Origin of the sequence: Alteromonas sp. S167 (genome assembly GCF_036864375.1) — a bacterium.
GTDB lineage: Bacteria > Pseudomonadota > Gammaproteobacteria > Enterobacterales > Alteromonadaceae > Alteromonas.
In genome coordinates, this window is sequence record NZ_JAZETR010000005.1 from 230686 (window position 1) to 288356 (window position 57671).

Consider the following 57671-nt stretch of genomic DNA (forward strand, 5'->3'; position numbering starts at 1 on the left):
CTCACGTTGAACATGGGGTAGCCTCTTTGAGAAACCAAAAGTCACTGTATAACTTGACTAAAAACATGTGAAATATGTTTCTTATATCTAACGCCAAATTCTTAAAAATATAAGACCTGTATGGTTATATTTGAAAAGTACAGGTGGTTATTAGTTTAATGCCCTAGCCTAGTTATTTCTTCTTTCAATTCTGCTATTTGGTCACTTCTTAGATTCATTTCTTCAAATGGAATCTCTAAAACCTTATGCCTCAACATTGAGATTAGTCGATTTTTGCCTTTAGTACTTGATGCATAAAAGTTACTATTTTCAAAATCGATTTCCTTAGCTCGTCGCAAAATACCTTCAAACTTTGAGAGAATCTGACTATCAACTTTGTCTCTTTTTAATATATCGCGCAACAATATAAAGAATGCAGATATTCCTATCGTCTTTACCAATACAATGTTAGATTGGTCGTCAACGGCAAAAACCCGCTGAAGCGCCTTAAAATATTCGCTTATAATTTGCCTAATTGCCTCATCGTTTCTTGAAATATAAAAAGATCTTAAAGGGTAGCAACTATCATCTTTGAGTACTTTCCTTCCTGCTATGCCTATAGTTGACTTTCTATTAACTTCGTATCGGTCATCCTTCGGGCTTTCGCTTATCAAACTCATCACCCCATCAACAAAAGCAGCAGTCGAAATTACCCAATATTTTGAAGGAACATTTCTATTTGATAGGCGATAATTAATGTGGCCGCAGAAAAACTCCCCTTTTGTTTCTGAAAAATAGCGGCACAAGTTAATAGCTAATAAATCTGGTGACCAGTCCTTAGGGTCCAAATAATCCAATTGGTAACCAAATAAATTGTATGCCAGGCTTTTATCTACAGGAGACTGATTGAAGTTAACCGTTGCAAATACAGAAGCTTGAAAAGAAGGCGGCAAATCTAAATAAACCGAACAAGATAATTCCATATCTTTCCTTACTGAATACTCAAACCCGAAAAGTCTATGCTGACCATCTACAACTGAGCAGACTTTGGCATCAGTTGGTATTGTTAACTTATAAACTCCTGACTTTTCATCGATCGGCTCAGCTTTCCACCTCAAATCCTCCTCGACGAGAGTATCGTTTTTATTAAAGTTAGCTGCGATTATAATAGAGTTTGGAAATAGCGCTTCATTACTATCTATAAACTGCCCTATCTCATTTAGCCTCGCCCTTTTAATTTTTCTCTGTGCTCCCGAAATATCTCCACCATCGTAGTTGGCTGACTTTGTATACGATCGTTTAAGCAAAAACTCTGCATTTAACCTTACCGTAAAATATTCGCCAAATGGTTGATTAACCTTAATTGCTACAAATTCATTCTCTTTCAATTCGAGCGTCATAAACCATTCCCGCCAAATTTGCTGTTATTAATATCTATTCCTTCAAGCTTATTTTTTGTCCTACATGAGTATTTGAAGTCATCTTTTTTGATTGTAAAACTCATCCAAAGAGAAATAGCTAACCAGAGGCTTAACCATAGCTGCCAAGTATTTTCTTTCGGCTCTTTCAGTGCCCAGAATGCAAGCACGATTGCAACAAACCATATGAACATACTAAATGACTGAACTGCCTCCTTTTTCTCATCATCCAGTTTTTCATTTTTAATAAGATATTCGGCTGCAAGAGTCCCCAACACGCTTACAACATACATAAACATAGAAAAATTCTCTATTTTTGATTGGCTTTGTAGAGCACCTGTTGCACTGCCACTTAGATCTAAACTAAATACAGCGGGAACCCAAATTCCCATTGCACCTATGCCAATTGCTACAATAGAAAAAAACACAAACTTGGCAGAACTTATAATCTCTATAAGTGTGTGCCAGCATGTACTTATCACATTTCTATACATTTCAGTTACTCTGTAAAAATCAAAAAATAAGTCTTGAGACTTGTAGAAAGCATTGATGAAGAATTGAGTCATTTTTGCCCTTGCGTATAATCATTAGATAACTCCCAAAAAGCCATATCTTTTATCTTCGTTATTTTCTTATCACCATCTACATACAAGCTGTGGTGCTTTTCTAACTCGCGTATCGATTTCATCAGATACTCTTGGTCAGTCTTGTCGTCTTTATTGAAGAGTGACTTAATATCTTGATTTTTTATCTGTGAAACGCGATGAACAATCCAGCTTAATATGTAAGCAGAATAATCGTTATCACCTGTTTTAAAGTGAGTAATGTCTTGAGTAGACAAGATTACACCGACACCATACTCACGCCCCTCTTTGAGGATTTTTCGTAAGCTAGGGAAGTTTTGAGACATGAAGTTATCGGCTTCATCCACTAGGATCAGTTTTGTGACTTGTCGGAAGTCACCTTGAACTAATGGCTTACCTTGCTTTTGCATTTGCGAATAGAAAAGGTCTAGCGTTAATGCAACTACGAGATTTTGAATTTCGTTTGGGTAGCCTGCCAGTTCGATTACCGTAATTCCATCTATTAGTTCGTACAAACTCGCGCACTTACTAACGTCACTTTCAAACACCTCAAGTTCATGAAGGCTCTCAAGCGCTGCGTAAAGAGAATCCTCAGCTGGTCCGCTTTCTAAAAACAACTCCCAAACATCTGCAATAGTTGGTGCTAGTTTATTCCATGTCGAGGAGTCTGCTTTACTAATTCCTGCAAGATCGTAGGCTTGAGCAATTAACTGCCTTAGTTTGAGTTGCTGCCGCTGCCCCAAATTAAAGGCTTTTGCCATTGTTTCTGAGAACCCACGAGCAGTGTGTACTGGTAACATTGGTGTATCACCAAACAGACTCAGCGGGTTATAAGGCAGCCTAAACAAATTATACTTTTTGCCGCTAGTCGCATTGATAAATTTGTCATCCACATAATCCGATTTGTAATCAAAAATGAGGATACCAATAGGCTTGCCATCAACATTATTTTGTTGATTACGATGGAGTTGGGTAACAACAGATTTCGTGCACTGGGTTTTACCTGTCCCCATCGTTCCAATAATGCCTGAGTTGGTATTCATGAATTTAGCAGTATTAGTCGGCTCCCATAAAACTTCTCGATCATTTTGAACATTGTGGCCAATAAGAACCTTCAGTGAATCAGACGGTTTTGCTTGGTTTTTTTTTTCACTATGCTCATTTTCGATTACTGACTTTGCTTTCGAATTCACCCCATCGAATTGCTTCATTTCTGCATTTTGATGCGTTTCAGAAGAGAGGTCTTCGTTCTCTTTTCTTTTCCCGTAATGTTCTGGTAATTTGAAATAGCTCGGTAAGCCATCAGATTCTATAAACTCTTTAAGGGAGCCTCTGACTAAGGATGGTAGTAATGCGATAGGTAAATCAACTAACAGTATACCTTCTTCTTCCCGATAATCGGGTTCAAAAACAGTGTCTTGACTCAAATAACTTATTACCATTCCAGAGGGCAAGGATTCAGCATTTTCTAAATGGTACTCCCCCCGTAACCACTCGTTTTTTGATGCAATTTCATTATCAAAATAGGTATCTGGAAAAACATCATAAAGTTTATATTTATCAATCTGTGCAAGGACTTGCTTAAAAAATAGCGCTCGATACAACTTACCTTTCAATGACCTCGCCCTAAGTTGGCTCTCGAGGTGATTTCTAAGGTTGATAACCTGTTCTTTAGCTTTTCTATAGTCGGGCGTACTTCCGGTTTTTACTTCAACCGGTATTAAGTGCATTGTTTGATTTTTTAAACCAACCATCAATACATCATCGGACATAGCGCCAACATGACCTGCATTGGCTGCTGATAGCTCGGAGTCTAGAAGTTTCAAACCAATATTTCGTGAAACTCGCACGAGTTCACCCACCGATATAGGTACCCACACAAGACCTAAGGGGTTTAACATAGTAGTGGCTAATTTATACGCACCGATTTCACCTTCCATCCCAAGCCTTGCGGCCGCAGGTGAGGTAAGCATTTTTAGTAACCAATCACCATTGAATGCATTAAAGTCGCTAATCTTTGTCCCTTTGCCTAACTCGAGAACTTTTATAAAAAGGTCTTTTTGACGACTGACTGTAATTGCATCGAAACCCGCAGAGGATGTGTATTGGTCAGAATAATGAATTAAAACTTTATCTTGTGCATTAAAGAACTCTAGCGTCACTTTAGGATCGATGATGGTAGTCCAAATTGACGAATCACACGTCTTATCTAGTAATTTTTTGAAATCTTCATTAACCGCTAAAGCAAGTGCATCTTTACCTGAGTATTGTGTATTGACCTCTCTGGCAGGTCGAATAAGCGAGCCGAAGGCTTTGGCTGTTTGTAATAGCTGATTACTGTCATAATTTACATCACGTAAGCCAAAGGCAGTATGATAACTCCCGTGCTGACTCTCTGATGACTCACCACCCAATAATCCATCTGCTGCAATACCACTTGGTTTAGAATCAATATTTACTGGGATACAGTCCACTTTTTCATCGTTGTAGAAGAAAGCAATATGAGAATATTCATACTCTGTCGTTTCATTTAGGTTAAATTTACTGTAAGTCAACCGCGTGCGTAATAGTTCGATTATGCTATCAGCTGAGTCTGCATAGCTTTTTGTTGCTATGCCCAAGAACTCTTTCAGGTCATCGCTATTTGTTGACTCGGAAAAGAAATCGAACGAATTCAAAGTTAGACATTTATCATATATATTTACATGAACGTAAGAGGCACCTTCTAAATGCTCTTTGAAGTAATCAACTATGCCCTGAAATAATTCACGGCAGTTGCCCTGATTAACTGCATTTAAAATAAGCTTTGATTGCTCACGACTTTCGAATAAATATCTAAACGCCGTTTGAAATTCATTGATTTTTTCTTTCGCCAACTTCGTTACAAAGTCATATTGGCTATTCTCATGTGGTATGGCTTCCAACCAAAACGCATTTTTATCTGATACATTTACATGAGAAAAGCCGTACTCTTTGTCATAAAGGTAAGGAATTAAGCCTCGAGGGTTTAATCGATTTAGCGTTACTTTTGGCAAATGCTGGAAACTCGGTTTGCCCCCTTTCTTTTCAGCATCAAATTTATCTTCTTGAAACCGCTCTGTTAAAGATAAAAAATAGGATAAAACAATAGGGTGAAAAGGTGATAATAACTCGGAATCTTTTTGCTTTATCAATCCAATTCGCAACGCTTGCTTGTGCCGATAAGATAGCACTTGATCTGGAACCGCAGAATTTAGAAGCGTTTGATAGCTAGAAATGAGCTTTTTTACTATATTTCTAAACTCCAATCCCCAGGACAATAAAGAAGGAAGCGAAGCTCGAGCTCGGCAGTATTCATACAATTCCCTATAAGCCTGATAGAGCTTTTCATCAACATCTTCCAATTCTTTGATGCTTAAAGTCGTTTCGTTGACTTCATCCAGCGCTAAAATTTCTTCATCGACAAAACGTGCTTCCAAACGCATCAATACTAAACGCTCAGTTATAAGCAATACTTCCTTATTGTCGATAATAACTTTATCTTTGTCGCGATTGAAAACACCATAGTAATCATCATCCAGAATTCTTCCCATTCGCTCTTTGTCGAAAATTAACGGAAGAGTTAAAGCTGAGTCAGCGACTTCACCTTCCACAACAAAGTCCAAGCGGTTTTCACCGTCTAACACCGAAAATTCAACATCATTATGTTTTTCTGAAAGTGCAGAGTAGTCTATTGCTTTTACACTATCCCATGGTACTTTCTGACCGACTTCATTTAATTCTAAGGTAGAGTAAGCACGCGGATTAACGGCTATGCACGTGTCATTGGTTAATAAACGAATCAATCTTTTCTTGGGCTCAAGCAAAAAAATACTTTTAATCGCAGCGATATTGAATTGTCCCTCAGGTACAAGTAAGAAATGAAGTTTATACTTATCACTAGATTTATCTCTGTTTCCGGTACCTATGGTAAAGAAAATAGGTTTTCCATCTAAAGGAACAGTTAGCCTAGTTCTGCTAGTTTTTGCGCCTTTGTATACTACTTTAAATGTACTGCCATAGGGCAATAGCTTATTGGGCGTACTGAGATGCGTAGTCTCTAAGTCACCGCCGTTCCATAATATATCTAAACTTAAACTGTCGCTGTCGGCTGGGTATTTGAGTATTGTATGCAGCTCTCTTCGCTGCGCTGCTGAACTACCTTTTGTTTTACAAAAATACTTCTCTTTATCAAACTCTATTTCTGCAAACGAAAGTGTTTGTTTTTTGTTCCGCTTTAATTCATCTGAATATTCTTCAAAGGTGACATGCTTCCATGACTCTTCGTCTCCTTTTGGAAAATTAGACTTAATAAACTTACTGCTAAATTTATTTCCCAAGCGGTCTTCAAGCTGATTAGGAAACTCCCTAACTTCAAGCTCTATTTCCTTATAAAGCTTTCTGTTCTCATCTAGCCTTTTTCTTAACTGCTTAGGTTGTTTTTCATACTCATGTATCGAAGGATCTTCTAGTAAAAATAGTTCGTCAAACTTTAGGTCGCCGTCTCGAATTGCTTTATATAAATCGTCGAAGCCAAATAATGTTGCGTTACCTTCTTTGATTGCATCAAACTGATAATCCAATAAAACCTTCGAGATATCTTTGTTTTTGTCTTGGCCGCTAATCAACTCGGCAAGCAACTCTTTAACAACCTCATTGCTCCAAATACAGCCAGGCTGAGCTAGATTCCTTGCACTGTTTACAATAGTGTCCAGTTTACTATTATGTAAAATAACCAGACATGCTTTCGAAAGTGGGCCTTGTGGCTTCGCAACTTCATCGCGTAAATGTGAAATAAAATTTTCAGTGAAGCCTCTCTCATTATCAGAGTGGAGAAGCGGTATAAGTTGAACTTCGTTCACCTGAATAAGAGGTAACTCAATCGTCTCTCCATGTTTTTCAGAAGTAAAACGCAAAAAGTTTCCAGCAGCAGACTGCACTAGCGCGTTATAAAGCTTTTCACTATTTTCTGAGTTTGGTGATTTAAACTGATACCTAAATCCGGGTTTAACATTATTTTGTGCCCATTCAAGTAGATTGGCGACAATAAATTCTTCAAATTCATGCGGTTTGACGGACATACAAATCATCTCCACTGTCACTCATTCGTTCAACATTCCCTATGCGCTCATAGAACTCAATAAGTCTTTCTTCACTGATATCATCAAAAAATATGCCCCTAAACTTAAATTCTTGGATAAGTTCGTCAAACCTAAGCTGCTTATTGTCACCAATAATCAAACTTGTTAATAATAAGAGGTGGTCTTGAGTAAGAACTAAAGTATTACCAACTCTTCCTTTCGCTTTAACAAACGCTTTAGCTGTGTGCTCTTTGAAAGCAGCAACATATTTCCCATTGGCCTGATACCTAGTTGTAGAAGGGTCAGCGTACTCTTTTTTAAATTGCGCCAAAGTTAAATCAAATAATTGCTCGAAAGCCCCCTCTAAAGAAGGTGACTTACTAAATTTTTTACGTAAGTTTCTGGCGCGAACAAATCGTTCACAATAGTCATCAATGGCATCAATACACTCTTGTTGCTGATCAATATCAAGCTCTTGTAACTCAGAGAATATTTGCCATAGTGGTTTCCTAGCAATATCGGACTGAATTAATTGTAATGTAGACAGCATCGGAAATAGGCTTTCACTTGCTTGAGCAAAACTTTTCCATCCCCTTTCTGTTACGCTCGTTCGCTCTAAACTTACTTTTTCGGTGTCTATTACAAAATACAATGGTTTATTTGTAGGCTCGCCTTGGGACCATTCTTTTAGGTTAAGCGCTATTTGCGACGTGTATAAAAAACTATAGATAGATAGAAAAGCTCGAATATTTTCGAGCATATAAGAAGGCTTGCTTGCCATAAAACTGAAGTCTTTTAGAAACTTTTCCTGCAAGTACGGTAAATATGTTAGAGCGCTACTTTCATTGGGCTTATTTGCGAGCTTTCTTTTAAGAGTTAATATAATTAGCTCGCCAATAAAGTGCTCGCTTCTCTTTTCAGAGAGCTCTTCTTTGAAAGGCCCCAGTAGCGTTGATAATGACATCGCTACTTTTTTGCTAGCGTTATGAACTTGAGTTTTTGATTCGTCTTCATTTTGCGTATGTAACAGTAGGCTTATAGGGCCTAAACGTAAGTAATTCTCGCTTTCGAAAAATGCTTTGTGAATTACCCGAAACTGCTCCGCAGAAACTTGTTGTGACATGAATACTTGTCTGCAGTCTTCCTCGAACTCCTTTTTCGAATATTGTTGCAACGCTAAGCCATAGGCAAAGCTGATAAAGTGGCCAGCTACAATATCCCAATTACACTCATTATAATTTGTTTTAACTGGCAAATAATCACTTGGAAGATTATCAGCAACTTTGGCATTAAGTTTTTTGATGCTAATTATTGACTCCATGTATTAGCGCTCCGTTATTTCAATTAAGCCGCCATCGTTTTCAGCTTCGTAAGACGTTTTTTCATCGATGATAATCAAGGTATCAGACTTTGCCATTTCAGACTTAACCTGTTCGACAAGCTCATCAAGAAGCAAAACACAATTCTTGTCGTATTTATTAGGTCTGTAGCCTAGATTAAGGCGTTGCAACAGCTCAAATAAGTTAATGTTGACTGGCATCATAGATTTTAGTGTTTGCTTGTTTACTTTTATGAAAGTCGAAAAGGACATCAAATCTTCGGATTCATATGATTCGATTGCAGTCCAATCAATCAATAATTTTAACTCTGTAGCGAAAAGCACATCGTTTTCTTTAGCAACAAGGAATTGCTTGCTTTTCAATTCAGGCGCCCCTCGATTTATATACCTCCATAAAGCAGTGAAAAGCACATGTTTGTAGAAGTTATTAATGATCGACTTCTCACGTTCGCTGTTTTCACCTTTATAATTCTGATGTGCTAAAAGTACATTCGAATAATCTGCCAAGAGCCTGTCGTCAAATTCTTTTACGTACTTCAGGTGGTAGTCATTACCCAACGAGGCGTATCGCAGCGTATAAAAAAGCCTTATATATGATGCAGAAGAACTTAATGAGTCGACCCCTATTTCTTTAAGCTGAACTTTAAATTTGAAAAGGTCGTCTTCTGGCAAATTCAATTTCAAAGTAAGTGCTAAGTTATCCAGCCTTTCAGTCCTCAAAAGCGCTGGATCGAAGCTAGCAAGCTTATCCGTCAGCTCACTGTTTCTTGAAAGGAAAAGACTATCAAACAAGAAGGTATCACTAACAAGTAACGTATGAATGAAGTCAAGAAAAGCTCGTGCCGTTAGGAATTGGTCCTTCGCCAACCTCGCCTTCATTAACAACTCAATGATTGTCGACTGCACTGACTCCATGCTGAGTAATCTAAAATTAGTAATTACAATAGGTGACTCATCGGCCTCTTCTGCTTCTAACATAGCATCCCAGATGGGATTGATGTGATGCTCGCAAGATGGGTTGGTCAAATTCCGCATGAAACTACTGGCAAAGTCTGAGTATGGTTTTCCGTCTTTGAAGAAAAACTTTGCATACTTCTGATCTTCAAAACTTAAGAACTCAATGTTACCGCTCGCGTTGTTTTTCTGTCTGTGGCGATGCATCGCATCTTTAATATCAGAGTGTCTCGCGGCGCCCATATTTGCATATTTCGCCATCATGCCAAGGTTAATACCAACAGCCAGTGTTCGTTCTGAAGCTTTGTAAGCGTCAAAAATATTGTCTAGCGTTGCAATTGCATCTAACCTCGGATTAAAACTATGAGTTGCGTCTAAATGAAAATCAACGTGGGAATAGATAGGGTCCTGACTATATTTAGTCATTATTTCAGACTTCCCATCGCCACTGCTGCCACATAAGAAAATAATTTTTTTCTCTGATGAATGGTTTAACAAGCTTCTAAAGTCTTTTTCAATTTGCGTCTCAATATATAGATAGTCTTTAATTTCATCTAATTTTTGAGAATCAGAAGGTTGTTTCTCGGTTGAAACAGCATAGGGGGAAGATTTGGACAATACGTTCAAAACATCAACAAAACGCATTCTACATCCTTATAGTTAGTCTTTTGTCTAATAAGTTAACACTAATGATTTCAGCAACACAATGGAATTCGTCGACAGATTGGTATAATTAACAAGTCTTAAGTATTTAAGTAAACCTTTTTAATATAAGCACTTTTCTTAGATAAGGGCACGTCACCTCTACTATCAAGCACTTATTTTCGATGAAACTATGATAAATCTAAATCGGTCTATCAAAGCTTTCATCGTTGTCGAAATATAGCTCGCTTAGCCGGTTCTTTTATTGTGTAAGTAACGCAGGCAAAGGCTAGCGCTTCTCGAAAGCGGCTAAATTCTTCATCGAACGCCACACTTAGTGGTTTTGCCACCCGCTTTTTCAATACGCTAATCATTAGCACTGATTGAGTTTATAATAGCGGCTAAACCGTTTTTGAATTACATCGACCAACCTGAGTAGAACATGGCCCATAAAGTACGTTATAAGTTTAAAGGTGTGGCAAAAGAGATAAATTTTTCTTACAGCCGCCATCAAAATATGCATGAAGCTGTGGCCGATGCTGAAGGGATAGACCTTTCCCAGTTCCTGCAAACTGAACAGCAACTTGCCGCTATCAGTAAAGACAAAAAAACCGTAAGAAACTTCAGAGATACCGAATTTGCAAAGATGGGGTTTTCTGACTTGTACTTCTTAAAGAACGGTCAAGAATAGTGGTGGCCCCGATAGGGTTCGAACCTCTGACTTCGGGGCGCAAAACCATCAATTAAGTTCTTATTGGTTACCCTCAACCAACCCATGAAAAACCTCAATCGCCCTATCAAAGCTTTCATCGTTGTCAAAATAAAGCTGGCTTAGTCGGCTTTTCTTTATTTGGTAGGCGTTGCTGGCAAAAGCTAATGCTTCTCTAAAGCTATCAAATTCTTGGTCGAAAACCGTAAACACTTCTTGTTGTGGTGCTGCAGCACGTGTAAAGCTGCCATCTACTTCATAATCGAAACCGGGAAAACCAATTCTTGTGAGCGTTTCTTTTCCTAGCCTCATACCGCCTTTAAGGCTTATTTGAAACGCCGCATCCATTTCTTCAATTTCCTCTATGTTCCAGTGGTTAAACACCCTTATGGCTTTGCGGTATTTATCGGCTAGTTTTGTTTTCAGCACGCTTTGTCTTGCCTGTAACGTACTGTTGTTTTCATCTTTTAAAAGGTCAGTACATTCATTACACGCTGGCACAGAAATAAAGTCGGCTTCACAATTTCCGTCTCGCCAATCGTGAATGAATTTTATGGGTGGAATATAGTCTTGCCTCGCTGACTCACAGCCGCAGTAAATACAGCGGCCAAAGTCGGCGGAGTGCCTGGCATGAAGAGGCTTGTAGAACTTTTGATAATTCCTTACTGACATGCTGCCTTTCGTTAAAACTTGGAAGCCCTAAGTGCTGGCTACGTTAACACAGTTAGCTGCCTGAAAAAGTGAATTATGCGGGTTTTACTTGCAACAATGTCCCGCTTAAATCGTATCCCGCCTTTTGTGAAATACTAAGTATTGCCTCATAAGAAAGGGTTTTAGTAGCCGTCATAGCCCACAAGGTAATGCAACGTGTACCAGTACGGCAGTAAGCAAGTACCGGGGCGTCTAGTTTTTGTAGGTTGGCCTCAAACGTTATTGCATCGTCTGGCGTTATTTTACCGCTTACCACCGGTTGATATATGCACGACAAACCAAGTGACAATGCTTTAGCTTCTATTTCAGCAAAATCAGGCTGATCTGCTCCTTCACCGTCGGGGCGATTACAAATAATTGAGTTAAAACCTGCTGCTTGAATTGCCTCAATGTCATCAACTAATACTTGAGGGCCAACAGATAGCTGTTGTGTTACGTTAGCGTATTGCATTTCCCACCTCTTTAAATGGTATTTACAGGAATCTTTATGAACTGCTTACCACCTTCAGAGGGCAAACCAAATTGGCCGTTTCGAAGGTTTGCTTGTATTGAGGGTAGAAGTAATTTGGGTACCGCAAGCGTTGCGTCTCTTGCTTCGCGTTTTTCCACATACTCTTGAAGGGTTACTTCAGGGCGAATTTGCGCGTTTGTTTCCTTCGCCTCTTTTATTGATACCGTTGATTGGGGGGCAGCACCGTCTTTTGGGTAATCGTGGGCAAGGTACACCGTTGTATCATCGGGAAGCGTAAATAGGCGCTGTATAGTATTGTATAGCTGCTCAGCACTGCCCCCTGGAAAGTCGCAGCGCGCGGTACCAAGGTTAGGGGCAAACATAGTATCGCCAACGAAGGCTTTGCCATCTACCAAATAGCTGGCGCAGGCGGGGGTATGCCCAGGTGTATGCCATACACATACGTCAAAGCGACCAATATTGAACGTGTCACCTTCTTCAAACAACACGTCGAATTGACTACCATCGCGCGGCGTATCGTTCGACGTTTCGAATATATCAACCCACATATCAATTACCGTTTTTATACCCGAGCCAATGCCAATTTTTCCGCCAATTTTAGCCTTTAAGTAGTGTGCCGCAGTTATGTGGTCGGCATGTACGTGGGTTTCTAATATCCACTTATTGGTTAGCTGATTTTGGGTAATAAAGTTGATTACCTTGTCGGCACTTAGCGTTGATGCGCGACCTGAAAAAATATCAAAGTCGGCAACCGAGTCTATTACGGCACTTTCTTTCGAAATAGGATCGAATAGCACATAGGTAAACGTGGATGTTTGGTCATCGTAGAAAGTTTCAACGTTCATAAGGTTTTCCTAAATAAGCTCTTTGATCATGATAAAAATGGCAATGGCTAGGGTGAAAAATGCAAAGAATTTTTGCAGCGCTGCACCGTCTAGTTTTCCTGCTGCCTTGGTAGAGACAGCCATCCCGAGAAACGTGGCCGCCAACATAAGAGGTAATAAAGGCATTTCCAGTTGAATGCCTGTTTGTAAATCGCCAATAAAGCCAAGTAACGACTTTAAAGCAATGATAAATAACGACGCACCCACTGCGTTTTTCATAGGCATACCCAGAAAAAGAACCAAAGCGGGTATGATCAGGAAGCCCCCGCCAGCACCGAGTATGCCGGTAATTACGCCAATGACTGCGCCTTCAATCATTATCGGCCCAACGTTGGGTTGTTTATTCTCAACAACCTGGGTTGCTGGCGCCGATTTGCTATAAGCCTTTTTCAACATCATGGTTGACGAGGCCAACATTAGCGTGGCAAAAAGCACCATAATGATTAGATTTTTCTCTATGGTAAGCGATTGAAAAGACACAGTTTCGGGAATGGCCGGCATTAAATAAGCCCGCGACATATACACAGCAACGATAGAAGGCACGGCAAATAAAATAGACGCTTTAACGTCAACTAAGCCTTCTCTGTAGTACCTCACTGCACCGAACGCCGCAGTTGCCCCCACAATAAGTAACGAGTAGCCAGTAGCAATATTTGGTGAAACGCCCATTAAATAAACCAGAATAGGAACGGTAAGAATAGAGCCGCCACCGCCTATCACGCCTAAAACGATTCCCATTAATACCGCGGCAATGTAACCAAGAAAAATCATGTCGACACCATATTTCATTTTGATATATCATATAACAAAGTTTATTTTAATGTACATCTTAAATATAAGCGTTACATTTGATGCCGCTGTTACGTTTGAAATATTCACTCAACAAACTAATTAAAAAATAAATTAAATCATGAGCTTAATTGATTTTACGTTTAAGACTTTTATTTCATTTGGCATTGCACAAGGTATAGGAGACAAAATTGGAAAACTGGACATCAACACCCTTCGAGCCGCTTGCCGGTTTGGCAGGTGGGCTGCTTATTGGTTCATCGGTGGTTTTATTACTGCTTACCCTTGGCCGTATTGCAGGTATTTCAGGTATTGCCGCAGGCGCCATGACACAGCGCGGCATTGAACGCTACTGGCGCTTGGCGTTTTTAATAGGTGCTGTGCTATCTGCCGTGCTTTACATGGTGTTTGTTGGCGATTTGCAGGTTCAAACGCAAATGAGCTCGGCATGGTTAGTTGTGGCTGGCTTACTCGTAGGCTTTGGTACACGCCTTGGCTCTGGGTGTACGTCGGGCCATGGTGTGGCTGGCCTTTCAAGGTTATCACCCCGCTCCATTGTTGCCACGCTCACGTTTATGGGTGCGGCTGTACTTACCACCACAATTATCAGACACCTATAAATAACCGAGGAGAGAATATTATGAGAGCAATTATCGCCTCGCTACTTTGTGGGCTGCTGTTTGGCTTAGGCCTGCTAATTTCAGGTATGAGTAACCCTGCCCGTGTACTTAACTTTTTAGATTTAAGCGCCAACTGGGATGCCACGTTAGCGTTCGTAATGGGCGGTGCTATTTTAGTGGCTGCGCCAGGTATGGTTTGGGTGCGCAAGCGCAACAAGCCGATGTTTGCGAACAAGTTCGATATTCCAAGCAGCAAAACTATAGACGCTAAGTTGATATTAGGCTCTGCCGCTTTTGGCATTGGCTGGGGAATTAGCGGCTTTTGCCCAGGCCCTGCGGTAGTGGCTATTGCATCGCTGCAGTCAGACGTTCTTTTGTTTGTGGGTGCAATGGTAGTGGGCATGCTTGCTCAGCATTTTGTAACCGCTAAAAAGTGATAAACACGGTATTTTTCATGCTATTTAAAGCGCTGACATAGGCAGCGCTTCTGTTTACAGGTGACAGACTAAAGCAAACTACTCTTCAATTTGAATATCGAACTCAGGCATTGCTTGAATTACTTTTTTAACCGTACAACTGTTGGCAGCGGCTAGAAGTGGCTTTTTATATTTTTCTGGAAAATTTTCTGGCAGCGTTACTTTAATTGAAAACGCTTTTTTATATTTATCCTCGCCCACTGTAGTGTGTTCTTGGCTAAGGCTAATACCATCGGTGCTAATGTCTCTGGCTTCGCAAAACTTGCGAATATAAAACGCTGCGCACAATGGCATACTAGCTAAGAAATAGTCGAAGGGCTCAGGGTAAGCTTCGTCACCACCTGCAGATACACTTTGGTCGCTGATTATTTGGTGCTTGCCAAAACTGGCCTGTAATTTTTGTCCGTCTAAAAGGGCGATATCTATTTTCATTACTGTAGCCTTGTATTCGAAAAAGGTTTTTGACGATATATTGATAGTGATAAAAAGTGCTATCTGACGTCAACATAAAATAATAGTGAGAATACACATTATGTTTAACGTAAAAAATATAAACCTTGTAGTTTGTTGCTTCATTACGCTATTTGGCTTTTCTTTGTCTGCTAGCGCACAGATGTCGGCATTTAACTATGGGCCTGTAATTAGCAACTTTGGTAAACATGCGCCTGTAATGGGCCACTCCTTAAGTGAAGATAGTGAATTTAAAGTTGCGTTTGATGTAGCAAGTACTAGTGGAGCTGTAACGTTAAACAGAAAATTTGAAAGCCTTGCTCGTTTTATTAATATGCACGCAGCAGCAGGTGTTAAAAAAGAAAATATTCGTTTGGCGCTAGTGGTTCATGGAAAGGCGACTTTAGATTTATTAAATGAGGCGTCGTACAGGGCGAAATATAACGCTTCAAACCCGAACGAACCGCTTATCAAAGCCCTTCTGGAAAATAATGTACAGGTTATAGTTTGCGGCCAAAGCGCTGCTGCAAATGCGGTGAAAAGTAGTCAGCTAATAGAGGGCGTTGAAATGCAATTGTCAGCAATGACCGCCCATGCACTTCTGCAACAAAAAGGTTACACCGTTAATCCATTTTAAGCGTTTATCTAATAAAGAGCGCTGCATTTATGAATGCTTAACGCAGCGCTTTTTTTATTGCTAATTACTTAAGTGCTAAGCCGCCTGTGCTTTTCTTGCGCGGTTGGTTAGCCTTACAAGCTCCATACGTACATCTTCTTGTTTGCTACACACATTTTCAAAGGGCACATAATAGTTTTTGTCTTTCGAGCGAATATAAAAGCCGTCAGTAACTACGCCTGTCATTGTAGGTGCTTCGTCTTCTACACCGTGGTGGTGCGCAAGAATTAAACTCATTGCGTCTTGATGGTCGTCGTTCATGTGCTCAATCATATTCTTTTCAGAAGAAAAGTCCCAAGGGCTCGCCGGGGCATTCCACTCTTCTTGTTCTAACCAAAATATTTTGCCGAAGCCTCCGATAAAACGAACACGAGTAATATCCATTTGCCAAATCTTGAAGTCGTGGGCTTTTTTGTACCCCTCTGCTTCAGGGAAACGCAGTACGTATTGCTCAAGCACTTCTGCGGCTTTATCGCCTTTAAGTGGTGTAGCGTCGCCTACTAGTGTTACACGGCCGTGCGCATTTTGGTCGCCCTCTTCTGCCTGATGGAACACCGTTAAGCTCATGCGGCTGTCTTTTTCTAAATTTTTAGCATGCTGCGCAATATCGCTTATGTAGAAATACAACTTACCTTCGCTGCAGCTAATAAACGGGGAAACCGACCCAAACGGGTACCCACGCAGGTTGTATGAAATGGTAGAAATAACGCCCGTTTCACAAGCGCGAAGTAATGCTTTTGCGTCAGTTAATGCTTGCGTTCTCATTAAGGAGCTCCTTGGGTTGAGAAAATATCATTGGTATTTTTAGGTCTGGGTGAGGCTGTATATGCATGTTAGTGCGATACACAGGCTCTAAGGATTCTGGTGTAAGTACGTCGTTTTTAGGGCCGTAATTAATAAGCTCGCCACCGCTTAATAGCAGCACTTCATCGGCATACAGTGAAGCAAGGTTTAAATCGTGAATGGCGACAATGGCGGTATTGCCCATGCTGGTAAACTTGCGTACCAACTGCATTAAATGATGCTGGAAATTGAGATCTAATGCCGAGGTAGGCTCGTCAAGCAGCAGCAACTTACTTTCATTTTCACTGTTAAAAGCATCGAGTTGAGCAAAACAACGGGCAATATTTACGCGTTGAAGCTCTCCTCCTGAAAGTTGGCCTGTGTGTCTGTTGGCTAACTTCTGTAAGTTAAGGTGGTTTACGTATTCAGCCACTCGCTGCTGTTTCTGCTGTTCTGGCTCGGCAATAGCGAAGCGCCCCATAGCAATAAGTTCAGGCACACCTAGCTGAAAGTTCAGCGCGCTTTGCTGTGTCATTACAGCGCGCACTTTTGCTAGCTCAGTTTCACCCCACTCGCTCACCCGCTTACTTTTAAAAGCAAGTTCGCCTTTGTACTTTAGGTTGCCTGCCATTGTATGAATAAGGGTAGATTTACCAGCGCCATTTTCGCCTACCAACACCACTAACTTGCCCGCTGGAATTTGACAGCTTATGTTGTTAAGCACGCGTCTATGGCCGCGCTTTACTGTTATTTCATTAAGTGAAAGTATGTTTTCCATGGTTACCTTCCTAATTAATGACTGTCGCGGCTTGGCATTAGTTGGCGTCTTAGCATCCAAATAAATACTGGCGCGCCGATGATGGCCGTTACTATTCCTATAGGCAGCTCGGCAGGCGTAACAATAATTCTGGCAATCCAGTCTGAAGCCAACAGCACAAGCGCCCCTAGCAGCATGCTTACAGGCATCATGTATTTAAGATTTGCGCCCACCAGTAGGCGGGAAAGATGCGGAATAACAAGGCCAAGAAAGCCAACTAACCCTGTTAATGCCACCGCGGCCCCAACACCAATGGCAGCAAAAACAACAATTTGGTTTTTTAGGTGCTTTATATTTACGCCCATGTATTTGGCTTCTGATTCGCCAAGTAGCAGTAGGCTCATCTGATGCCTTTTACTCCATAGCCCTAATAAACTTAAAAGCAGCAATGGCATAGCTTCAATCAGCGATGACCAATTAGCGCCCGCCAACGACCCCATGGTCCAGTAGTTAATTAATCGCAGCGAACTGTCGTCTGAGTAGAAGCTTAATAAGCCGATAAGTGCGAACCCAAGCGCATTCATTGCAACGCCAACCAGAATAAGTGACGTAACCTGCACACCTTGGTCGCTTTTAGCGAACTGATACACCAAAAGTGTTGCTATAAGTGCACCTGTGAAAGCTGCATAGGGAAGTAGCAGCTCGGCTTTAATACCAAACTGCGTTTGCAGTAAAGGGCCAAGCGCAATCATGCCAACCGCCATAACAGCCGCACCTGAACTAACGCCAATAACAGATGGGTCGGCCAACGGGTTTCTACATAGCGCCTGCGTAGCAGCACCTGTTTGAGCAAGTACTGCGCCTATTAACATGCCTAGGCATAGTCTGGGTAAACGTATTTCACTTATGATATTTAGCTGCAGCTGACTAATAGCGTGCCAACTGTCGGGTAACGCCCAAGCTATAGCAAAGCGAATATCCCAGCCTGCAGGCCCAAAGCTTAATGACGCCACACTAGCTAAAAGCAATAAAACCACTAAGCCTGCTAGCCAAAACCCAACTTTTCTTTGATGGCTTTCAAACCAGTTTTGCTGAACAGCCGGCCGTTGTGACCGTGCTGAAAAAGTTAACGTGTTCATAGGTTTTCAAGCTGATAGTTTTTAACGGTAGCGATGGCGTCTGCCAGCCTTGGAGTCATACCTAAAGACTGAAGCGAGTCCATTACCAGTAGCTTGCATTGCTGCGCAGCTTTAAGCAGCGATAGGTTTGGGCTTTGGCAAAACTTTTCCTTACCGCCTGCCCCCATAACTACATGACGCGGTGCTACTAAGAAGTCAGGCTGTTGTAATGCCAACGCCTCATTATTAATGCCCTTAAACCCAGTGTGCTTCGCCGCTATATTTTGAATGCCAGCGTAGTTGAAAATTAATTGAGGAACCGTTTCTGTACCAGCCGCTATAAGGCCGCGATCTGACGCCGACAACAGAAATACAGCTTTAGTTGGAGGTGTGTTATTTGAAGTTTCGCTGTAACTTTCACTGCGGTTTTCATTAGGTAAGGATGCATTAAACTTGGCAATAAGCTGCTCTGCCTGTTCAGCTTTTCCAAGGTCATCACCAAGCTGTTTTATTAACGCTACAAGCCCATCGGTACTGGTAGGCTTGTTATAAACAACTACCTGCACACCGGTACTTTCTATTTGTTTAATTACCTCTTGTCTACCAACACCTTCAATGGCCAATATTTTATCAGGCGCAAACGACAGCACGCCTTCTGCCGCAAGTTCTCGGTAGTAGCCCACCATTGGCAGCTGCTTTACTGCTTCGGGATACTGACTTGACTGGTCTACGGCAATAACGCGCTCTCCGGCTCCCAAAGCAAACACAATTTCAGTTATGGTTCCGCCTGCGGTAATTAGCTTTTGATGATGTGTACTTTCTTCAGAACTGAGTTCTTGCGTATCGGGCATTGCTGTTTTAATGGTGTTAGCGCTGGTATGCGCGCTAAACGTAAAAAGCAAACCAATAAAAGTGTAGAAAAGTAGCTGCTGTTTTTTCATAAACCTAGCTCCTGATAAAGGCTAAATAGGCGCTTAATTACACCTGTGCCGCCCTAATAGGCAGCGCAGGTGTTTACTGCACGTAATTAGAATGAATAAGTTGCATTCACCGCCGCGTTAATGCCCGGTTGAGTAAGGAAGTTGACGTTTGTTGCATCGCTTACGTCTAAACCGCGCACCTCGGTTCCGCTCCAGCTTTTGCGGTCGAAAATATTGAAGATGCCCAGATTTACCGTAAGGTCTTCGCTAACGTTGTAGTTGGCTAGAAGGTCGAATTGCGCGTATCCAGGTGCTTCAAATAGTCGAGGTTCAGCAGGGTCTTCAGGCTGATTTTGTGAGTCGAAGCGCTGTACGAATGTACCAATAAGCTCAACTGACCAAATGTCGTTGCTGTCGGTATAACCTATGCCCACTACTGCTTGCGGTGGCAAAATTGATTCAATTTCTTGACCCGTGGCTTCATCTTCGCTGTCTAACCACGTTAAGGCACCTTGTAGCTCCCAGCCGTTTAAGCCCGAGAAAGATTCGCCTAAGAACCAAGTAACTTGCGCATCAATACCTTCAATAACCACCGAGTCGCGGTTAGTGGCTTGGAACTCGAGCAGCTGAGTAGCAGGGTTAAAGCCAATTGTTGCTCTAGATTCGATGAAGTTGTCGTAGTTGTTGTGATAAGCACTAACGCTCCACTTTACTGCGTCAAGGCGTTGTCTAACCCCTACTTCCCAACTTTCAACACTTTCTGGTTCTAGGTTTGGGTTAGGTAGTGACGTGTAGCCACCAGCAAAGTTGGTAAAGCCTACGTTCAAGTCATCGAAAGGTGGAATGCGAAACCCTTCTGCGTACTGCAACCATACATTGGTAGTTTCGTTTAAGTCGTATACCGCGCCCAGTTTTAAAGACACCTGCGAATCATCGAAAGGCACTGCCTCTACACCTGGGTTAGCGTTAATGAAAATTTCGTCTGGATAAGGGGTTAGCTTAAATTCGTCGTAGCGCACACCAGGGCTTAGCGTAAGTCTACCGTCTAGCAGTGAGATTTCGTCTTGAACGAAAAACGACAGTTCTCTTGCTTTTGAAATAGGAAAATCTCTTGCAGGGAATACCGAGAACTCAGGCACTATGGCGCCAGTTTCGGCCACAAATGTTGTGCCTTCTCGCAGCGCTTCACTGTCGGTATATTGAAGTTCACTGCCGTAAATAAGGTGGTGTTTCACATCGCCTGTAGTGAACTGTTTGTCCAGCTGTACAATTACACCTTCAACCTTTTGGTTAAATTCACTATCGCGGGTTCTGCCTAACTGCACTGGCGTTGGCTCTTGTCTTGATGCAGCACCGAAGCGCCCTTCGCGGGTTGCTTGAACATTGTCTGTTTCTTGCCAATACACGCGTGTTAGTACCTTATCGAACAAGGCCGTTTCGTTGCTATACGTGTGGTTTAGTTGAAGGCGTGTTCTGTCACGTTCATCAATACCTTGGCTTTCTGTAATGCGTACACCTCGCACGAAAGTATCGACTTGCGACAATACGTTTGTTTCGGTTTCGCCTTGCAGGTAGTCGGCAAGGAACTCTAGTCGGTGTGCTTCGTTTGGTTGATAAATAAGTTTAAGCTGTGCGCTTTCTGTTGAATTGTCTTGCGGGTTTGTGGCGTTGCGCTCAAGGCCTGTGCCTTCGCCGTCAAAATAGTTTTCTGTTTCAGAGCCGTTACGTGCGGTGGCGTTTAACAGCCATTGCCAATCGCCGTTTCTGCCATACAACTGAGCATTGGTCATCCACTCATTAGCAACAGACGCATAACCAACTTTTACTCGACCGCCTATTTGCTCGTCATCATCTAAAAGCTGGTTAGGATCTTTACTGATAAACGATACCACCCCACCAATTGCATCGCTGCCATACAATGTGGATGCGGGGCCTCTAATAATTTCAACGCGATCTATCATATCTACATCAATGAAGTCGCGGCGAGCAGACAACCCAGGGCCAAAACTGAACTCATCAGCGATAGGCGCACCATCAAGTAGCATTAAAACTCGGTCGGCATTAATGCCTCGAATGTTGAAGCCAGACAAACCAAAGCGCCCGCCACCTTCAACAACCACGCCGGGTTCAAATCGCACTAAATCACGAATGTCGGTGGCTACCATTTTATCCATTTGTTCGGAATCGATAACGCTTACACTAGAGGCTATTTCGTCTATGTCGGTATCGAAACGAGAGGAAGTAACGGTGATTTGTTCGAAGTTAGCATCTTCGAATGTTTCTGCAATTGAGGCTGAACTAAGGCCGGAAACGATTAAAGCGAGTGCTATTTTAGAAAATTTCATATGTGTTTAACCCTACAAACAATGAGGATGTTAATGAGAACTATTATTATTTGCATTAAGTTAGCACGAAGTTTTCGGGTATTCAAATAGCCTTAATAAACTTTTTATTGGTGAACTGTGGGTATACAGAAATGACTAGTGTGAGTTTTTAGGTTTTTAAACGCTGACAGCAAGCCGCATGCAGAAGATTCATGCTGCCAACAAATGCCATATAAACAATGACCTACAAACAGCGTTGTGAATAAAGTTTAATTTTAAAGCCGCAAGAAAATTACCAACGAGGGCATTAAGCTTTAAAGGGTGAAATTTTGAAGAATTTGAAAAATGGCACACCCGGCGCGATTCGAACGCGCGACCTTTGCCTCCGGAGCCTGATTTTGGGGTATTTCTTGGTAAACAACCATGAACAAGAATGCATCAAAAAGAATGCTAAACAATTGATTAATATAGATTAAATATATTCAGAGTTTGTTCATACTTGTTCATGTAAACTCACCTAAAATCACTCACTTTGCTACATATTTGCTACATATTTTGCCTATGGCTATCAAGAAAAAGATAACGAACAGCAGCATTAATGCACTTAAACCTGAAGATAAAAGACTAAATGACACCGAGATTTCAGGCTTTCATGCGCGTATCTCTCCAAAAGGTAGAGTGACCTACTTTTTGTATTATCGCCACAATGGAAGACAGCAGAATGTTAAGTTGGGTACACATCCAGAAATTACACCAGCACAAGCGCGAGACGCAGCAAAAATGGCTAGCGCCTCAATTGTGCAAGGTGTTGACCCACACGAAAATAAAAAAGAGCTAAAAGCACAAGAAAAGCTAGCAAGACTCACCACACTTCAAGCTTTTATCGAGTTAGAGTTTGAGAAATGGTACATAGCTAAATACCCCAAAACAGGCGAACGTGAGCTTAAGAATTTAAAGGTTAACTTTCCTACTCTACTTCCCATGCAATTACGCGATATTAACGCGTCTTTACTAGAAAAGTTACGAACTGAAATGCTCAATCAAAAGCGAAGCAATGCAACTATCAATAGGCGTTTCACCACTTTAAAATCTGTCTTAACAAGAGCGGTAGAATGGGAAGTGATCCCTAATCGTGATTTAAGAAAATTGAAACCGTTGAAAGAAGATAATAGCCGTGTTCGTTACTTAAGTTTTGATGAAGAAGCGCGCTTAAAAGAAACATTAAAAGCAAGAGATTTGAAAATAAAGCGTGAACGAGAAAGCGGCAACAAACATCGAGCAGAAAGAGGCTATCCACTTCTTCCAGACTTAAGTACGAGAACATTTGCAGACTATTTAGAACCGTTGGTCATTTTAGCAATGAATACTGGTATGCGAAGAGGTGAACTACTTTCACTTAGATGGCAAAACGTTAATTTAGACCGCGATGTTTTAACTATTGAAGCAGCAAATGCTAAAAGCGGAAAAGCTCGGCACATTCCACTTAACCAAAAAGCTAAGTCAGCGCTAACAAACTGGAAAAGCGACTGTGGCAGCTTACTGTGGGTTTTCGAGGGTAAGCCAGACCAGCCCCTAAGGGATATCAAGAAAGCTTGGTCTACGATCTTAGAGGAGGCGAAAATAAAAGATTTTCGTTTCCATGATCTACGCCATCATTTCGCTAGTAAGCTGGTAATGGCTGGTGTAGATTTAAACACTGTGAGAGAGCTATTGGGTCACGAGTCGTTGGAAATGACACTACGGTACGCACACTTAGCACCAGAGCATAAATCTAAAGCTGTTAATTTACTCTGAAAAAGGAAATGGAATTATGTCGATTAGGGAAATGGAAAAGAATTTACTAGCAGTATTAAATGACACGGATTTCGAGCATATAGAGCTAGCACTAAATGACACTAATATATTCAAAGCTCTGTCTATTGTAAGAGCCGAAATAAGACACTCTTCCTTTCTTGCCTTTTTACTAGATCCAAGCCAGTCACATGGTCTTGACGACAAATTTCTCAAAAAAGTACTACGCGATATATTTCTTAGTGAAAAAGTTTCCACTCGTACGAGCTTTGACGTTGATTACATGGGAACTAATAATGCGAAAATTTATAAAGAGTGGAAAAATATCGATATTCTCATTGAGTTAGATGACGATGTAATAGTAATCGAAAACAAGGTAGATGCTAAGGACTCTAAAAACCAACTTAAACTCTACAGAACCCGAGTAAACAATTCATTTCCTGATAAAAATAAACATTTCATCTATCTAACTCCGTTCGGTGAAGATCCTCTCGATGCAAGTGAATCAGAATACTACACAAACTACTCCTATGAAGCGATTACATCAATTTTAGAAGCAATCATCACTATAAGCGGTGATAGAGTAACGCCTAAATATAGGTATTTAATACAAGATTACATAAGCTCTGTTAGGAGAGAAGTCATTATGAACGATCAATTAAATGAAATGGCTTTAAAGCTATACTATGCGCACAAAGAAGCTTTTGATTTTATTCTGGAAAATAGGCCAGATAACATACAAACAGTGAATTCGGTAATAAGGCAAAAGCTCGAAAGCCTAGGTTTCAAAATGGGCAGCAGCTCAAAAACCTATGTTCGTTTTTCTACTGAGTCCTCTTATGAAGTAGTCCCTCGGAACACACCTGGTTGGAAAAACAAAGAGTTATTCTTATTCGAGGTAGTTATCACTGAAAAACGTTGTGTACTTAAAGCAGTTATAAGCCCTGGGGAAGATAACTTAGTATCATCATTATTACAGGAGTTAAAAGAAAACAAAGCAACCTCTCATTTGTACAAAAAACCACAGGGGAAGCAATGGAGAGTGTTTTACAGTAAGAATATAAATATTGGAGTAGATGACATTAGCTCTATTCAGCCTGAAGATCACGCCTCAGAAATCGCTGACACATTCGAAAAGCAGTTTAATAAATATAAGGATGATGTAATTGTTATCTGCGACGTTATTGAAGCCTTTTTTAAAGCTAGGTTTGCAAAACCTACTTACTAAAAGTTTTATACATCGAACACGTTTAGCTGGCAGTTTTTCTTTTTGATTTAAATGACTCAGAGTTTGTGCTTTAAAGCATAAAGTAGTAGCCACTGAACACTACTTTTAACTTTGCTTGAACATGAAAAAATTATTTATATATGAATTTCTATAGCCAAGTATAGATACAACAATTTTCTAGGGATCTATTCAAGCTATTCTTTAACAACCGCACTAATCAAGGATGAATTATGTTCAAATCTATTTTCACTCTTTCGCTACTTTTTATTTCAGCACCTTCACTAGGTAACTATGTTTTCGAGCCATCAAAATATAATTGTCAGGGCATTGAGAAACGTATCGACAATATCAATAGTAAAATGAGAGCTGGCTATAGTAGCCGAGAGGGCGAGCGCTTAAAAGAAGAACTGCGACAACTCAAAAAACAACGTAATAGCTGTAAGAGTAAGGGGTTCTCCGTCTCGTAAGTAATGTGAATTAAGGTTGCTCAAATACTATGCAAAAGCGTTACTACAGAATGCCCGAGCTCACTTATAAATTCAGCTTTGACAAGTACGACTTTCAATACCTGTGTGAAAACACCAACGTTCCCATAAACGCGTTTAGTTATGCGAGCTACTTCATTCTTGCTGAGAGAATCCCAAAAAGTCTTAAAAGAATTGTTCGAGGCGTTGTTAGTTATAACGGAATCGTTGAACTGTCTTTACACGACAAAAGCACTCTTTTAAAAAATAAATTAGTCGTTGTTCAAACAGTAACCTTGCACACAAAAAAAGGTATTCAGTTACTAGAATCGTGCTCTCGAGAACTACTTACCCAGTTGCTAAATGATAGATATGAGATTGACTACGCTTCCCGAATTGCTGATTTAGACCTTTCAAAGTGCGATGCCATTCTGATAAACGACACGAATAGAGATATGATACACGAACAAAATACGCCGCTACCGAAAGGAGTTACTATCGAGTTCGATGATTTAGTATTGAAGAACGAACTCGTTGAGTGGTGCAAATTGCAACTCGGCATTAACACTGGGAAGGCTAATGGCCGTGAACATTTGATGAAAGAACAAGTAAAAATATTACAAAAAGAATACCCCGAGCTTGGTGGTTCAAAGCTGTACCTCCGCATGCTCGAAAACTTTCAGCAAGAAAACGACACAACTGACCCTCTCAGCATTTTGATAGAAATGGATAGAGAGGAAATTATTTGGGGAAAGGCTGGCCAGCAAGAATACAGAATGTCTAAAAAGCGCTTTCTAAATCTTTTCGCAGAAGTAAAAAAATAGATTAATTTTTCCCGGCTAAGTTCCCGGGAAAAATGGGAAGATTAGGTTTGCCTTGTATTTATACGTAAAGCAAGGAAACTCAATGAACAAACAAACCCAAAGTAGAGCGCTAACTGAAAAAGAAGCCTCTCAGTATATCTGCATGAGCCGTTCTTTCTTGCGGCAAGCAAGAATGGACGGTAATCGTGAAAATCGCACACCAGCCCCACCCTTCATAAAAATTGGCCGAGCTGTTCGTTATCTTCGAGAAGACCTTGATGCTTGGCTAGAAAGCTTCGTGCGACGCACCCACCTTTATCAAGATGAAGGTGTAGCGTAATGAAGAAACTATCAATACACCAAATCGAATTGCTTACCTTCTTCTATAACGGCGGAATTGTTGAGTTTTGTACCAGTGTGAGCCCCAAGTTAGGGGATTATCACTTCCCTGCAGAAAAGCCGATAAAGTTTTCCAAGACGGTATTCTTTTCGTTAGTTCGTATCGGGTTATTAAAAGAAACCAAAGAGGAAATGGAGTTTGGCATTCGTTGGAGCAATTTCTCGATTTCTAAAAAGGGAATGAAGCTGCACAACGAATTGGAGGGTCGTTATGAAAACGCATAGAGAAACTCCAATCGCTCGTTCTCTTGACGAGCTTGATAAAATTAACGGTGATTTTTACCGTTCCCTATCAAGAGAAGATCGGCTGTTTGTAAAAGAAAGAATTTCTCATTTTAATGAATCTATTCAGCAAATACTTATCAACCAATATCAGACCTTTGGTAAGCCGTATAACGCTAATAGCTATTTGCGTGAAAAAACTGAAACACTTAATGCACTCATTCCAGAAAAGCTTATTCGTTATTTTAACGCGGGTGAATATGAACTAAGAGAACTTTCAGATGAGTGTTCGAAGCGCTGCGAACGTTTTGCGCTTTACACCTATCCACTAGAAAACCGTAACGTAACGGGCCAAAAACCCGTTAACGGGAATATGGCGCTTTACAACGAATGCGCTAAGTTCGTTAACGGATATGGTATTAACCCTCCAGAATTAAAGAAACCCGTTAACATTAACGGAGCAATCAAAAGAATGCAGGACAAATACTGGTGGCTTCGGAAGTTACGAAAAGTGCTGCGCCGTACAGAAGAGAAAGTGCAAATTCACTTAGGGCAGGTAAACAGTAGAAAAGGAAAATACTGTAGTGATAACACCGTAAAACTTCGTTTAATTCAAAAAGAGCTGCAAAGGCAAATGCTCGAAAATATCTTTATTGTTAACCAAAATAATGAGTCGTTTTCGCTTGCAGAAATATCAGATAAAAATGTATCTAACCCCGTTAATCGTAAAAATGAACTTATGACACGTATGGCTGGTTATGAAGAAATAGCCAAGGAACTTAACCACAAAGCCCTGTTTGTAACGATTACATGCCCTTCTCGCTTTCATAGTACTCATGCAAGCTCTGGAGATAGAAACGCTAAATGGGATGGATCAACGCCTTATGAAGCGCAGCAGTATTTAAACGATATGTGGGCTCTTGTCCGCGCTGACTTAAACCGTAAGGATATTAAGCTATATGGCTTCCGTATTGCCGAACCACAGCATGACGGAACACCTCATTGGCATATGCTTGTTTTCTTAGAGCAACACCAAACGAACGTGTTTAAAACTGTTATCGAGCACTATGCACTTAGAGAAGATGGTAATGAGGCAGGCGCTAAGAAATATCGTTGTGATTTTAAAGATATTGATTATTCAAGAGGCAGCGCAACAGGCTACATTGCTAAATACGTTAGCAAAAATGTTAATGGTGCAAACCTAGATAGCGATATTGACGGAGGCAATGCTATTGAAGCATCGCAGCGTGTAGAAGCATGGGCTAGCTGTTGGGGAATACGGCAGTTCCAGCAATTAGGTGCTGGCGCTGTTACTGTGTGGCGTGAACTAAGAAGACTTAAAGCGCTCTGCAACGAAAATGAACACTTCACTGACATTTTCGAAGCAGCAGATAATGGTAAATGGGCAGAATTCGTAAAACTTATGGGTGGTGTGTTTTGTAAGCGCAATGACCAAGCTATTCGCCCTCTTTATAAAGAAAAGCTTGATACAGAAACAGGTGAACTTAAACAAAGTTACTTTGATGGAGTGGTTTCAATTTCGCTTCGAGGAATAAAGTTAGGTGAAAAAGAAGTTATTACTAGAGTCCATGAATGGCGATTAGAAAAACGTGGAAATAGAGCCGCATAGCGGCTCAAATGCTTTTACTTGGAGTTCTGTAAATAAGTGTACCTGAATAACATTTACTGATAATGTTGAAACTATAATATTGTTATAAAAAGGATTTCAATGACAGCAGAGATAGCAGTTCTAAATAAATCAGCGGTAGCTCTCGCCGCCGACTCAGCAGTTACGATTAGTAACGGTAACGGCAACACTAAGATCTATAATGGTGCTGAAAAGTTATTTGCATTAACCAAATACCATCCTGTCGGCATAATGGTTTATGGTTCTGGAAGTCTTTGCAGGGTACCGTGGGAACTAGTTATAAAAGAATATAGAAAGCGACTAGGAAAATCGAGTTTTAGTACGCTAGATGCATACACTGAAGATTTTTTTAAATTCCTTGAACAGGAAGAACACCTAATCCCTAGAGACCTTAGAGACCACTTTCTCATAAACCATTGGATTTCTATATATTCAGATATTTGGGATGGTGTTAGAGAAAAAGCAGAGGTATACGTAGAGCAAAATGACGCCGTTCCTCCCGATGACGTTACCTATGAATTTTTGAATAATATATGTGACAACTTTATAGATTTACTCGAACGGGAAAATTTCTTACAAGAGTTTTCACAAACAGATGTCGACGAACTAGCTGTACAAACAGGTGATTTCGTAAACAGCCAGTTAACCGAGCAAAATATTGATCAAGATAGCGTTCCAAACCATATAAAATCTAAGATTGCTGTGTTGTTAGCATTAGCAACAGCCAAAGAAAACCCTTTGGGTTCAAATTCCGGAGTCGTTTTTGCAGGGTATGGAGACCAAGAGTTTTTTCCATCGGTTTTGACTTTTAACCTTAAAGGCTTTTGGGGGCAGAAATTAAGAAGAGCGCCAAATCCTCAAAAAAGTGCTGGCGGGGGAGAAAGCGGTATCGAGGCATATGCACAGGACGAGGAAGCATTGACTTTCATGCGAGGTATTAGTCCTGCTATTCAGAGTCATTATACGAATATTTACTTTGATGCGATGGATAAAATAATAAAGAAAGCTTTTGAAATTATTGATAAAAACGATGACGACTTAAAAAGAGAAAAAGAAAAAAGCGAACTGCTAGAAGCTGCAAGTCAAGAGTGGAGTCAAGCAAACTCAGTAGTTAATCAAATTATCCAAAATGACTATGTCGATCAGGTTGTTAACATGGTAGAGTTTTTACCTAAAGATGAGCTAGCATACATGGCCGAGTCTCTAGTTAATATGACGGCGTTTAAACGCAAGGTTACAAATGATAGCGAAACGGTTGGCGGACCTATCGATGTTGCTGTAATATCAAAAGGAGATGGTTTTGTTTGGATTAAACGAAAGCACTATTTCGAAAGCAGTTTAAATAGTCACTATTTCGAAAAGTTTTCAAAAGGGCAATAGCATGTCAGGTAGCAAACTGAACAATGAATTAAAGCTTAATCAATGGAAGGCGAAATTCTTGCCAAAAGAGGCAAGAAGAGCCTCCAAAGAAAAAGATTTAAGAAAAATCTTAAGGTCAGAGGGAGAGTCTGAAATGAGATTTTCAATGCAATAAGTTATTACATAAAAAAAGAGCCTAGAGGCTCTTTTTTTATGTCAGTTGAAATATCTGAGCAATTTAAGATTTAAATAACTGATAATTCCGACTCGCTTTATCTGCTACACATTTGCTACATATTTCAAAAAAGAGATTTTCAGGAAAATAGAATCGGGCTACAGGCCTTTAAAAATGGCACACCCGGCGCGATTCGAACGCGCGACCTTTGCCTCCGGAGGGCAACGCTCTATCCAGCTGAGCTACGGGTGCGTAGATTGATGTTTACAAAGATGAAAATACGCTAATAAACGCGTTCTGCAAACGGGGCGTAATGATACTTAGGCCATGGGCTGTCAGCAACTTTTTTATGTAAATCTTATGGCTGGGGTTATTACACATTATTAAAAATCCCTACTTTTTCTATGTAATTAGCCTCAAATAGTTGTTCAGCCCCAATTTACCGTTATAATCTGGCCAGTTATATTTTATACAAATTCATCATTGCCTGGAGACAGATGTGAAATTAAAGACTTGGTTAACTGTTGCTGCTACTGCGCTAACCGTTTTTGCAGCACAAGCACAAGAAATGAGTAACGATGAAATTGCTGATCGCATTAAGCCATCGGGTCAGGTTCACGTAGCAGGCGCAGCGCCAGCAGGTAACGCAGCTGCAGCTGGCGGTGCAAAGTCGGGTGAAGACGTTTACAACTCTGCATGTGTGGCATGTCACGCAGCAGGTGTACTTGGCGCACCTAAGCTTCAAGTAGCAGCCGACTGGCAACCACGCTTGGACGACCGTGGCCTTGACGGTGTATGGCAGAATGCCCTTAACGGTATCAACGCTATGCCAGCTCGTGGTACCTGCGGTAACTGTACCGACGAAGAAATTAAAGCAGCAATTGAGTACATGATTGAAGGTATCTAACGCCATCTAACATGCACTATGTTGCTTGAAAAAGTAGCGTTTCTCCAGCTAATCGGGTAATTTAGCTCGTTGGGGTAACGTTACTTTTTTTATATCGGCGAACGGAATGTCATCTGATTCAACGCAACATGAGTTGACTGAAGAGGAACTGAGGGAATTAATACCACAGCTTCAACAACTTACAGAAAAATATAAGCGCGCTGAACGTGTTCAAAAGGCGCTTTTTGATATTTCTGAGCTTGCCAGTTCTGTAAGTCATCTAAACCGCCTTTACTCTGCTATTCATGAAATTATTGGTGAATTCTTAAATGCCGATAATTTCTTTGTTGCTTTCTACGAACCTGAAAACAACATTGTCGATTTTGCTTACTTTGTTGACGAATTTGACGAACAGACGGTTCAGCAGTTACCCGCCGATCAGTTAATGGATGGCCTAACTGGTTACATTCTAAGAACGGGTAATCACCTTTTTTACAAACGCGAAGATGAAGAGCTTTTTGCTACAGAAAACAACGTTAAACTTGTAGGTTCGCAACCTTACGAGTTGTTAGGCGTTCCTTTAAAACGTGGCAGCCAGGTGATTGGTGCCATGGTAGTTCAAACCTACGATGAAGGTATTCACTACACGCAGGAAGACTTAGAAGTACTGCTATTCGTTTCGCAACATATTGTTACCACTGTTGACCGTGTAAAAAACCGAGAGCTTACAGAGCGCACCATTCGCGAGCGCACGCGTCAGCTGCGAAAGATAAATGACGACCTTCAAGAAGAAATTTTAGAGCGCCAGAAAGTAGAGTCGCTACAACAAGCATTGTTTGAAATATCGGAACTAGCCGCCACGCTTGAAGGCGACATGCGTACGTTTTATTCCAGCCTGCATGAAATTTTGGCGCGGCTGATAAGCGCACCCAACTGCTACATTGCTATTTTAGACAAAGAAAATAGCCTGCTTGAGTTCCCGTACTTTAGCGACAGCATGCAAGAAGAGGCTAAACCAAGACCACTTGGGCTTGGTTTAACAGAGCTTGTACTAAGAACTGGGCAAGCGGAACTACTAAACCCGCCGCGGGTATTAGAGCTGGCTGAACTAGGCGAAATTGACGTATCGGTTGCGCAAACCATGCTTAACAGCGCTAATTCTTGGCTTGGATCACCGCTTGTTGTTGACGGTGAAATTGCAGGTGTTATTGCTGTTCAAACGTACGGCAGACACGCGAAATACACGTCTAAAGACAAAGAGCTGCTTCGCTTTGTATCGCACCATATTGCAGTAGCGATAGAGCGCAAACGCAATACTGAGTCGATGCAGCGTTACAACATGCAGCTAGAAACACGCGTTACAGAGCGCACTGCAGAATTAGATCGCGCCAACAAGTTTCTAAAACAGCAAATTGAAGAGCGTAAAGAAATAGAGCTTAAGCTTATTCACGACGCTCACCACGACTCGCTAACCGACCTGCCTAATCGTGCAATGTTCACCAGCCGCTTAGAGCTAGCCATTGCCAGCAAGCAGCGCTATAGCGAAAACATGTTTGCCGTGCTGTTTATCGACTTAGACCGTTTCAAAGTAATTAACGACACACTAGGCCATCATGCTGGTGATGAATTCCTTATTGAAGTGGCACGTCGCATTACACTTTGTATTCGTGGCCATGACTTATTAGCAAGGTTAGGCGGTGATGAGTTTGTGGTGTTGCTTGATAACTTTGAAGATGCAGCCGATGTTAAAGAAGTCGCCGGCCGTATTATCAAATCAATCTCTGAACCTTTTTTGCTAGATGGTCGCGAAATGTATTCTGGCGCCAGTATTGGTATAGCGACTCTAGACACATATTACCGCAGCGCAGATGAAGTACTTCGAGATGCCGATGCAGCTATGTATCAAGCAAAAACGCTGGGACGCGGCCGTTTCGTTATGTTTGATAAAAGCATGCGCGACCGCCTAATTGAAGAGCTTGAATTAGAGAATGAATTTAGGCGAGCACTGCGTGAAGAAGAGTTCGACTACTTTTTACAGCCCGTTGTTAACATTCAAGACAACAGTACGCTGTACAAAGAGATGTATATTCGCTGGTCTCATCCTGCGTATGGCAAAATTGCGCGCGAGCAATTTAGGCAAGTGGCTGAACACAGTGGCCTTACGCTAGACTTAGACTTGTTTCAGCTGACTAAAGCGTGCGAACTACTAAAGCACTATGAAAACAGCGATGAAAAGATAAATAAAATTGCTGTAAATGTGTCGATAAACCATTTACTTCAGGCGTCGATGGTTAACCAGATGATAGACGTAATCGAAAAGGCTGAAATTACGCCAAGCCAACTGGTTTTCGAGTTTGATGAAAACGATTTAAATCGTCGTTCGCAGTTTATTTTGCCTGCCATTAAAAAGTTGAAACGCGCGGGCGTAACCCTGGTGCTTGATAACTTTGGTAGTGGATTGGCATCACTCAGTTACCTATTTGCTTACCCCTTCGACTTTATAAAAATTGACCATAGGTTTGTTAAGTCGTTACCACGTTCGCAGCGTAATTTGAAACTCATACAGTCTGTAATGCTTATTTCTGAGCATTTGAAATTTCAAGTAATTGCAGAAGGTGTAGATTCAAACGCACAGCTTGAAGCACTTAATGAAATTGAGTGTGTTTATGGCCAAGGTAAGGTATTAAAGCACGCAAAAGTGCTAGATATGACGCAACTTGCGAGCTAACTCCTCCGCCATAGCAATTATCCAGCCTGGCTCACAGTGTATGTAAGCACTCACAAGCGCTGCAAATGTAGAAGTAATAAATGGCCACGTTTATTTTTTACCCAGTATATCTCGTAGGTTCGCAATTCCCACTTGCGCTTTTTGCTGACGCTCTTCTTTTGTAGCTTTGGGCTTTTGATTTTCCCACTGTACGTCATCGGCTGGCAGTTCAAATAAAAAGCGACTTGGTTCGGGCTGTATGACTTCACCAAACTGTCTGCGCTCTTTCGCTAGGCTGAATATAAGTTCACGCTGCGCCCTGGTAATACCAACATAAGCAAGCCTTCGTTCTTCTTCTACATTGTCTTCATCTATGCTGCTTTGGTGCGGTAACAAGCCCTCTTCCATTCCTACAAGAAACACAATAGGAAACTCAAGCCCTTTAGACGCGTGTAACGTCATTAGCTGTACTTGGTCCCCTTCCCCATCGTCTTCACCGCGCTCCATCATATCGCGCAATATCAAACGATTTACTACTTCAGTGAGGGTCATTGGTTGGTCTAAGTCATTGCCTTCTAGCATGTCATTCACCCAACCAAACAAGGTGCTTACATTCGCCATAGCCATTTCAGCCGCCTTTGGGCTTGCGCTAGTTTCGTAAAGCCACTCCTCATAGCCCATGGTGCGTATCATAGAGCGTACAGCGTCTACAGTATTTCCACGCTGTGCATTGTCAGACAACTCAACTACCCAGCGTGAAAACGTAGATACGGCGTGAAAGGCTTTTTCAGGCAGTACGCTGTTTAAGTTTGGGTGCGTGGCAGCTTCGAACATAGACACACCCAGCGAGTTAGCAAAATTACCTAGCTTCTCTAACGTAGCACGTCCAATACCGCGCCCTGGCGTATTGATAATACGCAACAAGGCGTTATCGTCGTCTTGGTTCACCAACAAGCGCAAATACGCCATGATGTCCTTCACTTCCGCACGACCGAAAAAGCTCATTCCACCACTTATTTTGTAGGGAATGCGGTTGCTCATAAGCAGTTTTTCAAAAATACGGCTTTGGTGATTACCGCGATACAAAATGGCGTAGTCTTTAAACTGAGTGCGATTCATAAACTTATGCGCCAACAATTCAGCCACTACCCGCTCGCCTTCATGTTCTTCATTCTTGGCTTCAATGACTTTAAGCGGTTCACCGTATTGCAGTTCAGAAAAAAGCGTTTTGTCGAACAAATGCGGGTTGTTTTGAATAAGAATGTTTGCGCAATGCAGTATGCGGCCTGAAGAACGGTAATTTTGTTGAAGCTTAATTACGTTCAAGCGCGGGAAGTCTTGCTGAAGCAAATGCAGGTTTTGTGGTTTTGCGCCACGCCATGAATAAATAGACTGGTCGTCGTCGCCTACCACGGTAAAGCGTGCACGTTCACCCACCAGCAGTTTAACTAGCTCGTACTGACTGGTATTGGTGTCTTGATATTCATCTACTAGCAAATAGCGAATTTTGCTTTGCCACTTCGCGCGAGCTTCTTCGTTGTGCTTCAGCAACAGTGTGGGCAATAAAATAAGGTCGTCGAAATCAAGCGCATTATACGCTTTTAGGTTGTCTTGGTAGCGTTTATACGCTTCGGCAAATTCACGCTCGCCTGTACTGTTTGCCTGCTTTAAAAGCGCATCTGGAAGAATAAGATCGTTCTTCCAGTTAGATATGCAGCTTTGCAATAGTTGGAGCTGATCTTTATCGCCATCGATGGTATCGGTGGTAAGGTCGTTCAACAGCGCCGTTGAGTCTTTATCATCAAATAATGAAAAGCCGGGCTTTAAGCCAAGGTCTTTCACGTGCGCTTTAATAATATTTAACCCTAAGGTGTGAAAGGTAGAAACTTTTAGACCGCGGGCCTCTGGTTTTCCTAGCGTTTGCGCCACACGCTCTTTCATTTCACGCGCCGCTTTATTGGTAAAGGTTACCGCAGCAATGTAGCGCGCTGGCATGTCGCAGTTTCTAACTAAATGTGCAATCTTGTTGGTGATAACTCGTGTTTTACCACTTCCAGCACCTGCTAATACCAAGCATGGGCCTGATACAAAAGTGACGGCAGATTCTTGAGCTTCATTTAGTTTCATTGGGTTCCTAAAACAACGTACATATTGGCCTACACACGGTTTTCATTGCATGTCGTGTCGATACCGATAGAATAGCTTTTATCTTGAGCCGCGCATTATAAGGGAATTCCATGTTGGATCCGAAGAAACTCGAAGAATTAGCAAAACAAATTGCCGACGCCATTCCTCCTGGCGTAAAAAATATGGCCGAAGAAGTAGAAGGCCGCGCCAAAACGGTACTGCAGTCGCAGCTATCAAAACTAGACCTAGTAACGCGCGAAGAGTTTGATATTCAAAGCCAAGTACTTATTCGCACCCGCGAAAAGCTTGATGCCATGGAAAGCCGCATTTCTGAACTAGAAGCAAAGCTAGAAGAGAAGTAAGGCTATTCCCTGAGCACGATGTACGAAATTTCTAAAAGAATTATGAGAGGCGCCTTTTAGGCGCTTTTTTTTATGACTATAAGTGGTTTAAAAAATACTTCTTTATCAGCCCCTTTATTAAGAGCCATTTAGACAAGAACATCTAAACCTTTCTGTGCAACCAAATTTAGAAGCTTCAAGGAAGTACCTCTTGGCGTTTTAGCGCCTTGTTCCCACTGCTTAATCGTTGAAGGAGTTGTATTTAAATAAGCAGCAAAAACAGCCTGACTAACCTTTGCACTTTCTCGGATGGCTTTAATGCGTGCTGCGTCGTAGTACTCGATCTCTGGTAAACATAAAGCATCAAACTGATGCATTGTTTGAACGTCCATTACACCGGCTTTTTTTAAGTTTCTCGCGGTGCTGTGAACAACATCTAAAATCTCGCTTTTCACGTTATTTCGCCTCCTCAATAACACCGGTATTTATTGCTTTATCTAACTGCTCATTGTTGTAGTTTAAAAGCTTCTTCGCTAACAGCTTCAATGCTTTTAACTCTTTATGGCTGATATTTGTGCGTACATTTTTAGAAAAGCCATATATAAAAAACACGTCTTCATTTTGTTTAAAAGCAAGAATTGTTCGCGCGCTACTGCTTTTACCCCTTTGCTTGAACGGCACTCTTTTCTTAAACACGTTGCCGCCAAGGTCGGCTTCAACAAGCCCAGGCTTAATTTCTTCAACAGCAGCTTTTAATAGCACATCTGTTAAACCTTCCTCAATAGCCCACTTTGAGAACCACTTGGTTTTAAATACGCGCATAGCATCCGTTCCAGCTTTAAAAGTATAACACTTAGTAGCATAGAACACATAACAAGACTGACGATGATGTGATCAAGTACCCTTCTGGAATTCAGTGTTCATATAGGAAGGGTAAAGAAAAAAGCTTTAGCTTCAAGAGTACCTTGGTACAGCTACACCAAGTAAAAATGAAGTGCAGTACCTATGGTGATAGCTAAGCCAACATAATGATTTTCAAGAAAGGCGGTAAAGCACCCTTCACGTTGTCTGCGCTTGATAAGCTGGTATTGACGTACGCACAAAAGCGCCGAAAAGGCGATAGCCGCGTAGTAAGGCCATGTGGCGTTTATGGCAACGCCTATGCAGGCCAATATACCAAGCGCCAGCGCTTGAAGCGACATAACAATAAGCACATCGTTTTTACCAAACAATATAGCGGTAGACTTCACGCCTATTTGAAGGTCGTCGTCGCGGTCTACCATGGCATACATAGTGTCGTAAGCGACCGTCCATAGAAGATTAGCAACAAACAGCAACCATGCATAAGTAGGCACAGTTTCTAGCACAGCCATAAAGGCCATGGGTATTGCCCAGCCAAATGCGGCACCTAACACCACCTGCGGTAAATGCGTATAACGCTTCATAAAGGGGTAAGACGATGCCAGCAGTAAAGCCACTACCGACAAAGCAATAGTTTGCCAGTTTAGAAATAACACCAACACAAACGCCATGGCAATGAGAGCCGCGAAAAGTTGAAGTGCCTGCTTGGCAGTTACTTCACCGGTAGCTAGTGGGCGCTGAGCGGTGCGCCTTACGCTACCGTCTACTTTCCTGTCGGCATAGTCGTTAATTACACAGCCCGCTGAACGCATAACAATTACGCCGGCAACAAAAATGATGCTGATATCTAAAGGTGGAAAGCCTTGCCCCGCCATAAGCAGTGCCCATAGTGTTGGCCATAGTAATAAATAAATACCTACCGGCTTATCTAAACGCATTAGGCGTGCATAGGCGTTCCACTGTGGCGACTTCATAATAGGTTCTCGCTGCTTGGCATTGTGCTATAGGCTGGTGAATTAGGTAGAAACACCTCTGCCACTATCATGCTGTGATTATCTAAAGTAAAGCGGGAGCGTCGTCCCCACAACATACTTTCTTTTCTTTGCGTTTGCGCATATCCCAATAGGCTTGCAGGCATTGAGGTAATTTCAAAGTCGGAGCGTTTAAAACGGGCATCGTTGAATAACCGTTTACCCAATGGTTCTTTGCCTAAATTGGAAAGCTCTGCATCTATAATAGCTTGAGGAATAACAGAACGAGCAAACACCCAAGGCTGGCCGTTATTGCACAATAAGATTTCACGGATCTGATACGACTTTTCATTAACGCAGTCATCACACACACTGTTGTTACATTCAAGCAACTGTAGTTCACTGTTGTGTGGCATTAAGGCTTTTTGCCCTAATAGTTCTAGTGAAAATTTACTGCTTAATGCCTGCACGCGTTCAGTTAGCGACCCTGTATCTAACAGCCAATTTTTTAAATGTGCATTACCGACAGGAAGTTGTTCTGGCGATTGCCATTGTACATCTAGCCCTACAGGAAAGGCGGCGTTAAAACTCACGTGAAAAGCTCGTATTATTAAACTGTTAATATCATATCATGGTTTTTTTTCGGTATCTTTGCGCGTTGCTATTTAAGCGGTGTGTATTTTCATAGGCTACTACTTTTACACTAGTGCGTTTGAACTGAGTTTTGCTACACTACTCTGTAGATTCCATATTCTTATTAGGTAACTGGTTTTCACCATGCTTAAGACTTTATTAACACGCGGTTTTGTTGTTCTTTGTTTCGTTTTTTCTGGCGTTCATGCAGTACATGCACAAGAAAAAGCAAACTATGCTTACATTGGTTTAGAGCCAGAAATTGTTACTAACTACATTAGTGAAAGCGCAAGAAAGCTTGGCTATGTGCGTGTTTCTGTTGAGCTAATGATGGATGTTAGTCAATTGGAGATTGCCGAGCACCACATGCCGCTGTTGCGAGCGACGGCCATTGAAATATTTGGGCAACAGCCCTCGGAAAAAGTGAAGTCGCTTACAGGGCGTGAGGACATTCGCCGCGCTATTTTAAAAGCACTTCAAGATCACATGAAGCAAGAAACTGGTGCTGAAGTTATTAAGAACGTTATTTTCACCAAGTATTTATATCAAGGCGATTAAGCCTTAAATAAGCTTTTAGCTTATGCACTTTCAAAAGCGAGGTTTTACCTCGCTTTTTTTGACCCTAAGCTGAGCAGAGCCGCAAATAAACACCCAGAGACTAACCCTGCCGTATGTGCTGCATTGGCCATGTTTACCCACAAAATGTCGGCATAACCAAGCACAAGCCACACTAACATAAAGCCGACAATAGAATTAGGAAGCGACACCCCCCAACTTGGGCGCAACCACCCGCACCACCATACAAAACCCATTACGGCATATACCACTCCAGACAAACCACCGAATAATAGTAGGTTGCCCTGAACAGGTTGAGTAAAGAACGACTGCGCCACATTCGACACAATGGCAGACACCATAAACACAATAAACAACATACTAACGCCAAAGGTGCGCTCTATTTTAGCGCCCAACATACTCCACCATAGAAGATTAAAGATAATATGTAGTGCCGAGAAGTGAATAAAAGCGGGCCCAAGCAAACGCCACCATTCATTGGTTTGTGCAACTGTGCCCAATGGCTGCATGAGTAGTTGCTGTGCAATAGGGCCAAACAACCCTAAAAACGAAAGAACGTAGACAACAACGCAAAGTAAAAATACAGCCGACGTAAACGGCGCTTTAATAGCATCGCTAACTACGTTTTGAATAGAAAAGGCTGATTCGGATGGCGCTAAGTCAACATTCTGCCCTTTATCCCACGCTGCTTGTTGATATTTAGGGTGCTGTGGATTTTCTAAAAAATCTTCTGCAATTTGCTGTGCCTGCTGGATGTGTTCAGCGCTTGCCAACACTACAATAAACTCATTACTTTGGCTGCTGCTTGTTACTGAGGCGGGCAAACCTTGACTGGTTAAGTAGTTGGCCAGCAGATGCGCTGCGCTTTGTTGATTGAAGGCGATAAGCGGTTGACCCATGAACGGTACATACCTTTTTTATAACGAGTGAATTTGAAGTGTAATAGAAGTTACTTCTACATAAAAATAAAGGTGCGTTCAAAGCACCTTTATTTTGCGTTTAGCTGGCACTGTTCTTGTGCCTAATTAAACTTTTTATTCAGTTACCACGGGATTTGCTTGTCGCCACGCTTCAAAACCACCATCCATGCTGTAAACGGTTTCAAAACCTTGCTGAGCAATGACCTGTGCAGCTTGCTGGCTACTAACGCCGTGATAGCACACTACCACTACAGGGGTATTTTTAGGTGCTTGCTCGACAAACGCAGCGAAGTTGTCGTTATTAAGCGGCGCAGCATTTGGCATATGGCCGTTTGCAAAAGACTGCGGGTCGCGAATATCTACAATAGTAACTTCGCCTTCAAAGCTTGCTACGTCTTGCACGCTAATGTGTGAGAATGTTGTCATTATTGCCAGTCCAGAATTACTTTACCTGATTGCCCAGACCCCATGGTATCAAACCCTTTTTGATAATCATCAATAGAAAAGGTGTGAGTAATGATAGGCGATAAATCTAAGCCGCTCTGTAGCAAGCTTGCCATTTTATACCAGGTTTCAAACATTTCACGACCGTAAATACCTTTGATCACAAGGCCTTTGAATATCACTTGGTTCCAATCAATAGCAACGTCTTGCGGAGGAATGCCCAGCATTGCTACTTTGCCGCCGTGGTTCATTTTGTTAAGCATATCGCGAAGTGCCACTGGCACACCCGACATTTCTAAACCAACGTCGAAACCCTCGGTCATTCCAAGCTCGTTCATGACGTCTTTTAGATCTTCTTTGCTAACATCTACCGCACGTGTAGCACCCATTTTCTTAGCTAGTTCTAAACGGTATGGGTTTATGTCGGTTACAACCACATGTCGGGCACCTACGTGCTTCGCCACCGCTGCAGCCATAATACCAATAGGGCCAGCGCCAGTGATAAGTACGTCTTCACCCACTAAGTCAAAACTTAGTGCCGTATGCACCGCGTTGCCAAATGGGTCGAAAATAGATGCTAATTCATCACTGATATTGTCGGGTATTTTAAAGGCGTTGAATGCAGGAATAACTAAATATTCAGCAAAAGCACCCGGACGATTTACACCTACACCTTCTGTGTTACGGCACAAATGAACACGACCCGCGCGACAGTTTCGGCAATGTCCGCAAGTAATATGACCTTCACCAGATACCCGATCGCCTACTTTGAAGCCTTTTACTTCCTGGCCCATGCCAACTACTTCGCCTACATACTCGTGACCTACAACCATGGGTACCGGAATGGTTTTTTGTGACCACTCGTCCCAGTTGTAAATATGCATGTCGGTGCCGCAAATAGCGGTCTTGCGAATTTTTATTAGCAGGTCATTATGCCCTACTTCCGGCTTTGGCGTATCTTGTAGCCAAATGCCTTTTTCGGCCTTGGCTTTTACCAACGACTTCATGAAATAACTCCCATTTCACGACCTACTTCAATGAATGCATCGATGGCTTTGTCAACGTGCTCAAGCGAGTGCCCTGCAGACATTTGCGTGCGGATACGTGCCTGACCTTTTGGAACCACTGGGTAAGAAAAGCCAATAACGTAAATGCCTTTTTCCAGTAGCTTATCTGCCATCTCGCTTGCTAAACGCGCATCGCCTAACATCACAGGAATAATAGCGTGATCTTTACCCGCTAGTGTAAAGCCAGCCTCTTCCATACGGGTACGGAAGTGATTAGCGTTGCGCCAAAGCTGTGCACGTAACGCGTCACCGTCTTTCATCATTTCAAACACTTTAATTGACGCAGACACAATAGGTGGCGCAACAGAGTTTGAGAAGAGGTATGGACGTGAGCGCTGACGCAGCCATTCAACCACTTCTTTTTTACCTGACGTATAACCGCCAGACGCGCCGCCAAGTGCTTTACCCAGCGTACCAGTGATAATATCTACACGCCCCATTACACCACAATATTCGTGGCTTCCGCGGCCATTTTCGCCTAAGAATCCAGTAGCATGGCAATCGTCTACCATTACCATGGCATCGTACTTGTCAGCTAGGTCGCAAATAGAGGCAAGGTCGGCAATAACACCGTCCATTGAGAATACGCCATCTGTTGCAATAATTTTGAAGCGGGCACCGTCTGCATTGGCTTGCTTAAGCTGCTCTTCTAGCGCAACCATATCGTTATTGGCATAGCGATAGCGTTTTGCCTTAGATAAGCGCACCCCGTCGATGATGCTGGCATGGTTAAGCGCATCAGAAATAATGGCATCTTCCGGACCAAGCAAGGTTTCGAATAAACCGCCGTTAGCGTCAAAGCACGATGGATACAAAATGGTGTCTTCAGTGCCAAGGAAATCACTGATTGATGACTCCAGCTCTTTGTGAATGTCTTGCGTGCCGCAGATGAAACGCACTGATGCAACACCAAAGCCGTGGCTGTCTAAGCCCTGTTTGGCTGCGTCAATTAAACTGTCGTTATTGGCTAAACCAAGATAGTTGTTTGCGCAAAAATTAATAACGTGGTCGCCATTGGACACACCAATATCTGCTTGTTGTTGAGACGTAATAACACGCTCTTTTTTGTACAAACCATCTTGTTTAGTGGCTTCAATTTGCGATTGCAAATGCGTAATAAATGCCGCAGACATGCCATTCTCCGAGTGTAGGTGTAAAACAAGTATTTTAATAAAAGCGCATTGCAGGGTATACACCATTACGGTGTATTTAATGGGTTCATCGATTAATGCTGTAAATTATTCAGCACACTTAGGGGTTTCATGGTTGCTATAACCCAATTACGCCGACTCTTTCCAGACGCCCTGAGACACCTTATCGCAGAGAACATCCCAAATATTTACCTCTGGAATAGGACGACTAATAAGATACCCCTGACCAATATGACAGTCGAAATGACAAAGTAACTCGTACTGTTCAGTTGTTTCTATCCCTTCAGCAACCACCTGCATTCCCATATTACGTACCATTGAGATAGTAGAGTGCACGATGTTTCTGTCATCTGAACTGCTGGTGATATGTGCAACAAAAGAACGGTCTATCTTGATATAGTCGGCAGGCAACGATTTAAGATAACTCAACGATGAATAGCCCGTACCAAAATCGTCAATGGCGATAAGACATCCCATATCACGAATATTTCGCATAATATCCATAGCGCGCTCTATATCAGACACCAATACGGTTTCGGTAAGTTCTAAACATATCTGATTAGGTGAGATGTCATTTTTTATAATTTGTTGTTGTAAAAACTCAGGCAAGCTTGGATCTAAGAATTGACCTGCGGACAGATTTATTGCCAGCTTTATATCGCCATACCCACTGTTTTTGAACTCGCGAATTAAAGACGTTGACCTAGCGACTACCCAGTAATCGAGTTCAAGCATAAACGATGTGCTTTCAAGTAACGGTATGAAGTCTGCAGGTGAGATATGCCCTTTTGTAGGATGATGCCAACGAAGCAGTGCCTCAAAACCAATAAGTTTACCTGTATGCATGTGCACTTGAGGCTGTAACGCTAAACTAAATTGATTTTCGCGCATCGCTTCACGTGCCTCGGCCTCAAGTTCAACTTTCTGCATTACCTTAAGGTTCATAGTGGCATCGTAAACGCGGTATTCAGCACCTTTCTTCGCTTTCGCCTCATACATGGCAATATCGGCATGCCTTAGCAAATCGATTGGTGTAGCACGCGAGTGGCTGGTAATAGCAATACCAATACTAATAGACACATAAAACGTGATGCCATCTACGATGATAGGAGATTTAAATTCATCGATAAGCTTTTGAGCAACAATGTCCACCTGCTTTTTATTTTCAATATTCGATAGCAACACCACAAACTCATCACCACCGAATCGAGATGCAATATCGGTTTCTCTTATAGGTTTTGATATTCGCATTGCGGCAGCTTTTAGCAGCTTGTCCCCGACTTCGTGACCGTGGCTATCGTTTACTTTTTTAAAGTCATCTAAATCCATAAACATCAGCGCGACGAGCTTGTCATCCCGCATCGAGCCCGCTAATTGCTTTTCTATTTGGAAAGTAAGCATATTGCGGTTTGGGAGGCCGGTTAGCGTGTCGAACATCGCCATTTTTTCTAGTTTAGCGGTATTAACTGCCATTTGACCATCGAAGCTTTCGAGCTGTCGCGCTAAATTATTGGCCGCATCTTCAACCACATCTAGCTCGTCGGTGGCGTTAAATAATGGAGACTTTCGTTGCTTCGCCGCACTGGCGTAGAACTCGCTGAACTTATGCTCTGCCAACATCGGCAAACGCTCGCTGACGTTTAATAATCGTGTTCGGTATTGGTTTAAAAACAAATACAGAAGCAACGAAAACACAACAAACAGAACGATGGCAGATGAAATTACGATGTACTGATACTGCTTGTTTTGCGCAACTATTGTAGAAATGTCCTGCACAATGAGCAGATAAGGTGTATCGCCTTCTGTATTATTAAATGGCAACAAACTTACAAGAAGTTGTTGTTCGCCAAGCTTCGCATTTACGCCTCTAATGATTAAATCATCAATACGCCATTTTTGGGGAAGTTCATTGAACAAATCTTCCATGTAAGCACGATTAGCCGCAGAAAGCTGACTTGCAATAGAAAGCTCGAAACGTCCCAACGACGTTTCTCTAGGCTGCACCACTGCGACCTTGTGCACATCAGTTGCTCGACTAAATAAAGATAATAGCTCGCGCATTGAGGTGGATACCACGATAACGGGTACCACTTCGTCGGCAGACATAACAGGAATAGAAATGTAATGAGTACAAATAGAGTCACATGCCATAACAGAGCGACTATCAAATGTTACTCGCGTAACGTTGACAAGCTTTGTAACGGTACTATCGGGCTGTGATGACGTTATATTGCGTAGACCGTTTTCATCGAACAAATAGAGTTTATCGACTTGAAAATTAAGCGCTAAGTATTCACTAAGCCCATTTAATGTTTCTTGTAGTGAATTAAGATCGTTTAGCTGTGTAGATGTACTGTGGCTGACAACGTCAATCAGCGTAATCATTCGATTGTGCAATATTTCTTGGAAAAGTTGCACTCGGCGCTGGTTGTTTACCTGACTTTCTTTTTGTTGTAGTAATAGCCTTGCTTCCGATTCTTTAATCAGTACTGCAGAGATAACAACGCTTACAGTAAGCACCATCGCCAACAGTAGGACGATGGTTTTAGTGGTAAATGAAACCCTTACCTTCATAAGGGTGCCCCTAGAACTTATACATTAATTGTAAAGACCACATTTCCCACCTTTTATCAGCGTGAGACGCGACGTTATCGTTTAGCAAACTTACCACTCGTGTTGCGCCCTCAACCCAATGATATTCGCCTTGCAAACGCCATTTTGGCGCAATATCCCAGCGCGCCCCTAGCGTTACAGTGTCTTGATAACCAAAATAAGCTGGAATGGTACCGCCAGACATAGCCTCTAGCCTTTTGCCGTCGGGATCAGACTCGTCGCTCACATAAGTATCGTAACCAATTAGGCCACTAAACTCGCTATTAAAGATGTATCGAACTTGTACAAAACCGCCTTCACCACGAGTCTTCCTTGCAAAGTTAGGCGCAAACAATCCTTCGTTATCTTGTGTTTCACGTAAAAGTTCACTTGAGATTTCCCAATTTTCAGCAAAGTACTGAGCGGTTAGCATAATACGCTCAACGTTAGAGTTACCTGCTAGACGGTTATCTTGCTGAGCCGGGGAATATGTAAAATCAGAGTTTAGCCAGCTTGCGCCAAGCTTCCACTTCATACTGGACGGCTGCCAGAACACGCTTGCTTGATGAACAAACTCTTGCTTTATTTTGCCTCGCGCTTCATTACCCAACAAAAAGTCACGCTGAGAGTCATTAATAGCAGAGCGTCCGTAACTCCAATTCACTTCCCAAATATTGTTTGTTGAAAAGTGAGAAAAACTGGTTTGAATACCGTTACTGCCTAACGCCACATCTCTAAAACCATCGAAGTACACTGATTGAGGCAGCACAGACGTGTAGCGAGTTTGAGGTACGTCGCGAGTCACGGAATAAAGCCAGTGGCGATTTTTATAGCGACCTATATGAACTTGTGCCTTCCAACCAAATGCTAGCTCTGGAATTTTCCAGTCAATAAAGAGGTAGTCTAAACGCGTGCCTTGCTCGAAGCGATTGCCACCGTCTAGGTAGTTAACTTGCCCAGCAATGGAAATATTTTCAGCGAGGCGATAGTATCCGTTCAAACCAATTTCGGTTAGCTCAGCTGTAACAGCACCGTTGTCAGTAATAAACGAGCTGCCTTGCGACTGTGTAATGCCTTGAGACACATAACCATGCCACGAGAAGTCTGATTGAGCAGCATTTACAGCCCCACTGAGCATGCACAAAGCGATTATTATTTTTGTTCTCATGACTCGCTTACCTCTACGCGTCGCAGCTTCACTATTTCATCACTACCTACATAACCAATGGCACCTTTTGTGCGCTCAAGTGCCTCTACCAGTTCTTCATAAGAAGAGACACGTATTGGTGTAACACCTTGGCCTGAGTACGTTATTTGGTCCCAGAGGCGAGATAATTGATACGGGAACATTTGAAGAACTTCGCGACAGAACTGCTTATGCAGTTTGTCATTATCTTGCAGTACAAATACTGTAATTTTGGTGCCATCGCTCCAATATTGGCGATGGCCGGTAAAAATTTGTCGAAGCTCTGTACGATTAAGCGCAGAAAGCATTACGCTTTCATTTACCATGACGTTAAGGTCTGATGCATTTGCTTTAGGCACGCAGAAAGCAAGTGCTGCTAGTAAAAGCAGAACTTTAAGAAAAGTGGCGTATTCAAACCCAGTAGCCAGCCATCGCAAAGCGGGCTTATTCATTTAGTAACGACTCCCTGTTTTCTCGGAGGAACACTGCACAGTGTTAATTGTAGATAAAAGTTAGAGGTTTTACCTTACCGAGAAGTAAATTAACGTACAAATTTAGTCACAGTACGTTTTTTCGACATCATGGAAATTTTTTTCCACTCCGTAGCTTCGTTTTTTAGCAACTTGGTAAATTAGCTTCGCGGATTAGGCTACAGAATTCTTATATAAGAGCGGTAGAAAATGCCATTTCAGCAGCTGTGATTTTTTGACCCAACTCGTCAAACATTATCAAAAATATCATGGCAAGCCTTTGTTTTTGGTTATATTTAGTAATACTTCTGTATTGCAGCAGCGACCCACTTTTTTATGTTTAGCACGCGCTTGATGAAATAACGACATGCTTAACAAGTTGCTGCCTTTTCTAAAACCTAACTTTTCTAACAGCTATGCCTTTCCTAGCGACTAATCAAAAATAATTAACGCCTCAGAGAGGCGCATCTTGAACATTGATCAGTACCAATAAGTGAGCTAAGCAAATCTTTTTTATACTAGCGCTCTGTGTTTGCTGAAAAACTAAAATAAATCATTAGAATGTGAAATTTACTCTACGTTGTGGGCAACATGGCGACAATACGACGAGACATCGGTGCTGGGCATCATTTTATTTTCGACGACTCTGTGGTTGATATCCCAAACGAGGATTTGTTCGATCCCAATTTATGGCAAGCGCAGAACAAAGTTACGGGTAAAGCCAAAGGCCGCGGTACCACCCTTTTTATCACGCACGAAACGCATCAATGGGTATTACGCCACTTCAATCGAGGCGGGTTAATAGGCAAACTGCTTAGCGACCAATACTTTTTTACTGGCGTAGAAAAATCTAGACCGTTTCAAGAGTTTCGTTTACTTGAATATATGCGTGAAAAAGGCCTTCGTGTACCTGAACCAGTTGCAGCTAGAATCCATCGTAGAGGAGCAATCTATAGAGGCGACCTCATTACAAAAGCGATTCCCAACAGCCGCGATTTGCATCATATTTTATGTGAATCTGCCTTGTCAGCAGACGATTGGCGACATGTAGGCAAAGCGTTGTCGAAAATGCATAAATGTCAGGTGCACCATCACGACGCCAATATTCGCAATATTATGATGGACGACAAACGCAATATTTGGCTGATCGACTTTGATAGATGTGAGAAGCGCACAGGTGAAAGCTGGAAACAGAGTAATGTCGACCGCTTACTGCGCTCGCTTCACAAAGAAAAAACCAAAAACACTGTTTTTCACTGGAGTGAGGAGGACTGGCAGTATTGCCTTGAGGGCTACAGCGGCGAACAAGCTGACTAGCCTTCATTTGGCCTTGATTTAGCCGTCATTGGTATATTATGCCAGTGTGTTACATTACATGCTGTTGAATCAAAAACAGCGTCATAACCAAAAGATACAACCCTATGCATACACGAGCACTTTATCCTGGTACTTTCGATCCTATTACAAATGGTCATGCAGACCTAATCGAACGCGCCTCACAGCTTTTTTCTCACGTTATAGTGGCCATTGCTTCTAACCCTAGCAAGAAGCCGTTATTTACGTTAGAAGAACGGGTTGAAATGATTAAGCAGGTAACAGCCGACTTACCTAATGTAGAAGTAGTGGGTTTTACGGGCTTGCTAGCCGACTTTGCTGACCAGCAAAACGCGACCATTCTTATTCGCGGCTTACGCGCAGTATCAGATTTTGAATATGAATTTCAGCTAGCCAATATGAATAGGCGCTTAAATCCTAAATTAGAAAGCGTGTTTTTAACACCAGCTGAAGAAAACTCGTTTATATCTTCCACGCTGGTTAAAGAAGTGGCGCTTCATAGAGGCGCGGTTAGCGGGTTTTGCCACCCTGTGGTAGAGCAAGCCCTACAAAATAGACTAAACGAGAAGAGATAGGCTATACAAAAGGCATAGCTAATATGCGCAAATAAGTTATCGCTGGCAGTGAGTGCAGAAAAACGTGTTTCGCTGCCCGATAACCTTGCTTTGAATTTCTTTTTCACAGACCTCGCAAGGCTCACCTGCTCTACCATATACATTTAAATGCTGTGCAAAGTACCCTGGCTTGCCGTCAGTTTGCGCAAAGTCTTTTAACGTAGTACCACCCTGCTCAATGGCTTTAGCCAATACCTGCTTTATTCGTGCAGTTAACGCTTTGTAGCGTGCCGCACTAATATTTCCTGCCTGACGACGCGGATCGATACCTGCCAAAAACAACGCTTCGTTCGCGTAAATGTTACCCACTCCCACTACAATTGCATTGTCCATGATGAAATTCTTAACGGGGCTTTTACGATTTCGAGAAAGCGTGAATAAGCGTTTGTCGTCAAATGCATCAGTTAATGGTTCAGGACCAAGGTTCTGCATAAGTGGCAGCGCTTCATTTGGCGCCTGCCATAATACTGCCCCAAAACGTCTCGGATCGTTAAAGCGCAGACATTTCCCTGTATCAAGCACAATATCAACGTGGTCGTGCTTTATCACCGGCGTGTTTGCATCAATAACTCTTAGCTTGCCAGACATACCTAAATGCATCACTAGCGTACCCACTGAGGTTTCAATTAGCAGGTACTTAGCGCGGCGTTTAACTGCAATGACCTTGTGGCCTTGTGCAGTAGCCACTTCTTCAGGAATAGGCCATCGCATACGGCGTTCGCGCACTATGATTCGCTCGATGATGTTGCCGATTAAATGCGGTGACACCCCAAGACGGCTTACTTCAACTTCTGGTAACTCGGGCATTTATGTATTCCACGGTAATAAATTTTCTAGCTTTGCATTCGACAGGGTGTACCAATTATTGTCGACGTTTACTACTGTCATGGTAGCACTTGGATAAAAGGCATAAACCAAGCCATTGGTGTTGCCCGCAACCCATACCACAACAATAATAGGCTGTTGCGATACCACGTCTTCCGGTACTTCAGTGGTAGGCACTAGTATAGCGCGCTGCCATTCAGAAAATTGTCTGTCTGGTGTAATACCCAGTACCTTGTTGTTGCTTCGCTGTCGCCATTGCTGACCTGTGCGCTCGAGTGCATTGCCATCATGCTCTATTTTCAACACATAGGCATCTTGGGGCAGCAGCATTCTTTGAGCCGGTGCTTCAGGAGAAGATGTGAAGCTCTCAAGGTTAAAGAGCGCGATCATGATCAACATTGCAATGATCACGACATTATTCATGGCTCGTTGTGAAAGTCTCGCCACATTTTAGCCTTAAGGGTTATTAACTGATGCCACTATCATAAAGGCTGGTGTAGGCAGATGCTAACGCTTATTTGGCCACCAGCATGGTTTTAAGCGCGAAGCAGCAATAATTCTACACAATGCATATAACGCAAAAAACCCGGCAAAGGCCGGGTTTTCGTGGAGACAAAAGCAAGTGCTCTTTCTAAAAGGGCTTTACTTGATTTTTGCCTCTTTGAACATAACGTGCTTACGCACAACAGGATCAAACTTTTTGATCTCCATTTTGCCAGGCATGTTACGCTTGTTCTTATCAGTAGTGTAGAAGAAACCTGTACCTGCTGAAGAAACTAGTTTAATTTTATCACGCATTGTCGGCTTCCTTAGATTTTCTCACCACGGGCACGGATATCAGTAAGTACTGAATCAATACCTTTCTTATCGATGATACGCATGCCTTTAGCAGACAAACGTAGTTTTACAAAACGGCTTTCGCTCTCAACCCAAAAACGGTGTGTTTGAAGGTTTGGTAAAAAGCGACGACGAGTCGCATTTCGTGCGTGTGAACGGTTATTACCAACCGTTGGACGCTTACCTGTTACTTGGCATACTCTTGACATTGTATTTGTCTCCAGAACAACGATAACTGTCGCGTCAGATAATCCCAAGCGCTCAAACAGTCGTTGGGTCAAATGACGTATTACTATAAATTAGAGGGCGCATTTTATACAGCAAAGGCAGGATCATTTCAATAAGAAACTACAAAAAGGTTACTTTTTAGCTGTTTTATGCTCAAAAAATTAGCACGCTCACCATTTCGCGACATTATATACGTAAGCGCGCTTGGTTTTTAGCTTTGAATGCAAAAATATTAAACATACTCAGGCCAAGGTCGTTATAGTGATAATAGTAGAGATAATTGCTGCATTTTAAAGACAGAAATTGGGTGGAGAGAGCTTTGCGCCGCATAATAACTTTTGGCACTTTTGATGTGCTACATGTTGGTCACATTAAAATACTACAGCGAGCGAAGGATATGGGCGATCATCTTACCGTTGGCCTTTCATCAGATGCTTTAAACATTGCCAAAAAAGGGCGTGCGCCCGTTTACCCTTTTACAAGCCGTCAAACCATACTTACGGCGCTTCGTTTTGTAGACACCGTATTCATGGAAGAGTCGCTAGAGAAAAAGCGAGAATATATTGTTCAGCACAAAGCAGATGCGCTTGTTATGGGAAATGATTGGGAAGGAAAATTTGACGAGTTTGAAGATATTTGTGACGTGATTTATTTGCCACGTACTCCCTCTATTTCTACCACTGAAATTATTGAAATAATTAAAGAAACCGATTTGTAACTCTTAGATATTGTCAGTTTAAGAAGCAAAGTAATACTCAGAAAAAGGGCACAAAAAAAGGAGCAACTGCTCCTTTTTTAATTGAAGAAAGTGTTAGTCGTAGAAAGGAGACCTTACTTCTGTCATGTCTATCAGTCGTGTAGGACGGGTTAACATTTGTCCGCCATCGCGTCCAATTGGGATCCAAGGAATAAAGCCTCTTCCTTTCGAAGGCTTTAATAGGAACAGATCAGTTGGTATAGAGATATAAAATCCTTTTGTAAAACTACCCTCGCCGTAATCCTCTGCTGAGACATCAGTAAATGCAGCAAATGCCCCCACAATGATGCCGCTATCAAAGCGTTTAGCAAAATCGATATTTACGCCTTTGTCTTTAGCAAGAAATTGCCCCGCGCTTACACTTAATTGCGTACCTTCTAAAAACTCTGGCTTGTAATAAACACTTACGTGACCTGTAATGGCATCGTAATCTTCTAATCGTAGCTGATTGCTCGGATCGCGTTGTTTAACGTAATTCAAGTCAATACCGTATGCTAAATTACTGTCGACAGGACGATATAGAATTTCACCACCAATACCTGCAAACATAGTTTCAAGATAACCCGCATAAGCTTGCCCAAACACATTTTCAGAAATGTTGTCTTTATAATGGGCAAAGCCTGTGTCAATCCATACGTCATTATTAACGTATTCTCTAACACGAGTTCTTACTCTTGGTAGCACAACTTCTTCAGCATCAACCAAGAAATTGAACTTATCGAAGTTATCCAACACGGTAACTCTTGCGCTTCCCATTACGGAAAACTTACTGTTAAATGCATAGCCGCCATTTAACAGTAAACCTGTTTGGTACAGATAAAACTCTTCAGGGTTACCAAAGGTTTGAACCCAGAAAAAATCAGTGCTGTAAAAGAACCCGTTTGTGTTTTCAGGGTCGTAGGCGTCAATGACCTCTTTGGAAGGCGATGTTCTATGATAAGTCTGCTTTATATCTGACTCTACTGACTCATAACGTGCAGCGGCAATAAATGCTTCAGCATCAATTTGCGTATCGACTAAAGGTCGTCCTCCGCGATTATCAACGATATGATAAGTCTCAGCTGAGTCCGGTAATTCTGAGGCTGCAACTCTTCCTATGCGTTCTATGGCCTCATCTTGGTTGCGGTATTTCGTTTGTGTGCCATAAAAAATAGCTTTGTCTTCTTCAAGATTTGCATCGTGCAAAACAAAGCCACCGTCACGATATAAATCATTATATAAACGGGATTTATTTACTTCTTCAACAGATGAAGGCGCACGCCTTCTCATTAAGTCTCTCGGCTCCTCATCGAACTTTGCTTGAGAAGCAGTATGCATATTAAAGCGATAAGTAAGACCAAAACCGATGGTGTTACCACGCTGATAGTTTAGTGAGAGGTCAATGTCTTTATAACGATAAACAGCGCCAATGTTCCAACGGGAGTCTTGTTGCAATTCACCCGCTCTGTCATTAACGTAGTTGTTGCCTTCGTACTCTAACTTTAGTGTAAGTGGCTCCCACGGCGTTTGATATTCAATACCACCGAATACCGCCATTGGACCTTTAAAAAACTGATCGTAGTCTACTTTTCCACCACGACCGGAAAAACCACTTGGACGTTCGCAGAAGCTATCTTTTATCTCACAGAATGGACTTGTAAAATCGTCGTGGGTTCCTAAATACCCCCAACCTAGTCCTAAATGAAAATCAAACGGCCCTACTGATTTACTCGCATTTATATACTCACTTTCAAAGAAACCTGTACCGCCGAAATCTCTAAACCCAACGCTTATATCTGGAAGGTAATAACTTTCTTCCCAAAGTCTAAATTTTACGTCCAAACCTTTGTCTTTGAGGGTTTGATCACCACTAAACGATTCGGATTGGCTGTAAAGCCTTGTACGAACATCAGTATATCTTGCTGTTGCCTCCATCCACTCGAACAGCTGAATGTTTACAGACCAGAAGCGATACTCGCCATTATCGGTGTAATTAATAGCCATGCCACCTTCGTCACGCATGCGCGCTGTGGGTGTTTGAATAAGACCGTTTCCACCTTGAACCATTTGTGAAGGCTTTACATTAACTAACGAAGACGCTTCCGAGTAACTGGTAGCTGAAATTACGCTACCAATAGCAAGCGCGAGTATCTTTTTTTTATTTTTTCTTTGCGCATTAATCATGGTAGAAGCCTATTTACTGCAAGCGCTGCAACACGCTCATTGAGCTTTTCTATTCTATCGCTGAAAAGCTCTGAATTGATGGGAACGTATACCTGACTTCCAGGCATGATTTGAGATGCATTTAAATTCCAGTAAGCAACCCCACGCTTTTCTATATTTCCTTTTGGGTCGATTACATAGACGAAGCTTTGATCGGCATGAATGTGAGTCTTTACATCTTCAACCGTCTTATAAACAGGCGTCCCGCTCTGATGTTTATAATCACCAGGCCTCCTAATAGCCCCCAAAAAATGAATGAATTCAGGGCGACGTTTAAGCTGTATTGAATAATCACCAAATTGGAACATGGGATTATCTGTAAAAAAGAGGCGGGCCTTATCATAAGAAACTGGCATAGGAATTCGAGTCGCCAACGTCCAAGAAGATACTTGTCGATACAAATGCCCAAGTGCAGAATATTTGTCAGAGTGTCGTTCAATAAGAGGAAGCAGTGCACTAATTTCAGCCTTTATTGCTTCTCTTTCCTGTTCTGCGGCAACTGCATTCAAATTGTAAACAGCGGATGCAGGCCAATACCAATCGTCTTGATTAGCAACTATAGACAGTACACTAGCAAGACGCACTGGTCTCTCAAATTTATATGTCTGTTGATTAAGTGTTACGTTTAGTACGTCGTACTCTTTAGAAAAAACTGATGCAGAAGACAAACATAAAAAAGCTATAAGGCTATAAAAAACTTGCTTCATTTAGCAGCTCCTTGCTTATCCATTTCTCGTACAATACGGCTCAAATAAACCATGACGTATTCATCGCCTTTTGGGCTAAATTTTTGCTTTGAAGCCATTAGCTCTTTTGTAGTCTGATGGAAATAGTAAGTATTTTCCCAATGCAAGTCTAAGTTGATAAAAGGTGAGTGAGCGGGAAACAAAACTGATTCAACAACTTTTATTAAAGGTACCTGAAATCCTATGTACTCCCTTGTTATTTCGCCCTCAACCTTCCATGAAGATTCTACTGTTAAGCCATAGCCAACGTCTTCAATATCTACTTTTCTCTCCCAGCGCTGTGAAGAAAATGGATCGTTAGCTAAAGGGTTATTATTAAGATCTCCAGTGAAATAGAGGTCGGATTTAAGACCGTCGGTATTTGTGATTAACCCATGGTGCATCGTCAATACAGCGTTATCACCCGACACCCACTTGTGTTTATTGTCTTCGATGTAAGCGAGTGCTAGTGCAGCTGTGTCACGAACACCAGCTTTAATTTCAATAAGATCTGATTTGCTATTTTTAATTTCATCAACAGTAAGATTTATTGAGCGGTCTTCTAAAGCAAGGAGTAGAGTATTGTAGTAAGCGTTTGTGGTATTAGAACAGCCAAAAGAGAACAGAAGAGCTGCAATCCCTGCAAGGGTCGTACGAATATGTAGTTTCATTAAAACAGTGCCAGTAACATCAAACGTAAAAAGAAATATTTTTTTACAATAAAAAAGCCGCTAATAATAGCGGCTTTCCAAATTTCTAACGTTTTTACTATAGCGTAGGTGCGTAAGTAAAAGTTACTGGAACTGTAACCGTAGTAGTTGCTGTACCAGTACCCGTTACCGTTACAGTAGACGTAGTACCAACACAAACGCCATCAACCAAAGGATCGGTACCTTCACAAGTTGGCTCTGGCTCTGGACCTGGACCTGGGCCTGGACCTTCGGTAGGATCGTCTGAATTGTTGTTTGCGATAATTCCAGCTGCAACACCAGCAGCAACAGCACCTAATACAACAGTCTGTGTTGCAATACCACCGATAGTTGAACCTGATGCAGAAGTATTACCTGTCTCTTCTTGCGCGTTAGCGCCTGATGCCAAAGCTGCCGCAGCAACTAAAGCAATAATTGACTTTTTCATAACAGTCCTTTTAAAAAAATAACCCACTAATTCCTATTCTAATTCATTTTTCCAGTCTTGACTACAAATCACTCAAAAAAATCAATTAGACTTTATTATCGTATCAAGCCTCGTTGCGCAAATGAAACAGTTTCTTTGTCACCAACAACAAAATGATCTAGCACCGGTACATCGATCGCTTTCATGGCCGTTGCGATCTCTCGCGTTAACCGGATATCAGCATCGCTTGGTTCTGCTACGCCTGAAGGATGATTATGGACCAAGATAACGGCTGCCGCATTGTCGATAATTACCTGCTTGATCAGCTCTCTCGGGTACACAGCAGCGCTATTTATGGTGCCTGTAAACATTACGCGAAATGCAATAAGTTGATGCTGACTATCGAGCATCAGCATACAAAATTGCTCTTGTTCACAATCACGTAGCTTAGCCTGCAAGAATCGTTTGGTGTCATCGACATTGTGAAAAGCGTCTTGTCGTGAAAGTTGGATCTCTAAATTACGCCTAAATACCTCGAAGCCAGCTTGCAACTGTGCATATCTGCATGGTCCAACGCCATTAATCAGCGCATACTCACTTTGCGATGCGGTAACTACGCCACGTAAACACCCTAACTTATTCAGTATGTCGTGCGCGAGTGCAACAGCCGAACGTCCTTTCGTTCCCTTTCCCAAGATCACAGCAATAAGCTCTGCATCACTTAAACTGTTCGCTCCATGTTTAAGCAATTTTTCTCGTGGCCGTTCACTTTCAGGCCACACTTTAATTGACATTAACTACTCTCTTATCTTGCCCCTTTGTCACTTTATAAAGAAATTGATGCACGTCATCGACTGTCTTTATGGCGGGTTTATAGAATAAGATTCATAACCGCTTATATAAAAGTACACGTTTTATTAATACCTAGTACCTTTGTGCTGCTATCCGATTTGTGAACTGCATGGTAGGCTTACGGTAATTAGAAATGTGTGTGTGAACTATGTCGATAGCTAATAAAAATGTTTTATTAGGCGTTACCGGTGGTATTGCTGCCTATAAAGCACCTGAGCTGGTAAGAAAACTCACTGCCCTAGGCGCCAATGTACGCGTAGTGCTTACCGACTCTGCCGCTGAGTTTGTGAGCCCGTTGTCATTACAAGCTGTATCGGGTAACCCCGTACATCAGCATTTGCTCGATCCTGCAGCAGAAGCTGCAATGGGTCATATTGAATTGGCAAAATGGGCAGACATTTTGTTAATTGCACCGGCTACAGCAAATACGCTTGCAAAACTGGCACATGGCATGGCTGATGACCTTCTAACCACCTTGTACCTTGCAACTACGGCAAAGATATTTATTGCCCCAGCAATGAATCAACAAATGTGGAAAGCGCATGCTACCACTGTAAATATCGATATTTTGCGCGAACATGGCGTTCATTTCATCGGGCCAGCAAGTGGAGAGCAAGCCTGCGGCGACGTAGGTGCTGGCAGAATGGAAGAGCCGTTGGTCATTGCTGAATTCGTTAACGATACGTTTGTTAAATCAACAGAGCGCGTTGCGAAACTTGGCTTATTACAAGGGCTTAATATCACTATAACGGCAGGCCCTACAAGAGAACCGCTAGATCCGGTTCGATATATTTCAAACCATAGCTCTGGAAAGATGGGTTTTTCCATTGCAGAGGCTGCTGCACAAGCTGGTGCTAATGTCACACTTGTAGCGGGTCCGGTTGCGCTTTCTACGCCAACCCTATGTAGTAGAAAAGATGTAGTAAGCGCCGACGATATGTTAGCTGCTTGCGAGGCATTAGTGCCTTCAACAGATATTTTTATCAGTACTGCTGCGGTAGCTGACTACAAGGCAACAACCATTGCTGATAATAAAATAAAGAAAACCGGCGATGAGTTAACACTTACTTTTATAAAAAACCCTGATATTCTAGCTACTGTGTCTGCTCGAAAAGACAGACCATTTTGCGTAGGTTTCGCTGCAGAAAGCCAAGATGTAGAGGCTTATGCGCGCGACAAGCTAGCTAAGAAAAACCTCGATATGATAGCGGCGAACGATATTACAGCTGAAGGTTTAGGGTTTAATAGCGATAAAAACGCGCTTCACGTTATTTGGCGTGACGGCGATGAAAAGCTACCAGCAACCAGTAAAGCAGAACTTGCAACACAGTTGCTTGCCATTGTTGCAAAACAATATTCAGCTACGCGGAAAAACTAACCGACACTGCATTGGTGTCGATAATAAAAATAATAAATAACAACATATTGGTTCAAGCCAACTTAACATGGAGTCCG

The 57671-nt window shown here is 42.0% G+C and carries 58 protein-coding genes and 1 tRNA gene (1 of these 59 running past the window's edge); 22 read left to right on the forward strand and 37 right to left on the reverse strand.

The features are described from left to right. On the forward strand, positions 1-71 hold the 3' end of the coding sequence (gene dndE / locus V7R35_RS10065; RefSeq protein ID WP_334014657.1) for a DNA sulfur modification protein DndE. The gene continues 280 nt to the left of window position 1, outside the view; only the last 71 of its 351 coding nucleotides appear in the window; its start codon lies beyond the left edge, outside the window; its stop codon occupies positions 69-71. A gap of 84 nt (positions 72-155) precedes the next feature. Here the strand turns inward: dndE and V7R35_RS10070 are convergent, their stop codons facing one another. Genes V7R35_RS10070 through dptF form a run of 5 tightly spaced genes read right to left on the reverse strand, consistent with a single transcriptional unit; the run spans position 156 to position 10018 of the window. Next, on the reverse strand, positions 156-1379 hold the full coding sequence (locus tag V7R35_RS10070; protein ID WP_334014659.1) for a DGQHR domain-containing protein: 1224 nt from the start codon (positions 1377-1379) through the stop codon (positions 156-158). Beyond that, the gene (locus V7R35_RS10075) at positions 1376-1963 is read right to left on the reverse strand and encodes a hypothetical protein (protein ID WP_334014661.1); all 588 of its coding nucleotides are present in this window, start codon (positions 1961-1963) and stop codon (positions 1376-1378) included. Before V7R35_RS10075 ends, V7R35_RS10070 begins: the two co-directional genes overlap by 4 nt. Then, complete coding sequence (dptH, locus tag V7R35_RS10080; RefSeq protein ID WP_334014663.1) at positions 1960-7080, reverse strand: DNA phosphorothioation-dependent restriction protein DptH; 5121 nt, start codon at positions 7078-7080, stop codon at positions 1960-1962. Before dptH ends, V7R35_RS10075 begins: the two co-directional genes overlap by 4 nt. Beyond that, positions 7061-8401 carry a DNA phosphorothioation-dependent restriction protein DptG gene (dptG, locus tag V7R35_RS10085; protein WP_334014665.1) on the reverse strand — a complete coding sequence of 447 codons (1341 nt, stop codon included), beginning with the start codon at positions 8399-8401 and terminating at the stop codon, positions 7061-7063. The genes dptH and dptG overlap by 20 nt, the downstream gene beginning before the upstream one ends. A gap of 3 nt (positions 8402-8404) precedes the next feature. Beyond that, on the reverse strand, positions 8405-10018 hold the full coding sequence (gene dptF / locus V7R35_RS10090; protein ID WP_334014667.1) for a DNA phosphorothioation-dependent restriction protein DptF: 1614 nt from the start codon (positions 10016-10018) through the stop codon (positions 8405-8407). 439 nt (positions 10019-10457) lie between these two features. Here dptF and V7R35_RS10095 point away from each other — a divergent pair, with 439 nt between their 5' ends. Continuing rightward, positions 10458-10706, forward strand: coding sequence for a DUF2960 family protein (locus V7R35_RS10095; protein ID WP_025257052.1), 249 nt, complete (start codon positions 10458-10460; stop codon positions 10704-10706). Between the two features lie 60 nt (positions 10707-10766). Here the strand turns inward: V7R35_RS10095 and V7R35_RS10100 are convergent, their stop codons facing one another. The 4 genes from V7R35_RS10100 to V7R35_RS10115 all read right to left on the reverse strand — a co-directional run bounded on the left by V7R35_RS10100 (position 10767) and on the right by V7R35_RS10115 (position 13562). Continuing rightward, positions 10767-11396: a hypothetical protein gene (locus V7R35_RS10100; protein WP_334014671.1), complete on the reverse strand. Its 630-nt coding sequence runs from the start codon at positions 11394-11396 to the stop codon at positions 10767-10769. Between the two features lie 73 nt (positions 11397-11469). After that, on the reverse strand, positions 11470-11886 hold the full coding sequence (locus V7R35_RS10105; protein WP_334014673.1) for a TIGR01244 family sulfur transferase: 417 nt from the start codon (positions 11884-11886) through the stop codon (positions 11470-11472). Positions 11887-11897: 11 nt separating this feature from the next. Continuing rightward, the gene (locus V7R35_RS10110; RefSeq protein ID WP_334014675.1) at positions 11898-12752 is read right to left on the reverse strand and encodes an MBL fold metallo-hydrolase; all 855 of its coding nucleotides are present in this window, start codon (positions 12750-12752) and stop codon (positions 11898-11900) included. Between the two features lie 9 nt (positions 12753-12761). Beyond that, entirely contained in the window at positions 12762-13562 is an 801-nt protein-coding gene (locus tag V7R35_RS10115; RefSeq protein WP_334014677.1) for a sulfite exporter TauE/SafE family protein, read from the reverse strand. A gap of 209 nt (positions 13563-13771) precedes the next feature. Between V7R35_RS10115 and V7R35_RS10120 the strand changes: the two genes are divergently transcribed. Together V7R35_RS10120 and V7R35_RS10125 are read left to right on the forward strand one after the other, a co-directional pair. Next, complete coding sequence (locus tag V7R35_RS10120; RefSeq protein ID WP_334014678.1) at positions 13772-14200, forward strand: YeeE/YedE family protein; 429 nt, start codon at positions 13772-13774, stop codon at positions 14198-14200. A gap of 20 nt (positions 14201-14220) precedes the next feature. After that, on the forward strand, positions 14221-14637 hold the full coding sequence (locus V7R35_RS10125; protein ID WP_334014679.1) for a DUF6691 family protein: 417 nt from the start codon (positions 14221-14223) through the stop codon (positions 14635-14637). A gap of 78 nt (positions 14638-14715) precedes the next feature. Here V7R35_RS10125 and V7R35_RS10130 read toward each other — a convergent pair whose 3' ends face one another. Then, entirely contained in the window at positions 14716-15108 is a 393-nt protein-coding gene (locus V7R35_RS10130; protein ID WP_334014680.1) for an OsmC family protein, read from the reverse strand. A gap of 100 nt (positions 15109-15208) precedes the next feature. Here V7R35_RS10130 and V7R35_RS10135 point away from each other — a divergent pair, with 100 nt between their 5' ends. Then, positions 15209-15763, forward strand: coding sequence for a DsrE family protein (locus V7R35_RS10135; RefSeq protein WP_438823464.1), 555 nt, complete (start codon positions 15209-15211; stop codon positions 15761-15763). A 75-nt stretch (positions 15764-15838) separates the two neighbouring features. Here V7R35_RS10135 and V7R35_RS10140 read toward each other — a convergent pair whose 3' ends face one another. The 5 genes from V7R35_RS10140 to V7R35_RS10160 all read right to left on the reverse strand — a co-directional run bounded on the left by V7R35_RS10140 (position 15839) and on the right by V7R35_RS10160 (position 21725). Next, positions 15839-16567, reverse strand: a complete 729-nt coding sequence (locus V7R35_RS10140) for a HugZ family pyridoxamine 5'-phosphate oxidase (RefSeq protein WP_334014682.1) — start codon at positions 16565-16567, stop codon at positions 15839-15841. Then, on the reverse strand, positions 16545-17363 hold the full coding sequence (locus V7R35_RS10145; protein ID WP_334014683.1) for a heme ABC transporter ATP-binding protein: 819 nt from the start codon (positions 17361-17363) through the stop codon (positions 16545-16547). The genes V7R35_RS10140 and V7R35_RS10145 overlap by 23 nt, the downstream gene beginning before the upstream one ends. Before the next feature lie 14 nt (positions 17364-17377). Next, positions 17378-18481 carry a FecCD family ABC transporter permease gene (locus V7R35_RS10150; RefSeq protein ID WP_334014684.1) on the reverse strand — a complete coding sequence of 368 codons (1104 nt, stop codon included), beginning with the start codon at positions 18479-18481 and terminating at the stop codon, positions 17378-17380. Beyond that, the gene (locus V7R35_RS10155; RefSeq protein ID WP_334014685.1) at positions 18478-19401 is read right to left on the reverse strand and encodes a heme/hemin ABC transporter substrate-binding protein; all 924 of its coding nucleotides are present in this window, start codon (positions 19399-19401) and stop codon (positions 18478-18480) included. The genes V7R35_RS10150 and V7R35_RS10155 overlap by 4 nt, the downstream gene beginning before the upstream one ends. Before the next feature lie 86 nt (positions 19402-19487). After that, on the reverse strand, positions 19488-21725 hold the full coding sequence (locus tag V7R35_RS10160; RefSeq protein WP_334014686.1) for a TonB-dependent hemoglobin/transferrin/lactoferrin family receptor: 2238 nt from the start codon (positions 21723-21725) through the stop codon (positions 19488-19490). A gap of 540 nt (positions 21726-22265) precedes the next feature. On the opposite strand from V7R35_RS10160, the gene V7R35_RS10165 reads away from it, so the two are divergent. The 9 genes from V7R35_RS10165 (at position 22266) to V7R35_RS10205 (ending at position 29793) form a co-directional block, all read left to right on the forward strand. Continuing rightward, positions 22266-23498: a site-specific integrase gene (locus tag V7R35_RS10165; RefSeq protein WP_334014687.1), complete on the forward strand. Its 1233-nt coding sequence runs from the start codon at positions 22266-22268 to the stop codon at positions 23496-23498. Positions 23499-23514: 16 nt separating this feature from the next. Further along, a complete protein-coding gene (locus tag V7R35_RS10170; RefSeq protein WP_334014688.1) occupies positions 23515-24723 on the forward strand; it encodes a PDDEXK-like family protein in 1209 nt (402 codons plus the stop codon). A gap of 230 nt (positions 24724-24953) precedes the next feature. Beyond that, positions 24954-25190 carry a hypothetical protein gene (locus V7R35_RS10175; RefSeq protein ID WP_334014689.1) on the forward strand — a complete coding sequence of 79 codons (237 nt, stop codon included), beginning with the start codon at positions 24954-24956 and terminating at the stop codon, positions 25188-25190. Between the two features lie 293 nt (positions 25191-25483). Beyond that, a complete protein-coding gene (locus V7R35_RS10180; protein ID WP_334014690.1) occupies positions 25484-26011 on the forward strand; it encodes a hypothetical protein in 528 nt (175 codons plus the stop codon). 82 nt (positions 26012-26093) lie between these two features. Continuing rightward, positions 26094-26330 (forward strand): helix-turn-helix transcriptional regulator, encoded by a 237-nt coding sequence (locus V7R35_RS10185; RefSeq protein WP_334014692.1) that lies wholly within the window; start codon positions 26094-26096, stop codon positions 26328-26330. After that, entirely contained in the window at positions 26330-26614 is a 285-nt protein-coding gene (locus tag V7R35_RS10190; RefSeq protein WP_334014693.1) for a hypothetical protein, read from the forward strand. Before V7R35_RS10185 ends, V7R35_RS10190 begins: the two co-directional genes overlap by 1 nt. Next, positions 26601-28241, forward strand: coding sequence for a replication endonuclease (locus V7R35_RS10195; protein ID WP_334014694.1), 1641 nt, complete (start codon positions 26601-26603; stop codon positions 28239-28241). Before V7R35_RS10190 ends, V7R35_RS10195 begins: the two co-directional genes overlap by 14 nt. A gap of 99 nt (positions 28242-28340) precedes the next feature. Next, positions 28341-29639: a hypothetical protein gene (locus V7R35_RS10200; protein ID WP_334014695.1), complete on the forward strand. Its 1299-nt coding sequence runs from the start codon at positions 28341-28343 to the stop codon at positions 29637-29639. 1 nt (position 29640) lies between these two features. Beyond that, positions 29641-29793 carry a hypothetical protein gene (locus tag V7R35_RS10205; RefSeq protein WP_334014696.1) on the forward strand — a complete coding sequence of 51 codons (153 nt, stop codon included), beginning with the start codon at positions 29641-29643 and terminating at the stop codon, positions 29791-29793. A 175-nt stretch (positions 29794-29968) separates the two neighbouring features. On the opposite strand, the gene V7R35_RS10210 is transcribed toward V7R35_RS10205, so the two are convergent. Further along, positions 29969-30045 (reverse strand) — tRNA-Arg (locus tag V7R35_RS10210). 247 nt (positions 30046-30292) lie between these two features. Between V7R35_RS10210 and V7R35_RS10215 the strand changes: the two genes are divergently transcribed. After that, entirely contained in the window at positions 30293-30700 is a 408-nt protein-coding gene (locus tag V7R35_RS10215; protein ID WP_334014697.1) for a c-type cytochrome, read from the forward strand. 106 nt (positions 30701-30806) lie between these two features. Continuing rightward, the gene (locus V7R35_RS10220; RefSeq protein ID WP_334014698.1) at positions 30807-33407 is read left to right on the forward strand and encodes a sensor domain-containing phosphodiesterase; all 2601 of its coding nucleotides are present in this window, start codon (positions 30807-30809) and stop codon (positions 33405-33407) included. A 90-nt stretch (positions 33408-33497) separates the two neighbouring features. Here V7R35_RS10220 and rep read toward each other — a convergent pair whose 3' ends face one another. Further along, a complete protein-coding gene (gene rep, locus V7R35_RS10225; RefSeq protein ID WP_334014699.1) occupies positions 33498-35513 on the reverse strand; it encodes a DNA helicase Rep in 2016 nt (671 codons plus the stop codon). Between the two features lie 110 nt (positions 35514-35623). Between rep and ubiK the strand changes: the two genes are divergently transcribed. After that, positions 35624-35875 carry a ubiquinone biosynthesis accessory factor UbiK gene (gene ubiK, locus V7R35_RS10230; RefSeq protein WP_334014700.1) on the forward strand — a complete coding sequence of 84 codons (252 nt, stop codon included), beginning with the start codon at positions 35624-35626 and terminating at the stop codon, positions 35873-35875. A gap of 128 nt (positions 35876-36003) precedes the next feature. Here the strand turns inward: ubiK and V7R35_RS10235 are convergent, their stop codons facing one another. The 4 genes from V7R35_RS10235 to V7R35_RS10250 all read right to left on the reverse strand — a co-directional run bounded on the left by V7R35_RS10235 (position 36004) and on the right by V7R35_RS10250 (position 38279). After that, positions 36004-36309: a helix-turn-helix domain-containing protein gene (locus V7R35_RS10235; protein ID WP_334014701.1), complete on the reverse strand. Its 306-nt coding sequence runs from the start codon at positions 36307-36309 to the stop codon at positions 36004-36006. Position 36310: 1 nt separating this feature from the next. Continuing rightward, positions 36311-36676, reverse strand: a complete 366-nt coding sequence (locus V7R35_RS10240) for a type II toxin-antitoxin system RelE/ParE family toxin (RefSeq protein ID WP_334014702.1) — start codon at positions 36674-36676, stop codon at positions 36311-36313. A gap of 152 nt (positions 36677-36828) precedes the next feature. Further along, positions 36829-37689 (reverse strand): 4-hydroxybenzoate octaprenyltransferase, encoded by an 861-nt coding sequence (ubiA, locus tag V7R35_RS10245; protein WP_334014703.1) that lies wholly within the window; start codon positions 37687-37689, stop codon positions 36829-36831. Then, the gene (locus V7R35_RS10250; RefSeq protein WP_334014704.1) at positions 37686-38279 is read right to left on the reverse strand and encodes a chorismate--pyruvate lyase family protein; all 594 of its coding nucleotides are present in this window, start codon (positions 38277-38279) and stop codon (positions 37686-37688) included. Before V7R35_RS10250 ends, ubiA begins: the two co-directional genes overlap by 4 nt. A 184-nt stretch (positions 38280-38463) precedes the next feature. Here V7R35_RS10250 and V7R35_RS10255 point away from each other — a divergent pair, with 184 nt between their 5' ends. Next, complete coding sequence (locus V7R35_RS10255) at positions 38464-38877, forward strand: flagellar basal body-associated protein FliL (RefSeq protein ID WP_334014705.1); 414 nt, start codon at positions 38464-38466, stop codon at positions 38875-38877. Between the two features lie 44 nt (positions 38878-38921). Here the strand turns inward: V7R35_RS10255 and glpG are convergent, their stop codons facing one another. The 7 genes from glpG to V7R35_RS10290 form a co-directional block, all read right to left on the reverse strand. Then, positions 38922-39794: a rhomboid family intramembrane serine protease GlpG gene (gene glpG, locus V7R35_RS10260; protein WP_334014706.1), complete on the reverse strand. Its 873-nt coding sequence runs from the start codon at positions 39792-39794 to the stop codon at positions 38922-38924. 135 nt (positions 39795-39929) lie between these two features. Then, positions 39930-40241 carry a thiosulfate sulfurtransferase GlpE gene (gene glpE, locus V7R35_RS10265; protein ID WP_334014707.1) on the reverse strand — a complete coding sequence of 104 codons (312 nt, stop codon included), beginning with the start codon at positions 40239-40241 and terminating at the stop codon, positions 39930-39932. After that, on the reverse strand, positions 40241-41266 hold the full coding sequence (tdh, locus tag V7R35_RS10270) for an L-threonine 3-dehydrogenase (protein ID WP_334014708.1): 1026 nt from the start codon (positions 41264-41266) through the stop codon (positions 40241-40243). Before tdh ends, glpE begins: the two co-directional genes overlap by 1 nt. Further along, positions 41263-42459, reverse strand: coding sequence for a glycine C-acetyltransferase (locus V7R35_RS10275; RefSeq protein ID WP_334014709.1), 1197 nt, complete (start codon positions 42457-42459; stop codon positions 41263-41265). The genes tdh and V7R35_RS10275 overlap by 4 nt, the downstream gene beginning before the upstream one ends. 147 nt (positions 42460-42606) lie before the next feature. After that, positions 42607-45051 (reverse strand): putative bifunctional diguanylate cyclase/phosphodiesterase, encoded by a 2445-nt coding sequence (locus V7R35_RS10280; protein WP_334014710.1) that lies wholly within the window; start codon positions 45049-45051, stop codon positions 42607-42609. 10 nt (positions 45052-45061) lie between these two features. Beyond that, positions 45062-46237: a hypothetical protein gene (locus V7R35_RS10285; protein ID WP_334014711.1), complete on the reverse strand. Its 1176-nt coding sequence runs from the start codon at positions 46235-46237 to the stop codon at positions 45062-45064. Further along, positions 46234-46707 carry a substrate-binding domain-containing protein gene (locus V7R35_RS10290; RefSeq protein WP_334014712.1) on the reverse strand — a complete coding sequence of 158 codons (474 nt, stop codon included), beginning with the start codon at positions 46705-46707 and terminating at the stop codon, positions 46234-46236. Before V7R35_RS10290 ends, V7R35_RS10285 begins: the two co-directional genes overlap by 4 nt. 609 nt (positions 46708-47316) lie before the next feature. Here V7R35_RS10290 and V7R35_RS10295 point away from each other — a divergent pair. Further along, a complete protein-coding gene (locus V7R35_RS10295) occupies positions 47317-48042 on the forward strand; it encodes a 3-deoxy-D-manno-octulosonic acid kinase (protein ID WP_334014713.1) in 726 nt (241 codons plus the stop codon). Positions 48043-48146: 104 nt separating this feature from the next. Further along, complete coding sequence (gene coaD / locus V7R35_RS10300; protein ID WP_334014714.1) at positions 48147-48635, forward strand: pantetheine-phosphate adenylyltransferase; 489 nt, start codon at positions 48147-48149, stop codon at positions 48633-48635. Positions 48636-48671: 36 nt separating this feature from the next. On the opposite strand, the gene mutM is transcribed toward coaD, so the two are convergent. The 4 genes from mutM to rpmB all read right to left on the reverse strand — a co-directional run bounded on the left by mutM (position 48672) and on the right by rpmB (position 50545). Continuing rightward, positions 48672-49481, reverse strand: a complete 810-nt coding sequence (gene mutM / locus V7R35_RS10305; protein WP_334014715.1) for a bifunctional DNA-formamidopyrimidine glycosylase/DNA-(apurinic or apyrimidinic site) lyase — start codon at positions 49479-49481, stop codon at positions 48672-48674. Continuing rightward, positions 49482-49946 carry a hypothetical protein gene (locus V7R35_RS10310; protein ID WP_334014716.1) on the reverse strand — a complete coding sequence of 155 codons (465 nt, stop codon included), beginning with the start codon at positions 49944-49946 and terminating at the stop codon, positions 49482-49484. A gap of 195 nt (positions 49947-50141) precedes the next feature. Beyond that, positions 50142-50297, reverse strand: a complete 156-nt coding sequence (rpmG, locus tag V7R35_RS10315) for a 50S ribosomal protein L33 (RefSeq protein WP_013786148.1) — start codon at positions 50295-50297, stop codon at positions 50142-50144. An 11-nt stretch (positions 50298-50308) separates the two neighbouring features. Further along, positions 50309-50545 carry a 50S ribosomal protein L28 gene (rpmB, locus tag V7R35_RS10320; protein ID WP_012516576.1) on the reverse strand — a complete coding sequence of 79 codons (237 nt, stop codon included), beginning with the start codon at positions 50543-50545 and terminating at the stop codon, positions 50309-50311. Positions 50546-50883: 338 nt separating this feature from the next. Between rpmB and V7R35_RS10325 the strand changes: the two genes are divergently transcribed. After that, a complete protein-coding gene (locus tag V7R35_RS10325; protein ID WP_334014719.1) occupies positions 50884-51282 on the forward strand; it encodes an adenylyltransferase/cytidyltransferase family protein in 399 nt (132 codons plus the stop codon). Positions 51283-51375: 93 nt separating this feature from the next. Here V7R35_RS10325 and V7R35_RS10330 read toward each other — a convergent pair whose 3' ends face one another. From V7R35_RS10330 to radC, 5 genes are all read right to left on the reverse strand, one after another. Beyond that, on the reverse strand, positions 51376-53484 hold the full coding sequence (locus V7R35_RS10330) for a YjbH domain-containing protein (protein WP_438823465.1): 2109 nt from the start codon (positions 53482-53484) through the stop codon (positions 51376-51378). After that, positions 53481-54230, reverse strand: coding sequence for a capsule biosynthesis GfcC family protein (locus V7R35_RS10335; protein WP_334014721.1), 750 nt, complete (start codon positions 54228-54230; stop codon positions 53481-53483). Before V7R35_RS10335 ends, V7R35_RS10330 begins: the two co-directional genes overlap by 4 nt. After that, positions 54227-54919 (reverse strand): YjbF family lipoprotein, encoded by a 693-nt coding sequence (locus V7R35_RS10340; protein WP_334014723.1) that lies wholly within the window; start codon positions 54917-54919, stop codon positions 54227-54229. Before V7R35_RS10340 ends, V7R35_RS10335 begins: the two co-directional genes overlap by 4 nt. Positions 54920-55016: 97 nt before the next feature. Then, positions 55017-55385 (reverse strand): hypothetical protein, encoded by a 369-nt coding sequence (locus tag V7R35_RS10345; protein ID WP_334014725.1) that lies wholly within the window; start codon positions 55383-55385, stop codon positions 55017-55019. Between the two features lie 95 nt (positions 55386-55480). Next, positions 55481-56158: a RadC family protein gene (gene radC, locus V7R35_RS10350; protein ID WP_334014727.1), complete on the reverse strand. Its 678-nt coding sequence runs from the start codon at positions 56156-56158 to the stop codon at positions 55481-55483. Positions 56159-56364: 206 nt separating this feature from the next. Here radC and coaBC point away from each other — a divergent pair, with 206 nt between their 5' ends. Next, positions 56365-57594 (forward strand): bifunctional phosphopantothenoylcysteine decarboxylase/phosphopantothenate--cysteine ligase CoaBC, encoded by a 1230-nt coding sequence (coaBC, locus tag V7R35_RS10355; protein WP_334014729.1) that lies wholly within the window; start codon positions 56365-56367, stop codon positions 57592-57594. Positions 57595-57671 lie beyond the last annotated feature (77 nt).

Coding starts and splice junctions, on each gene's coding strand:
- V7R35_RS10330 (WP_438823465.1), bottom strand. CDS start 53,484: ATGATTAATGCGCAAAGAAAAAATAAAAAAAAGATACTCGCGCTTGCT.
- ubiK (WP_334014700.1), top strand. CDS start 35,624: ATGTTGGATCCGAAGAAACTCGAAGAATTAGCAAAACAAATTGCCGAC.
- V7R35_RS10290 (WP_334014712.1), bottom strand. CDS start 46,707: ATGAATAAGCCCGCTTTGCGATGGCTGGCTACTGGGTTTGAATACGCC.
- glpE (WP_334014707.1), bottom strand. CDS start 40,241: ATGACAACATTCTCACACATTAGCGTGCAAGACGTAGCAAGCTTTGAA.
- V7R35_RS10160 (WP_334014686.1), bottom strand. CDS start 21,725: ATGAAATTTTCTAAAATAGCACTCGCTTTAATCGTTTCCGGCCTTAGT.
- V7R35_RS10140 (WP_334014682.1), bottom strand. CDS start 16,567: ATGAGAACGCAAGCATTAACTGACGCAAAAGCATTACTTCGCGCTTGT.
- V7R35_RS10185 (WP_334014692.1), top strand. CDS start 26,094: ATGAACAAACAAACCCAAAGTAGAGCGCTAACTGAAAAAGAAGCCTCT.
- dptH (WP_334014663.1), bottom strand. CDS start 7,080: ATGTCCGTCAAACCGCATGAATTTGAAGAATTTATTGTCGCCAATCTA.
- V7R35_RS10200 (WP_334014695.1), top strand. CDS start 28,341: ATGACAGCAGAGATAGCAGTTCTAAATAAATCAGCGGTAGCTCTCGCC.
- ubiA (WP_334014703.1), bottom strand. CDS start 37,689: ATGAAGTCGCCACAGTGGAACGCCTATGCACGCCTAATGCGTTTAGAT.
- V7R35_RS10095 (WP_025257052.1), top strand. CDS start 10,458: ATGGCCCATAAAGTACGTTATAAGTTTAAAGGTGTGGCAAAAGAGATA.
- V7R35_RS10175 (WP_334014689.1), top strand. CDS start 24,954: ATGTTCAAATCTATTTTCACTCTTTCGCTACTTTTTATTTCAGCACCT.
- tdh (WP_334014708.1), bottom strand. CDS start 41,266: ATGAAGTCGTTGGTAAAAGCCAAGGCCGAAAAAGGCATTTGGCTACAA.
- dptF (WP_334014667.1), bottom strand. CDS start 10,018: ATGCGTTTTGTTGATGTTTTGAACGTATTGTCCAAATCTTCCCCCTAT.
- V7R35_RS10110 (WP_334014675.1), bottom strand. CDS start 12,752: ATGAACGTTGAAACTTTCTACGATGACCAAACATCCACGTTTACCTAT.
- V7R35_RS10100 (WP_334014671.1), bottom strand. CDS start 11,396: ATGTCAGTAAGGAATTATCAAAAGTTCTACAAGCCTCTTCATGCCAGG.
- V7R35_RS10295 (WP_334014713.1), top strand. CDS start 47,317: ATGGCGACAATACGACGAGACATCGGTGCTGGGCATCATTTTATTTTC.
- V7R35_RS10275 (WP_334014709.1), bottom strand. CDS start 42,459: ATGTCTGCGGCATTTATTACGCATTTGCAATCGCAAATTGAAGCCACT.
- dptG (WP_334014665.1), bottom strand. CDS start 8,401: ATGGAGTCAATAATTAGCATCAAAAAACTTAATGCCAAAGTTGCTGAT.
- V7R35_RS10150 (WP_334014684.1), bottom strand. CDS start 18,481: ATGAACACGTTAACTTTTTCAGCACGGTCACAACGGCCGGCTGTTCAG.
- V7R35_RS10205 (WP_334014696.1), top strand. CDS start 29,641: ATGTCAGGTAGCAAACTGAACAATGAATTAAAGCTTAATCAATGGAAG.
- V7R35_RS10345 (WP_334014725.1), bottom strand. CDS start 55,385: ATGAAAAAGTCAATTATTGCTTTAGTTGCTGCGGCAGCTTTGGCATCA.
- V7R35_RS10135 (WP_438823464.1), top strand. CDS start 15,209: ATGTTTAACGTAAAAAATATAAACCTTGTAGTTTGTTGCTTCATTACG.
- V7R35_RS10170 (WP_334014688.1), top strand. CDS start 23,515: ATGTCGATTAGGGAAATGGAAAAGAATTTACTAGCAGTATTAAATGAC.
- V7R35_RS10145 (WP_334014683.1), bottom strand. CDS start 17,363: ATGGAAAACATACTTTCACTTAATGAAATAACAGTAAAGCGCGGCCAT.
- rpmG (WP_013786148.1), bottom strand. CDS start 50,297: ATGCGTGATAAAATTAAACTAGTTTCTTCAGCAGGTACAGGTTTCTTC.
- V7R35_RS10070 (WP_334014659.1), bottom strand. CDS start 1,379: ATGACGCTCGAATTGAAAGAGAATGAATTTGTAGCAATTAAGGTTAAT.
- V7R35_RS10340 (WP_334014723.1), bottom strand. CDS start 54,919: ATGAAACTACATATTCGTACGACCCTTGCAGGGATTGCAGCTCTTCTG.
- V7R35_RS10115 (WP_334014677.1), bottom strand. CDS start 13,562: ATGATTTTTCTTGGTTACATTGCCGCGGTATTAATGGGAATCGTTTTA.
- V7R35_RS10220 (WP_334014698.1), top strand. CDS start 30,807: ATGTCATCTGATTCAACGCAACATGAGTTGACTGAAGAGGAACTGAGG.
- V7R35_RS10240 (WP_334014702.1), bottom strand. CDS start 36,676: ATGCGCGTATTTAAAACCAAGTGGTTCTCAAAGTGGGCTATTGAGGAA.
- V7R35_RS10285 (WP_334014711.1), bottom strand. CDS start 46,237: ATGAGAACAAAAATAATAATCGCTTTGTGCATGCTCAGTGGGGCTGTA.
- coaD (WP_334014714.1), top strand. CDS start 48,147: ATGCATACACGAGCACTTTATCCTGGTACTTTCGATCCTATTACAAAT.
- V7R35_RS10155 (WP_334014685.1), bottom strand. CDS start 19,401: ATGAAAAAACAGCAGCTACTTTTCTACACTTTTATTGGTTTGCTTTTT.
- glpG (WP_334014706.1), bottom strand. CDS start 39,794: ATGGGTCAACCGCTTATCGCCTTCAATCAACAAAGCGCAGCGCATCTG.
- rpmB (WP_012516576.1), bottom strand. CDS start 50,545: ATGTCAAGAGTATGCCAAGTAACAGGTAAGCGTCCAACGGTTGGTAAT.
- radC (WP_334014727.1), bottom strand. CDS start 56,158: ATGTCAATTAAAGTGTGGCCTGAAAGTGAACGGCCACGAGAAAAATTG.
- V7R35_RS10195 (WP_334014694.1), top strand. CDS start 26,601: ATGAAAACGCATAGAGAAACTCCAATCGCTCGTTCTCTTGACGAGCTT.
- V7R35_RS10075 (WP_334014661.1), bottom strand. CDS start 1,963: ATGACTCAATTCTTCATCAATGCTTTCTACAAGTCTCAAGACTTATTT.
- V7R35_RS10255 (WP_334014705.1), top strand. CDS start 38,464: ATGCTTAAGACTTTATTAACACGCGGTTTTGTTGTTCTTTGTTTCGTT.
- V7R35_RS10190 (WP_334014693.1), top strand. CDS start 26,330: ATGAAGAAACTATCAATACACCAAATCGAATTGCTTACCTTCTTCTAT.
- coaBC (WP_334014729.1), top strand. CDS start 56,365: ATGTCGATAGCTAATAAAAATGTTTTATTAGGCGTTACCGGTGGTATT.
- V7R35_RS10335 (WP_334014721.1), bottom strand. CDS start 54,230: ATGAAGCAAGTTTTTTATAGCCTTATAGCTTTTTTATGTTTGTCTTCT.
- V7R35_RS10130 (WP_334014680.1), bottom strand. CDS start 15,108: ATGAAAATAGATATCGCCCTTTTAGACGGACAAAAATTACAGGCCAGT.
- rep (WP_334014699.1), bottom strand. CDS start 35,513: ATGAAACTAAATGAAGCTCAAGAATCTGCCGTCACTTTTGTATCAGGC.
- V7R35_RS10280 (WP_334014710.1), bottom strand. CDS start 45,051: ATGAAGGTAAGGGTTTCATTTACCACTAAAACCATCGTCCTACTGTTG.
- mutM (WP_334014715.1), bottom strand. CDS start 49,481: ATGCCCGAGTTACCAGAAGTTGAAGTAAGCCGTCTTGGGGTGTCACCG.
- V7R35_RS10105 (WP_334014673.1), bottom strand. CDS start 11,886: ATGCAATACGCTAACGTAACACAACAGCTATCTGTTGGCCCTCAAGTA.
- V7R35_RS10165 (WP_334014687.1), top strand. CDS start 22,266: ATGGCTATCAAGAAAAAGATAACGAACAGCAGCATTAATGCACTTAAA.
- V7R35_RS10125 (WP_334014679.1), top strand. CDS start 14,221: ATGAGAGCAATTATCGCCTCGCTACTTTGTGGGCTGCTGTTTGGCTTA.